This is a genomic window from Treponema pedis (genome assembly GCF_017161325.1).
Lineage (GTDB): Bacteria > Spirochaetota > Spirochaetia > Treponematales > Treponemataceae > Treponema_B > Treponema_B pedis.
On the sequence record NZ_CP045670.1, the window covers coordinates 1,614,801 to 1,672,471 of the forward strand.

Annotated in this window: 53 protein-coding genes and 15 pseudogenes (1 of these 68 only partly in view); 66 read left to right on the forward strand and 2 right to left on the reverse strand. The window is 34.2% G+C overall.

Translation table 11 applies throughout. The features are described 5' to 3' along the window. Together DYQ05_RS07305 and DYQ05_RS07310 are read left to right on the forward strand one after the other, a co-directional pair. Positions 1-777, forward strand: a pseudogene (locus tag DYQ05_RS07305) (methyl-accepting chemotaxis protein) (it extends 1,349 nt beyond the left edge of the window). 84 nt (positions 778-861) lie between these two features. Continuing rightward, positions 862-1,827, forward strand: a complete 966-nt coding sequence (locus DYQ05_RS07310; protein WP_024469906.1) for a tetratricopeptide repeat protein — start codon at positions 862-864, stop codon at positions 1,825-1,827. Here DYQ05_RS07310 and DYQ05_RS07315 read toward each other — a convergent pair. Together DYQ05_RS07315 and DYQ05_RS13805 are read right to left on the reverse strand one after the other, a co-directional pair. Further along, positions 1,798-3,195: a tetratricopeptide repeat protein gene (locus DYQ05_RS07315; protein ID WP_252723282.1), complete on the reverse strand. Its 1,398-nt coding sequence runs from the start codon at positions 3,193-3,195 to the stop codon at positions 1,798-1,800. The two genes, DYQ05_RS07310 and DYQ05_RS07315, sit on opposite strands and share 30 nt — an antisense overlap. Beyond that, entirely contained in the window at positions 3,095-3,775 is a 681-nt protein-coding gene (locus DYQ05_RS13805) for a tetratricopeptide repeat protein (RefSeq protein ID WP_252723283.1), read from the reverse strand. Before DYQ05_RS13805 ends, DYQ05_RS07315 begins: the two co-directional genes overlap by 101 nt. Before the next feature lie 282 nt (positions 3,776-4,057). Here DYQ05_RS13805 and DYQ05_RS07320 point away from each other — a divergent pair, with 282 nt between their 5' ends. The 64 genes and pseudogenes from DYQ05_RS07320 to DYQ05_RS07655 all read left to right on the forward strand — a co-directional run bounded on the left by DYQ05_RS07320 (position 4,058) and on the right by DYQ05_RS07655 (position 57,491). Beyond that, on the forward strand, positions 4,058-5,683 hold the full coding sequence (locus DYQ05_RS07320; RefSeq protein WP_206183184.1) for an IdeS/Mac family cysteine endopeptidase: 1,626 nt from the start codon (positions 4,058-4,060) through the stop codon (positions 5,681-5,683). 98 nt (positions 5,684-5,781) lie between these two features. Beyond that, positions 5,782-6,171: a hypothetical protein gene (locus DYQ05_RS07325; protein WP_206183185.1), complete on the forward strand. Its 390-nt coding sequence runs from the start codon at positions 5,782-5,784 to the stop codon at positions 6,169-6,171. Between the two features lie 175 nt (positions 6,172-6,346). Further along, positions 6,347-9,292: an AAA family ATPase gene (locus DYQ05_RS07330; protein ID WP_206183186.1), complete on the forward strand. Its 2,946-nt coding sequence runs from the start codon at positions 6,347-6,349 to the stop codon at positions 9,290-9,292. Continuing rightward, a complete protein-coding gene (locus DYQ05_RS07335) occupies positions 9,273-9,701 on the forward strand; it encodes a hypothetical protein (RefSeq protein ID WP_024466901.1) in 429 nt (142 codons plus the stop codon). The genes DYQ05_RS07330 and DYQ05_RS07335 overlap by 20 nt, the downstream gene beginning before the upstream one ends. Positions 9,702-9,706: 5 nt before the next feature. Further along, positions 9,707-11,209: a tetratricopeptide repeat protein gene (locus tag DYQ05_RS07340; RefSeq protein WP_488169078.1), complete on the forward strand. Its 1,503-nt coding sequence runs from the start codon at positions 9,707-9,709 to the stop codon at positions 11,207-11,209. A gap of 154 nt (positions 11,210-11,363) precedes the next feature. Further along, positions 11,364-11,990: a hypothetical protein gene (locus DYQ05_RS07345; RefSeq protein ID WP_206183188.1), complete on the forward strand. Its 627-nt coding sequence runs from the start codon at positions 11,364-11,366 to the stop codon at positions 11,988-11,990. A gap of 118 nt (positions 11,991-12,108) precedes the next feature. Then, the gene (locus DYQ05_RS07350; protein WP_206183189.1) at positions 12,109-12,678 is read left to right on the forward strand and encodes a DUF6973 domain-containing protein; all 570 of its coding nucleotides are present in this window, start codon (positions 12,109-12,111) and stop codon (positions 12,676-12,678) included. Next, on the forward strand, positions 12,675-13,097 hold the full coding sequence (locus tag DYQ05_RS07355) for a hypothetical protein (protein ID WP_206183190.1): 423 nt from the start codon (positions 12,675-12,677) through the stop codon (positions 13,095-13,097). The genes DYQ05_RS07350 and DYQ05_RS07355 overlap by 4 nt, the downstream gene beginning before the upstream one ends. A gap of 163 nt (positions 13,098-13,260) precedes the next feature. Beyond that, a pseudogene (locus tag DYQ05_RS07360) lies at positions 13,261-14,259 on the forward strand (RHS repeat domain-containing protein); the annotation flags it as partial. A 573-nt stretch (positions 14,260-14,832) separates the two neighbouring features. Further along, on the forward strand, positions 14,833-15,294 hold the full coding sequence (locus tag DYQ05_RS07365; protein WP_206183191.1) for a hypothetical protein: 462 nt from the start codon (positions 14,833-14,835) through the stop codon (positions 15,292-15,294). 40 nt (positions 15,295-15,334) lie between these two features. Then, positions 15,335-15,586, forward strand: a complete 252-nt coding sequence (locus tag DYQ05_RS13810) for a hypothetical protein (protein WP_225969472.1) — start codon at positions 15,335-15,337, stop codon at positions 15,584-15,586. A gap of 232 nt (positions 15,587-15,818) precedes the next feature. Then, positions 15,819-16,211, forward strand: a complete 393-nt coding sequence (locus tag DYQ05_RS07375) for a hypothetical protein (protein WP_252723284.1) — start codon at positions 15,819-15,821, stop codon at positions 16,209-16,211. Between the two features lie 53 nt (positions 16,212-16,264). After that, entirely contained in the window at positions 16,265-17,776 is a 1,512-nt protein-coding gene (locus DYQ05_RS14345; protein WP_290121740.1) for an RHS repeat domain-containing protein, read from the forward strand. Further along, positions 17,776-18,186, forward strand: coding sequence for a hypothetical protein (locus DYQ05_RS07390; protein WP_020965373.1), 411 nt, complete (start codon positions 17,776-17,778; stop codon positions 18,184-18,186). Before DYQ05_RS14345 ends, DYQ05_RS07390 begins: the two co-directional genes overlap by 1 nt. Positions 18,187-18,289: 103 nt before the next feature. Beyond that, the gene (locus tag DYQ05_RS13815) at positions 18,290-19,645 is read left to right on the forward strand and encodes an RHS repeat domain-containing protein (protein WP_252723285.1); all 1,356 of its coding nucleotides are present in this window, start codon (positions 18,290-18,292) and stop codon (positions 19,643-19,645) included. Next, on the forward strand, positions 19,642-20,289 hold the full coding sequence (locus tag DYQ05_RS07400; protein WP_024470387.1) for a hypothetical protein: 648 nt from the start codon (positions 19,642-19,644) through the stop codon (positions 20,287-20,289). The genes DYQ05_RS13815 and DYQ05_RS07400 overlap by 4 nt, the downstream gene beginning before the upstream one ends. Then, positions 20,286-20,627: a hypothetical protein gene (locus DYQ05_RS14605; RefSeq protein WP_435372818.1), complete on the forward strand. Its 342-nt coding sequence runs from the start codon at positions 20,286-20,288 to the stop codon at positions 20,625-20,627. The genes DYQ05_RS07400 and DYQ05_RS14605 overlap by 4 nt, the downstream gene beginning before the upstream one ends. Positions 20,628-20,752: 125 nt before the next feature. After that, positions 20,753-21,277, forward strand: a pseudogene (locus DYQ05_RS14610) (RHS repeat domain-containing protein); the annotation flags it as partial. Positions 21,278-21,685: 408 nt separating this feature from the next. Continuing rightward, positions 21,686-22,489 (forward strand): hypothetical protein, encoded by an 804-nt coding sequence (locus tag DYQ05_RS07415; RefSeq protein WP_020965376.1) that lies wholly within the window; start codon positions 21,686-21,688, stop codon positions 22,487-22,489. 155 nt (positions 22,490-22,644) lie between these two features. Continuing rightward, entirely contained in the window at positions 22,645-24,204 is a 1,560-nt protein-coding gene (locus DYQ05_RS13825) for an RHS repeat domain-containing protein (RefSeq protein ID WP_252723286.1), read from the forward strand. Positions 24,205-24,219: 15 nt separating this feature from the next. Further along, a complete protein-coding gene (locus DYQ05_RS07430) occupies positions 24,220-25,356 on the forward strand; it encodes a hypothetical protein (RefSeq protein WP_206183192.1) in 1,137 nt (378 codons plus the stop codon). Positions 25,357-25,779: 423 nt separating this feature from the next. After that, positions 25,780-26,802: pseudogene (locus tag DYQ05_RS13830) on the forward strand (RHS repeat-associated core domain-containing protein); the annotation flags it as partial. 21 nt (positions 26,803-26,823) lie between these two features. After that, positions 26,824-27,363, forward strand: a complete 540-nt coding sequence (locus tag DYQ05_RS07445) for a hypothetical protein (RefSeq protein ID WP_020965382.1) — start codon at positions 26,824-26,826, stop codon at positions 27,361-27,363. Between the two features lie 294 nt (positions 27,364-27,657). Continuing rightward, positions 27,658-27,900, forward strand: a pseudogene (locus DYQ05_RS14615) (RHS repeat-associated core domain-containing protein); the annotation flags it as partial. Between the two features lie 1,005 nt (positions 27,901-28,905). Next, positions 28,906-29,292: a hypothetical protein gene (locus DYQ05_RS13840; RefSeq protein WP_252723288.1), complete on the forward strand. Its 387-nt coding sequence runs from the start codon at positions 28,906-28,908 to the stop codon at positions 29,290-29,292. After that, positions 29,211-29,726: pseudogene (locus DYQ05_RS14485) on the forward strand (RHS repeat domain-containing protein); the annotation flags it as partial. The gene DYQ05_RS13840 and the pseudogene DYQ05_RS14485, both read left to right, overlap by 82 nt. 267 nt (positions 29,727-29,993) lie before the next feature. Then, complete coding sequence (locus tag DYQ05_RS14720) at positions 29,994-30,293, forward strand: colicin E3/pyocin S6 family cytotoxin (protein ID WP_420804809.1); 300 nt, start codon at positions 29,994-29,996, stop codon at positions 30,291-30,293. Continuing rightward, the gene (locus DYQ05_RS07465; protein WP_024466061.1) at positions 30,294-30,536 is read left to right on the forward strand and encodes a DUF7683 domain-containing protein; all 243 of its coding nucleotides are present in this window, start codon (positions 30,294-30,296) and stop codon (positions 30,534-30,536) included. Between the two features lie 5 nt (positions 30,537-30,541). Then, a complete protein-coding gene (locus tag DYQ05_RS07470) occupies positions 30,542-31,102 on the forward strand; it encodes a hypothetical protein (protein WP_020965387.1) in 561 nt (186 codons plus the stop codon). 346 nt (positions 31,103-31,448) lie between these two features. Continuing rightward, positions 31,449-32,048: pseudogene (locus DYQ05_RS14620) on the forward strand (RHS repeat domain-containing protein); the annotation flags it as partial. A gap of 222 nt (positions 32,049-32,270) precedes the next feature. Next, entirely contained in the window at positions 32,271-32,639 is a 369-nt protein-coding gene (locus tag DYQ05_RS14625; protein ID WP_225969248.1) for a polymorphic toxin type 44 domain-containing protein, read from the forward strand. Further along, positions 32,620-33,000 (forward strand): hypothetical protein, encoded by a 381-nt coding sequence (locus tag DYQ05_RS07490; protein WP_206183193.1) that lies wholly within the window; start codon positions 32,620-32,622, stop codon positions 32,998-33,000. Before DYQ05_RS14625 ends, DYQ05_RS07490 begins: the two co-directional genes overlap by 20 nt. Then, complete coding sequence (locus DYQ05_RS07495) at positions 32,948-35,128, forward strand: RHS repeat domain-containing protein (RefSeq protein WP_252723289.1); 2,181 nt, start codon at positions 32,948-32,950, stop codon at positions 35,126-35,128. The genes DYQ05_RS07490 and DYQ05_RS07495 overlap by 53 nt, the downstream gene beginning before the upstream one ends. Before the next feature lie 13 nt (positions 35,129-35,141). After that, positions 35,142-35,399, forward strand: a complete 258-nt coding sequence (locus DYQ05_RS07500; RefSeq protein WP_206183194.1) for a hypothetical protein — start codon at positions 35,142-35,144, stop codon at positions 35,397-35,399. Between the two features lie 4 nt (positions 35,400-35,403). Beyond that, positions 35,404-35,853: a hypothetical protein gene (locus tag DYQ05_RS07505; RefSeq protein WP_024466162.1), complete on the forward strand. Its 450-nt coding sequence runs from the start codon at positions 35,404-35,406 to the stop codon at positions 35,851-35,853. Between the two features lie 67 nt (positions 35,854-35,920). Continuing rightward, complete coding sequence (locus tag DYQ05_RS07510) at positions 35,921-37,762, forward strand: RHS repeat domain-containing protein (protein WP_252723290.1); 1,842 nt, start codon at positions 35,921-35,923, stop codon at positions 37,760-37,762. Further along, positions 37,753-38,301, forward strand: a complete 549-nt coding sequence (locus DYQ05_RS07515; RefSeq protein WP_024466007.1) for a hypothetical protein — start codon at positions 37,753-37,755, stop codon at positions 38,299-38,301. The genes DYQ05_RS07510 and DYQ05_RS07515 overlap by 10 nt, the downstream gene beginning before the upstream one ends. Positions 38,302-38,437: 136 nt before the next feature. Further along, a complete protein-coding gene (locus DYQ05_RS07520) occupies positions 38,438-38,992 on the forward strand; it encodes an Imm42 family immunity protein (protein WP_020965392.1) in 555 nt (184 codons plus the stop codon). A 605-nt stretch (positions 38,993-39,597) separates the two neighbouring features. Beyond that, a pseudogene (locus DYQ05_RS14725) lies at positions 39,598-40,683 on the forward strand (RHS repeat domain-containing protein); the annotation flags it as partial. After that, the gene (locus DYQ05_RS07535; protein WP_187289342.1) at positions 40,683-41,630 is read left to right on the forward strand and encodes an ankyrin repeat domain-containing protein; all 948 of its coding nucleotides are present in this window, start codon (positions 40,683-40,685) and stop codon (positions 41,628-41,630) included. The pseudogene DYQ05_RS14725 and the gene DYQ05_RS07535, both read left to right, overlap by 1 nt. Before the next feature lie 50 nt (positions 41,631-41,680). After that, positions 41,681-42,604: pseudogene (locus tag DYQ05_RS07540) on the forward strand (RHS repeat domain-containing protein); the annotation flags it as partial. Then, positions 42,596-43,078 carry a M91 family zinc metallopeptidase gene (locus tag DYQ05_RS07545; RefSeq protein ID WP_206184117.1) on the forward strand — a complete coding sequence of 161 codons (483 nt, stop codon included), beginning with the start codon at positions 42,596-42,598 and terminating at the stop codon, positions 43,076-43,078. The pseudogene DYQ05_RS07540 and the gene DYQ05_RS07545, both read left to right, overlap by 9 nt. 107 nt (positions 43,079-43,185) lie before the next feature. Then, on the forward strand, positions 43,186-43,740 hold the full coding sequence (locus tag DYQ05_RS07550) for a hypothetical protein (protein ID WP_206183195.1): 555 nt from the start codon (positions 43,186-43,188) through the stop codon (positions 43,738-43,740). Further along, a pseudogene (locus tag DYQ05_RS14635) lies at positions 43,733-44,032 on the forward strand (RHS repeat-associated core domain-containing protein); the annotation flags it as partial. The gene DYQ05_RS07550 and the pseudogene DYQ05_RS14635, both read left to right, overlap by 8 nt. A gap of 487 nt (positions 44,033-44,519) precedes the next feature. Next, on the forward strand, positions 44,520-44,789 hold the full coding sequence (locus DYQ05_RS07560; protein WP_020965399.1) for a hypothetical protein: 270 nt from the start codon (positions 44,520-44,522) through the stop codon (positions 44,787-44,789). A 68-nt stretch (positions 44,790-44,857) separates the two neighbouring features. Next, positions 44,858-45,364: a hypothetical protein gene (locus DYQ05_RS07565; protein WP_206183196.1), complete on the forward strand. Its 507-nt coding sequence runs from the start codon at positions 44,858-44,860 to the stop codon at positions 45,362-45,364. A gap of 55 nt (positions 45,365-45,419) precedes the next feature. After that, on the forward strand, positions 45,420-46,004 hold the full coding sequence (locus DYQ05_RS07570; RefSeq protein ID WP_206183197.1) for a hypothetical protein: 585 nt from the start codon (positions 45,420-45,422) through the stop codon (positions 46,002-46,004). A 15-nt stretch (positions 46,005-46,019) separates the two neighbouring features. Then, positions 46,020-46,274: pseudogene (locus tag DYQ05_RS14640) on the forward strand (RHS repeat-associated core domain-containing protein); the annotation flags it as partial. Positions 46,275-46,812: 538 nt separating this feature from the next. Further along, a complete protein-coding gene (locus tag DYQ05_RS07580; protein WP_020965401.1) occupies positions 46,813-47,586 on the forward strand; it encodes a hypothetical protein in 774 nt (257 codons plus the stop codon). Positions 47,587-47,940: 354 nt separating this feature from the next. Next, positions 47,941-48,798 carry a hypothetical protein gene (locus DYQ05_RS13860; protein ID WP_252723292.1) on the forward strand — a complete coding sequence of 286 codons (858 nt, stop codon included), beginning with the start codon at positions 47,941-47,943 and terminating at the stop codon, positions 48,796-48,798. A 91-nt stretch (positions 48,799-48,889) separates the two neighbouring features. Next, positions 48,890-49,330 (forward strand): hypothetical protein, encoded by a 441-nt coding sequence (locus tag DYQ05_RS07590; RefSeq protein WP_206183198.1) that lies wholly within the window; start codon positions 48,890-48,892, stop codon positions 49,328-49,330. A gap of 10 nt (positions 49,331-49,340) precedes the next feature. Further along, positions 49,341-49,856: pseudogene (locus DYQ05_RS13865) on the forward strand (RHS repeat-associated core domain-containing protein); the annotation flags it as partial. Between the two features lie 273 nt (positions 49,857-50,129). Further along, positions 50,130-50,465 carry a hypothetical protein gene (locus DYQ05_RS07600; protein WP_024470382.1) on the forward strand — a complete coding sequence of 112 codons (336 nt, stop codon included), beginning with the start codon at positions 50,130-50,132 and terminating at the stop codon, positions 50,463-50,465. Beyond that, a complete protein-coding gene (locus DYQ05_RS07605; RefSeq protein ID WP_024470409.1) occupies positions 50,456-51,271 on the forward strand; it encodes a hypothetical protein in 816 nt (271 codons plus the stop codon). Before DYQ05_RS07600 ends, DYQ05_RS07605 begins: the two co-directional genes overlap by 10 nt. Before the next feature lie 407 nt (positions 51,272-51,678). Next, a pseudogene (locus tag DYQ05_RS07610) lies at positions 51,679-52,107 on the forward strand (RHS repeat domain-containing protein); the annotation flags it as partial. Further along, a complete protein-coding gene (locus DYQ05_RS07615) occupies positions 52,100-52,588 on the forward strand; it encodes a hypothetical protein (protein ID WP_206183199.1) in 489 nt (162 codons plus the stop codon). The pseudogene DYQ05_RS07610 and the gene DYQ05_RS07615, both read left to right, overlap by 8 nt. A 10-nt stretch (positions 52,589-52,598) precedes the next feature. Next, a complete protein-coding gene (locus tag DYQ05_RS13870) occupies positions 52,599-53,042 on the forward strand; it encodes a DUF3997 domain-containing protein (RefSeq protein WP_024466003.1) in 444 nt (147 codons plus the stop codon). Between the two features lie 27 nt (positions 53,043-53,069). Beyond that, positions 53,070-53,243, forward strand: coding sequence for a hypothetical protein (locus tag DYQ05_RS13875; protein ID WP_252723294.1), 174 nt, complete (start codon positions 53,070-53,072; stop codon positions 53,241-53,243). Between the two features lie 222 nt (positions 53,244-53,465). Beyond that, positions 53,466-53,597 (forward strand): annotated as a pseudogene (locus DYQ05_RS14645) (RHS repeat domain-containing protein); the annotation flags it as partial. A 593-nt stretch (positions 53,598-54,190) separates the two neighbouring features. Beyond that, on the forward strand, positions 54,191-54,811 hold the full coding sequence (locus DYQ05_RS07635) for a hypothetical protein (RefSeq protein WP_024470388.1): 621 nt from the start codon (positions 54,191-54,193) through the stop codon (positions 54,809-54,811). 358 nt (positions 54,812-55,169) lie between these two features. Beyond that, positions 55,170-55,313, forward strand: a pseudogene (locus DYQ05_RS13885) (RHS repeat-associated core domain-containing protein); the annotation flags it as partial. 134 nt (positions 55,314-55,447) lie between these two features. Further along, positions 55,448-56,086 (forward strand): hypothetical protein, encoded by a 639-nt coding sequence (locus DYQ05_RS07645; protein ID WP_206183200.1) that lies wholly within the window; start codon positions 55,448-55,450, stop codon positions 56,084-56,086. A 13-nt stretch (positions 56,087-56,099) separates the two neighbouring features. Beyond that, positions 56,100-56,432, forward strand: coding sequence for a hypothetical protein (locus DYQ05_RS07650; RefSeq protein WP_206183201.1), 333 nt, complete (start codon positions 56,100-56,102; stop codon positions 56,430-56,432). Between the two features lie 723 nt (positions 56,433-57,155). Next, entirely contained in the window at positions 57,156-57,491 is a 336-nt protein-coding gene (locus DYQ05_RS07655; RefSeq protein WP_194077433.1) for a hypothetical protein, read from the forward strand. Positions 57,492-57,671: the final 180 nt, after the last annotated feature.

Genomic DNA, 57,671 nt, shown 5'->3' on the forward strand with positions numbered 1-57,671 from the left:
TATAGAGCAATCGTCTACCGCTGTAGAACAAATGGTTGTAAATATTGCTTCCGTTACAAAGAATTTGGAAAAAAATAACATGCTTATTAAAACCGTATATGAACAAACAAAAAACGGAAAAACGGAGCAAAGTCGGCGAATGTTGTTGTAGGTCAAATAGCGGAACTGTCCGCCTCCCTTCTTGAAGCAAGCGAGATTATTCAAAATATTGCAAACCAAACGAATCTTTTAGCAATGAATGCCGCAATTGAAGCCGCTCATGCCGGAGAGAGCGGAAAAGGTTTTGCCGTTGTAGCCGATGAGATACGAAAACTTGCGGAAGAATCGAATATGCAAGGTAAACAAATAGCTGAGGTTATAAAACAGTCAACGCAAATTATCGAAAAACTTACCGTCGAAGGCGAGGCGGCAGAGAATTCTTTTATTAAAGTATATGAGCTGGTAAATCAAATTTCGGAACAGGAAGAGTTGATGGTAAGCGCAATGAAAGAACAGGAAAACGGAAGCCGTGAGGTTTTACTTGCAATTAAAAACATAAATGAAATTACCGGAGGCGTAAAATCCCGTTCCGTTGAAATGCTTACGGGAGGAATTCAAGTTTCCGATGAGATGAAAAAACTTGATAAACTTACAAAAAAAATAACCGGCAGTATGAGTGAAATGGCTGTCGCCGCTTCTCAAATAAATAATGCGGGACAGGAAGTTAACAGTATTTCTCAAAAAAATAAGGAAAGTATAGAACAATTATCCGTTGAAGTGAATAAATTTAAAGTTTAATGCGGGCTAAAGAAGGGAAAGTTTAAATTTCCGGTTATAAGGGGCCTCTCTTGATTTTTTCTTTAAAATGACGAAAATAGTAATATGAAGAAATTTTGTATTTTACTTTTTTTTGCAAGCTTTACGGTTTTTGCCGAGGACGCAGCTTTACCCGATATCAAACCCGATAAAACGGGTTCGGAAAAGGTAGAGTATAATGCTTTAAAGCCGGCTGTTTCCGAACAAAGTCCGGAGCCTTTTTATTTTACCGAGTTTTCGGTTTTTGTACGCGATAAGGCTGTAGTTATAACGTGGAAAGCTTCTGCGGAAAAACGGAATGTAATTCTTTATCGTTCAATAAAAAGTTTTTCTTCTCTTATTTCTTTAACCGAGGCTGTTCCTCTTGCAAATATAACGGATACGGGTCTTCCGTATATTGATTATCCTGCCGCAGGTATTCCGTATTATTATGCAATTGCTGAAGAAAATCAAATAGCTTCAGGGAATATAAAATTTGTTGACGGAAAAAATACCGTAAGCGCCCCCGTAGAAATTTTGTTTTCGGGAGCCGAAGCGGATAGAGCGGCCGCTTACGATACACGACCCGTTCCTCTTCCGTTTTTAAATCCCGCAAAAGAAGAGCAAAAGCGTATTTTGTTTTTTTCTTCTCAAACGGAAAATCTTATAAGTTCTCTTACCGCGGAAAAAAGAGATTACCGGGAATTCGCTCTTTCTTCATTGAGGCGGGATTATTATATTTTTTCCGATGATAAAAAGACTCCCGAAGGCGGGGAAACAATGGAGCTTCAACGGATTTTAAAAGACAGTTTTTTAACTCAAAAATGGGAAAGATGTGAAAAAGAGCTTAACGCTTTTCTTTCGATTAGAAGAACAAGCCGGGTTGCCGCAAGGTCAAGATTTTATTTAGGAGAAGTTTTATTTTTTCAAAACAAATATGAGGCTGCTCTGTTAAAATTTTTAACAGCGCAGGATATGTATCCTGCGCAATCGGCCGAATGGGCTCAATACTGTCTTTTGGAGCTAGCGAATTCTTCTAAGCAAAGAAAGTAAAAGAGAGCTTTTTTGGCTGAAACTGGTATAATCCTCACTTGAGTTTTTTTCGTTATCTTTTAAAATAAGAATTACGGAATCTCCGGCATTCATTCTGTCGTAATAACCGTTTCTCTTTAAAATTCCTTCCGTTAAATCTTCTTCCGATTTTGAAGGTTCGAAAAACCCGAGTAAGTCGGAAGAGTTATAATTTACTCCTATTCCGTCTTTTTCAATTATAAGAGCGCCTTTTTTTATAACGGCAATTTGTATATCTTTTAAATCGGAATCGTGTTTTCCTATATCGATTACGGCTTCGTTTTGGTAGCGGTTTATTATCTTGCCTATAACGGGCAGTGCGGAAGAGAGGAGTTTTGTTAAACTGCGTACGCCGTTTGAAAAACGGTCGTTTCCGGAGCGGTATACGGCAAAGGTTTTTGCCTTAGCTCCCGTTCTTGAAGTATATAATTCCAAAATAAGGCGGATATCGCGTTCGTTTTCGCTCATTTTTATAATACCGAAGTAATCGTCTCCTGCGGTTCTCGATTTTTTAAAGGCTTCCGCATAGGAGGCGGGTTTTTCGGCATAAGATGTAATTTTTAAGCGCGGATTATGTGAAAAAATATCGGCCGCCATTATTTGGGTAATACGCTCCGCTTCCGGGTGGAGAACATTTGTACTTTCAAGCTCATAAAAAAGACCTATGGAAATATGCGCCTTATCCAGATAAAGCGGGTCTATTTTCCATTTTGTTTGCAGGGAGCTTAATAAATGCTTACTGTAAATTTCCACCGCATCGTTTACCCGTTTATTGCTTTTTACAATAGTTTGGATAAAAACCATTTGTTCCAAATAACGTTCCGGGTACCCCTGTCTTAAAAGAATTTGTGCATAGGCTTCACGGCTTTCGACATCATAGGGGTAAACTTTTAGTGCCCGTCTATATTCATATAGGGCTTGTTCCGTCATATTCCTTTTTGCAAAACCTAAACCTCTTTCGGCATGGTATTTTGAAAGTTCTTTTCTAAATTTATCTTCAAAATTTAAATTTTGAATTGCAGTTTCTTCCAAAAGGGTGCGCATAATTTCATTTTCGGGTTCTATGGAAAGGCCGACTTTTGCACTTGTCATAGCTTCGCCGGTTTTATTTAATTTTAAAAGACTCAGCGTTTTTAAATACCACGCATCGGCTCTGGAGCGCTTTTGCGAAATTCTCATATCTGAAATTTGAATCGTTTCTTCATACCTTTTTTGAGAATATAAAACGGAGGCCAGCAGGGCATAGGCGTCATCGTAATCGGTTTTTAGCCGGATTGCGGAATTGAGCCGTCCTTCCGCCGCTTCCAAATCGCCTGAAAGAGCGCTTAAATAAGCTGCAAAATAATGCACTTGCGGATTGTCTCCGTGAAATTCGAGAGCTTTTTTTTATATAATCTTCCGCAATAGATTTGTTTCCCGCTTCGTAGCTTACAAGGGCAAGAGAGAGAAGGGCTTTTCGGTTTTCACCCTGTCTTTTTAAGGCTTCTTTATAAATATCCGAGGCGGCATAAAGTTTCCCGTGAAGTACTTCTATTTCCGCCAAACCGAATCTTGCTTCGGGGTTATTGGGATATTTTTGTAAAACGGTTTTAAATATTTTTTCAGCTTCTTCAATGCGGCTTAAACCTACTAAAATAAAGCCGTGTAAATTTTGTAAATCGGCATCGTCTTTTTTATAGCTTCGGGCGGTTTCTACGGAAGAAAGCGCTTGGTCGTACTCGTTAAGGGCATAAAAACATTCGGCCAAACCCTGATAGACTAAATTATATGAAGGGTTTTCCTTTAAAGCCGATTGATACATTTCTATTGCGGAATACCAATCTTCCCGCATTTGAAACTCGGTTCCCCTACGGTACAGTTCGGCAGGATTTGAAAATAAGCAAATCGAAAAACAAATAAAAATATATAAAATGAAACAGGTCTTTTTCATAATTTCCCTCTAAAATATAAACAAAAAAATCGTCTATATTATACAATATTATCCGTAAAAATGCAAAGGCCGTACTTGTTTTTTGCCGTAAACCGTAAACCGCTTGAATTTAAAAGAAAAATATTGTATATTTATAAATCAAGATTGGGTAAAGTTAATAAAATTAATAAAGTTTAAGAATCCGCAAAGGGAAATTTTACGGGTTTTACAGTAAACGGCAGGGTTTAAACTGCCTTAAAGTTTCTATGCGGAAATAGAGCTTTTATTATATGAGGTCTTGATTTGATAAAGAAGATTATTTTTATTGCGTTTATCGCTGCAAGTTTTTTTATGTTTGCCGCCTGCCCGGATAATATTAAATTTAAGCCGAAAAAAGAATCGGTTGTACAAGCCGCTGAAAGTGAGCAGTCCGCAAAAAGTGAGCTTTCCGGCACAGCCTTCGATAATTCACAAAATACCGTAAAAAAAGATCTTGAAGAACAAAAAAATCCCGAAGCCGGTGTTCCCGCTCCTTTTACAAACTTAAAATTTCCGGAATATAAGGATGTGGAAGTTTCTTTAATCACGGGCGAAGAATATACGCTTCCTGAAAAAGTGGAGTCCGATTTTCCGGAGTATAACGGCGAAAGTATTGAAATACGAAATAGGACTGTATTTGCAATAAATCCTGGAAGGAGCATATTAAAGGTTAAAATTAAAGATATACCCAATCCCGTTAATTTTACATTTAATATTACCGCCGATTCTAAGATAACTGTAGACAGAAAGGAAATTAAAATTACCGACAGAATACGTAACGAGAATTCTCCTTCCGAATATACGGTTACCGTTACGAAGCAATCGAAGCATACACAATATAAATTGGGCTCTTTACCCGAATGGATTAAATGTGAAAGTTCGGTTACCGAGGATTTAAAAGATAAGTATAAGTTTATACTTTCAAATGACAGTTTTTTCGATAGAAATGCGGAAATAGTTTTTACAAATACCGAAGGGAAAACTCTAAGTACAATTTCGGTAAGGCAAGACGGGAATTATAACTTAAAACGAACATATCAATGGGTAAAAGGTGTTAAAGCACCTATGGAATCGGATCTAAAAAAGAATAATCCAAGTATATCTCCCTTACTTATTGATTGGGAAGAATCTGAAACTACTACATGGTATAATGTAGTAAAACTCGCATATAGCGGAGTAAATACGGGGTTTGCAAATGATTCCAATCTTTGTTGGGCAATGACGGGTGCAAATATGCTTCACTGGTGGCTTGAACAAAACAAAGAGAATATACGGAAGTATATGGCAGTAAATAATATTACGGATTCTGCAGGTTATTATAATACATATAACCGTACAAAAATCGATTCCGATAAAAGCGATATCGCTCAAGCTGCGAGAAGTTGTATAAATTTTAGGGCCGCAGGCGGAGACGTTAGAACCCTTTTTAACTGGTATATTTCAGGAAAAAATCTTCCGGCAGGTCAGCGCCCGAACGGATATAAAGATGCACCCGGATATTTCCGTGATATTTTTCCCGATACAACACCTATAGTAAATGAACAATATGTTAATTCAAAGGAGCAGTTAGAAAGCGTAATAAAAGAAGCTTTTGATAAAGATGAGAGTATTGCAGTAGACTATTTTATTTATCAATCCGGCAGGAACGGCAGACATATAGTTACAATATGGGGTGCAGGCTATGATGAAAAGGGTAATTTAATTGAATTGTGGGTTGCAGATTCAAATATATCGCCTTCAAAAATTTTTCCGATGGGAATTTGTTATAAATCTCAGCCCTATTTTATAAATTTTTCTGCAAATTATCCTACATCTTATAATATTGAAGGTATAGTACGGCTTAATACCGGAGAAGAGCATTTTAAAAAATATTTTGAAAACAAAAAATAAGAATATACTGATATTGTTCTTTAAGCTTATCAGCTTAAAGAGCCTTATCTCGGATATAAAGATAAATTCCGCACTTAACTTGCGGTAAGGAGTTTTAAATGAAACAAAAGAAATTTATTTCGGTAGTTGGAGTGCTTATTTTAATGATTTGCACTGTTATGTCGGTTACAGGCTGCGGTAAGAAAAGCAGCACATATATGGGCTCGTATTCGGGAAAATATACTGAAAAAGACTCTCATGGATTAAGAAATTGGGCGGGTTCCGTTGATAAGGACGGAAACTTTAAGGTATCCCTCCTTGACCTTTCAGACAAGGTAACACAAACGCTTGATTTGAAGGTTTCAAAAGACGGTGCCGTTTCAGGTAATATAAAAATTTCTGATAAAAATGTGACAATCACAGGTACCATAGATAAAGCCTATAAGGTTTCGTGTATCGCGACTGTCGGCGGAGTAAAATTTTTAAGTTTTACGGGTGTAAAAAAATAAATAAGGCTTAACCGCTTAAAAAAAGATTGCCGATATGTCTTAGGTATTTTGCCTAAAGCATATCGGTATTTTTTTAAATAATTATAAATTTTAAAATTCTGCCGTTCCCTAATGACAAATTACCCGATAAATTGTATAATAAACGCTATGTTTATTTTAAAAGGATGGTTGGGTTATGTTTCTTAAAAGTCTCGAAATTTTCGGATTTAAATCTTTTCCCGACCGTGTTAAAATCGAATTTGCAGACGGAATAACGGCTCTTTTAGGCCCCAACGGCTGCGGTAAAAGCAATGTAGTAGATGCCGTAAAGTGGGTTTTGGGAGAGCAGTCTTCGCGCACCTTACGCGCCGATAAAATGGAAGACGTTATTTTTAACGGTACGGAATCGCGTAAACCTCTTAACGTTGCGGAAGTTTCTTTAACGATAAATAACGAAGAAGGTCTTTTAGGTTCCGAAAAAAGTGAAATTTGTATTAAACGCCGTCTGTACCGTTCCGGAGAAAGCGAATATTTTAAAAATAATGAACCTGCAAAATTGCGCGAAATTCGAGAACTCTTTTGGGATACCGGAGTAGGAAAGGTTGCTTATTCCGTTATGGAGCAGGGCAAAATAGACCAAATTCTTTCGAGTAAGCCGGAAGAACGCCGCTATCTTTTTGAAGAAGCTGCGGGGATTACAAAATTTAAAATAAAACGGCAGGAAGCGGAGAGAAAACTCGAAAAAACTCAAGAGAATATGCGCCAAATCGAGGGCGTATTAGGCGAAGTGCGCCGTTCTTACGATACCTTAAAGGTTCAATCCGAGAAAACCATAAAATATCGGGAACTTAAAGAAAGTGTCTTCGATTATGAGCGGGATATTCAGCTTTTGCGCTTAAAAAACTTTGTGGACGGTCTTGCCGCAAAAAAACAAAGCGTTCAAGAGCTTACGGAAAAACGCAATAGCATTCAAGAGCAAATCGACGGAGTTCACAATATTCTTTCGGAAAATATGGATATTGTAAACGAAATGGAAGAAAAGCTTAATTCTTATCAAACGAAGGTTTTAAGTCTTGCTATAGAACAAAAGGGTAAGCAGGACCAAGTTCAAATTTATAATAAACGAAGGCAGGAGTTAAAACTTAAATTAAATCAGCTTGAGGCAAGAAGCGACGCAATCCGCGAAACCGTGGAAAATTTACGGGACGATATTGCGGAAAAATCGGCTGCCGTTTTTGAATTTAAAAAACAGGTTGCCGGTATAGAAAAAAATGCCGAAGAATTTGAAGAAAGTATAAAACTTGCAAGCGGGAAAATTACCGCCAATAAGGAAAAAATAGAAGAACTTGAAAACGGAATAATCCGTTTGGACCGTGAACGCTCCGAAATGGAAATTGAATTAAAAGCCATAACGGAAGACATTGTTACCGAGCTTGATAAAAATTTACGTTCCGCAGGTTATTCTTCTTCCGCAAGAATTGAAGCCGAAAAATCCTTGGAAGAATCTTTAAGCCGCTTAAAAGTTTTTATTTCAGGACGTAAAAATATTTTTTCCGATTTTGCTTCTCTTAACGCTCATTCGGAAGAAGATGTAAAAAAGTTTGCCGATAATGCGGTTCAAAGTTTTTCAAGTCTTTTGGAAATTTCAGGCGAAATAGAAGAAAGTCTTGCAAAATATAAAAAATCCTCGGCGGGATTTATCGATGATTTTTTAGCGCCTGAAGGAATTATTACTAAAAAGCGTACCGTAGATAATGCAGTTTTGGAAAACAGGCAATCGGTTGAAACGAATCGAAAGCAGATTGCAGCATTAACGGCGGAAAATAACGAACTTTCGGTAAAAATAACCGAGTACAGAAACACTCTTGAAGAGCTTCGTATAAGTAAAACTCAAGTTGAAGCTCAGGCTCAAAATGCCGAAAGCCAGGTAAAACTGTTGGAAAGGCAGCTTGCTTCGCAAAAAAACGTTCTTCAAGATTTGGAAAACGAATTCTTTGCGGAAGAAAAACAGCTGAAGCAAACGGAAGAAGATATTGCCGACCTTGAAGGTGAAATAAGTTCGCTTGAATACGAGGGCAGGAAATTAACGGAGGAATTGGAAAAACTTCAAAACGATATTTCTGCTAAAAATTCCGATGTGGCAAGTAAACGCGGAAAAATCGAAAAACTTACAGCCGAGCTTTCAAAGGCAAATTCGGTTTTGGAAAAATATCATTTAGACCTTGCAAGCCTTGAAGCCGATATACGCAATACAAAAGATAATTTTAGAGAGCGTCATTCAAGAGAACTTATGGAATTTGAAGAGAGAATGTTTACCTTAACGGATTCTCCGTCCGAGTTAAAAATGCGCCTGTCGGAAGTAAAACAAAAGCTGGATTCTCTCGGAAATGTAAATTTAATGGCCCCTGAAGAATTTGAAGATATAAAAGAACGATATGAATTTTTAAATAAACAAATAAGCGATTTGGATAAGGCCAGAGAAGATTTACAGCGCATAACCGATGAAATTACAGCCGAATCTACCGAGCTTTTTTTGGAAACTTATAATAAAATAAAAAAGAATTTTCACAATATGTTCAGGCGGCTTTTCGGCGGCGGTCGTGCGGAAATACGCTTAACGGAGCGGCAAAACGTTTTGGAATCCGGTATAGAAATTTTTGCACAGCCTACAGGTAAAAAACTTGAAAATATAGGGCTTCTTTCAGGCGGCGAAAAGTCTATGACGGCTGTAGCCCTTTTGTTTGCAACTTATATGGTAAAACCGTCTCCTTTTTGTCTTCTTGATGAAATTGATGCCGCCCTTGATGAACAAAACGTTACGCGCTTTGTTACTACTTTGCGCGGTTTTGCAAATGTAAGTCAATATATAGTAATTACACATAATAAAAAAACGGTTTTGGGAGCTAAAACTATGCTCGGCGTAACAATGGAAGAGTCGGGTGTTTCAAAAGTTATAGCTGTTAAATTGGACGCCGAATCGGAGCAAACGGTAAAAACTATGGATTTAATCGATGAACCTTTTGAAGAAGAAGATGTCGCTCCGGAAGAAGGCGTATATGTTCCGCCGCATCCGCCCAAACGTATAAAAACGGTTGCGGAAAATAAGGAGGCTTCCGATACTGATGATGAACATAAAGAATAAGATAGGAGAAATTTTCGAAAGTTTTACCGGAAAATTGCAGGATTTTTTTGCCGTAAATAAAAAACTTCTTCTTATAGCAGCCTCGTGCACGGTGTTTATCCTTATTATTACGATTGTTCTTATTGTTACATTTTCACAAAAAAGTAAAAAGGGTATTCTTGAAAGCGATGATTCCCTTTCAACGGACTTAAGTCAGACTAAACCTTTTACTTTTATAGACCCGAATGTTTTTTGGCTGCTTGAAGAGCCTTTAAAACTTCCTCCCATTCAATTTTCGCGCGAACAGCGTAAAATTTGGGATAAAGGCGAAATAGAATTTTGGTATGAACCTCCTTCTTCGGAAGCCATGGAAAAGTTAAATAAAAAAAATAAAAAAATTATAGAAAATATCTTGGAGGAAGCGCCGTGAAAAAGATGTTATTATTTGTTTTTGCAGCTGTGTGTCTGTTTTATTCATGTGCAAGCGTAAAAAAAAGCGGAAACGATACCGCTTCGATGGAAAATATTACCGAAAGCGGAATAAAACCTGAAACAAGCGAAACAGGCGGTACCGAGAAGGAAAAAAAAGACCTTTCCGAAAAGATAGAGAAAAAAAAGCCCGATGATAAGGCTTTACCTGAAAAAAACGGTGTTGTAAACAACGTTCCTCCTTCTTCTCCTATAACCGACCGTCCTGACCTTGAGCTTATTATTCCTTCAAACGATGATGAACATATAAATGAAGAATCTAAAATACTTGAGAAGCCTAAGCCTGCTTCCAAACCGAAAGAAGAGCAAAAAAAAGAAAAGAAAAAAGTTGAAAAGACATCTCCTGAAGCCGATAAAAAGCAGTTAAAACCTGAGCCTCCTTTAAAACCGAAAAAAGAGGTTAAGCCGGAGAAAAACTCTTCCGAACAGGTTGAAAAATCTTCTTTTCCGGAAAAGGCGGACAGCGAACGGCTTGAGAATACCGGACATTCGTTTGAAACGGAGCCGCCTAAAGAAGAAAGAAGAGACGAGCGGGATATGACCGCCGAATCGGCTTCGGAAGATAATTCGGAAGATAAAAAAAATACTTATAACGACGATAAAAGCCCTCAAGTATTTTCCGAATTCCCGAGTACGGAACCTGAGGAAACAAAGGAAAGCAGGGTTTCAAGAAATGTAAAAATGTATACCGGCCAAAAACTTGAAATTACATATCCCGGTGAGGGCTGGGTTTATCTGGGTGAAACTACGGCTCAAAGGGGATTAAAATACGGTCAGAGGAAAATTCAGGACGGCGCTTCCGTTTTTAATTTCAGTGCGGAAACGGCAGGAAGTTATATTCTTAATTTTTCTTATTTTGATGTTTTTTCCGATGAATTTATATCGGATTCCGTTGCCGTAAATGTTGAAACTTCAAAGGAAAAACTTTCCAATACCGTTCGTGCTCCTGAGTATAAGGGTGCTGTGATTACAAGGACGGAAAACCTTAAGCCGAAGCAAAAAAGTGAAGAAAAAGAAAATATGGAAAAAAATGAGATAAGCTCAACGGTTTCTTCCACTCCTATGAAAAGTGAGCCTGAAAAAGAAAAAATGACTACGGTTTCGGATTCACCGCAATTGACGGCTTCCGAAGAAAACGGTAAGGGTTTGTCAAAAACAACGGCTTCCCCGCAAGACCTTTTAGAAAGAACAAAAAAATTTATTGCGGAAGGGAATGCCGCAAGTGCACTTAGCACCTTAGATGAATTTTTTAAAAATTATACGGAAAGACAGGACGAGGGTTGGTTTTTCCGCGGCCAGGCTTACGAGCTTAACGGAAAAAAGAAAAATATTAAAGAAGCTTTAAAGGCTTATGAAACCTTAACGGAAGCATTTCCTGAAAGCTCTTTTTGGAATCAGGCAGATACAAGAATCAGATATATTAAGAAATTTTATGTAAATGTAGATTGATTAGTCTTGACAAGTAAAAAAAGATATGAGAGAATTGGAGAAAAGGGCGAGGGAATAAGTTACGGCTATACCTTGTTTGGAGAGGGAAGGGAGAGAGAGGCTTTTGCAGGTTATTCAAATTGTGTATTTGGGAATTTAATTGAGGGATTATAAAATGGGCATTGACAATATAAAATACAATGAACTAATGCATAAGTTATATTCTACATCGCCTACAGAAGATATATTGAATAGATATGTATTAAGTGAAATTTATAGTCCTATAGCAGATTACCCAAATGCCGTTAAAATTATTATGGAAGCGGAAAAAAAATTGCTTTCTAATAAACTTTTATTTACAGGTGCGTATATTTGGACAACACAAATTTTTAAAAAGAATCCTTTTCTCGTGATTTTAAAAGAGAGTATAGAGAAATTTTCTATAGAAGAAAAAGCTATTTATTATTATTTATCCGCTTTGGATTTAAATTATACTTTGCCGTCTGAGAAGGAGATAATAAAAAACTATTTAGAAAAATCAATTTCATATAATACTATTTTTGTTGCCAATTATTTAGATTTATTAAAAATTGTAACAGATGATAATGAAAAAAAAAGTTTATTATATAAGGCAAAAAAAAATGTCAAAAGAGTTTTTACAGTTGAAGAATGCAAAAAATTTGGGTATGAATATTATTATAATATTGACAACTATAATGACGAATATATAAAGGAAATATCTTTAAATGAATTTCAATATTTAACATTATTTCAAAAAAAAGAGTATGAAAATTTGCTTTAGAAAAAATATTGTAGTATACTTGAAATATTGTAAATTTAATTTATGAGAAATAAAAACTAATTATTTATTAAGACAACCCGCCTATCTCTTTCGGACAGCTATTGAAGCAGTACATGCAGTGAGGCAAAGCAGAACTTCCAGTAAAATATGGGCATGGCTAAAACATCCTATAGCCGCTACTAATGTTGGTAGAGCGAGAGATGGTGGTTCTAATATTTCAAGTGTAGCTACCAATTTTACCATAAATTTAAGTTTATCGTGGGCATATTATGATAAAGTGAAAAGAGATGAAGGAAGTGAAAGAGGCGCATTCCGTCATGCTTTGTGGCAATCAATTATTGCATCAAAAGATGGTTTTAGCGTTGCAACAGATATTGGAAATGGGCATGATAAAGATATATTAAAAATGAATAAACCTCCATATGCAGATTTAGAATCTGCTGATGCTTTTGCTGATCAGCTAAATAATATTATTGGTAGAGGTATAGGCTTAGATAATACTAATGCTTCTCCTTCAGAATCAGCAAAAATGGTTTTGGACGAATTTCATACTAATGGGCTGTTTACAGTAACAAAAAATGAAGATGGTAGCTATGGAGTACAGTATACACAGTTATCAAAAGAAGACTATGATTATGCTATTGGTATATTAAATAAATTGAATGAAAAAGGATTGATAAATAAATGAAAAATATAGTATTTATTATTACTGTGATTTTAGTTTTTATGTCTTGTTCAATAAAACCTTCTTTTATAAGTAATATTGAAACTTATGGATATGTAGATTTACAGGACTTTATTAAAGATGAGTTTGATTATTTATTGATAGTGGATGAGGGAAATTATATATCCGATATCATACCAAATATTAATAATGATAGAGATTTTTGGTTAGGTCAAAAAATTTATTTTGTAAAAAATGATTTTATAGTGAAACAGATAAATATTGAGTATTATGTTTCTAAACCTGAAATGGATTATATATCTTTTTTTTTTGAACATAATATTAAAGAAAATTATATAAAAAGATATAGAGGTGATACTGTTTTTAAGTGTATAGAAATACAATCAATATCAGGGGGTTTTAAATGTTATTATCTTGAATAAAATTTTTAGATAAATTCCTTAAATTTAAAATATAAGAGGTCTATATTATAGAAATTATATAAATAACGCAAATATATTATGACATACGTAGGAATGAAACTATAAAAACTGACTGTAAAATAAAAAATCGGATGGAAGTTAAGTAATGTAAGAGAAAAATCTTATGAAAATAAACCATTGCATTTATTCACAGTCTAACTATCTTATTCTGACAGCGATTGCAAGGGAGCAAAAGCAATTTATAAAAATTGCTTTTGCCGTACATCTTTCCGCAGTAATTTCTGCAGGTATATGCCGAAGCGAAAGCGGAGCCCTGAAAAGCGCGGTGCTCAATTTTGTTTTCTTCATAATACTAAAAAACAAAATTGAGCAGTCCGCCGCTCAAAGATGCTTACGCACCTTTGAACTTCGAGTATTCGATAAAACATCGAGGATTAAACCTTTAAATTTACTGAATGCCCCCTTATCGGAGGTTTTTCCGCTTCTGGAAGGAAGCGGAAAAACAATGGCTTTTGGAAATAGACATGATGGATGCAAGGAGCGAGAAAAAATTAACCGCAGGCGTACTTTATGGACGTTGAGGATTAATTTTTTTGAAGCGCCGCCGCAGACGGCGTGTATATTTTCAAAAGAGATGATACATGCAAATAACTACGGCGATAACGAAGAACAAAAGGAAAAACGTTACTACTACCATAGTGACCACTTAGGCAGTGCACAGTTTGTAACCGACTGGAGAGGGAAGCAATACGAGCATATAGAGTACACGCCTTATGGGGAACTATGGACTTACAAGTCAAAAACAGCAAAGCTGTTTTTGACGACATATAATAATTTCCTTGCAAAGTAGCCCGAAGGGCTGATAGAGGAGACTGCACCGGGAATAGATAAGTTACCGTTCAGATTTACGGGGAAAGAGCTTGACGAGGAAACGGGATTATACTATTATGGAGCTAGGTATCTTGATCCGAAATATTCGAGGTGGCTGAGTGGAGACCCTGCACTAGGTGAGTACATACCCAAAGCACCGATAGATGATGAAGCTAAAAAGCATAACGAAAACCTGCCGGGAATAGGTGGGGTGTTTAATACCGTCAATCTACATGTTTATCACTATGCGGGAAATAATCCGATTAAGTATGTGGATCCGGATGGAAGAAGCGATAGTAATATTTGGACTGAAATGAAAAATGCTGTAGTTCCAGCAATAAATTTTGATTTTGGTGTTGATTATTATAATTTATCTGTGCAACGATATGATGAAGGTAACTATATTGAAGGATTTCTATATAGTGTTGATTGTCTATGCGAAGCAGCATATGATAGTTTAATAGTTTATGCAGGAGTAAAACTTGTTGGTGGTCTTATAAAATCAACTTTAGGTATTTTGACTAGTACAACAGCAGGATTAGGGGAAACTGAGATAGATAGAGCTTTGTCATCTGCAGAGCGTGTTCAGCATGATGCCAGGCATTTAATTGATTCAGGTATACTGCCTAAGTGGAATAATTCTACAAAAGAGATCGCTCAGTCTTTATATAAAACAATTTTATCAGAACCAAGTTATATATTTGATTCTGTATTGAAAGGCGGCGAAAGCGTTCGTGGATACATAGGTTCTATTGATGGACAAAGTATTGCTGTTCTCTTGTACACATCTGGAGATAAAATAGGCCAAATTGCAACATCATTTGTGCCAACAGTGAAACAACTTACCGAATGGGGGGTGAAGTAAATGGAATATACAATTTATTTGCTGTTTTACGGAAAAAGGTTAGATATTTTTAAGAAAATATGTAGTGATTTTGATCTAGAATTATTGAATGATACTGTATCTATAAAGAGGGAAGTTGATAAAGATAATGAAGAATTTATTTCAGTTGATAAGATATTTGAATATGCTAAAAATAATAATAATTTTTATTCTTCCATCTATTATGCAGTAAAAAATAATGTAGATTTTAAATTTATTGTTTTAACATTTACCTATGACAATAATTTAATTATTGGATTTTATGCACCAGAAGACTCTATGACAGACAAGAAATGCATTGATTTAGCCAACAAAATTTACAAAATCTATGATGCTGATGGTGTAAAAATACTTTTTGAAAATTTACCTCCGAGTTCTAAAAATGAATATGATACTAGTGAGCCGTTTTTATCACTAGAAATTCAAAAATGGATTTGTCGATAATATTTACTAAAATATTTTGATACAATATGTGAGATTTGATATGAGACTAAATTTAAAAGAGATTTTCAATAAAGAAGATATCCAAGTTTTTAGAATAAGTAAAGAAATAAATGATTACTTACAATTAGGAAAACATTCTGAAAAACTTATTGAGCTTGGAGGTTTTAATTATTTATTAAATAAATGGGATGAGGTTGTTAGTAAACTTCCGTATGATAAATCTTTTCATTATCAACATGATGATTATCTGCATCATTTAAATATTAGATGTTCTATTTTTGATGTAGAATAAAATTGTAAAATCACAAAAAAAATAAAAGAATTTATAAAAAAAACAGATAAAATATTTATCAAAAAGACAGTTGAAGTTACTTATGTTTGGATAAATCGAAATAGCACTAAAGAGCCCGAAGATTCAAAAGTATACTGGTTTTACTACCGAGTTCCTCCTGAAAGAATTCCAAATTGGTATTCCGAAAATAGTACTGAAATGAAAATATATCGTGAATGGATGAGGTCGTGTAATGCAAATACTTGAGAATGTAGATGATTTTATTGCTAAAACTAAATATTCAATTTTAGTTAAAAAATTTGGCTTACCCTATGTTTTAAACAAATGGAAAAAAGCTTGTGAAGATATGCCATTTAGAAAAGAATACTTAATTTATGAGTATTTAAATAATTTATGCACGCGAAATGTATTGGAAGAAATATTTACCCATTGTGATGCTTCTGATGAAGAGAGAAAAATATTGGCAGATTGCGATAACCTTTTTAAGAAAAAAACAGTAGTTGTAAAAGAATCTGTATGGGAAAAAAAAGACGATGGTCCGATATTGCATTGGTATAATTATCGTATTCCTAAAGAACACATTTTAGATTGGTTTCCTGAAGGATTGAAAATTGTAGAAAGTTAATTATAAGTAAAAGGTATTATATTTGCAATATTGTAAATTTAACTTATGAAAAAATGAAAACTAGGTGTTTATTAAAAAAGTCTAACTATCTCCTCCGGACAGCGATTGAAGCAGTACATGCAGTGAGGCAAAGCCGAACTTCCAGCCCAATCCTTTTTGCGGTGTGTATAAGCAAAAAGCAAGCTCTGACCGGAGGAAAGAGCCTTGCCTGTGAAGACAAATGCAGCAAAAAGATTGGAGCGGTATTGGTGCAGCAAGCCGATAGGCGCAGCTTCGAAGCAAGCGCGATGCCGATACTTGTTTACTTTTATATTATAATGATAAACAAGTATATGCAGTCTGCCAAAAGAAGATTATTATTAAATAAAAGCATCTTATCGGAGGTTTTTTCGCTTACGATAGGAAGCGAAAAAACGATGACTTTTGAAAATAGACATGTTGGATGCAAGGAGCGAGAAAAAATTAACCGCAGGCGTACTTTATGTACGTTGAGGATTAATTTTTTTGAAGCGACGCCGCAGACGGCGTGTATATTTTCAACAGCGATGACCCACACGGATAACAGTGGAGACAATGAAGAGCAAAAGGAAAAGAGATACTACTACCATAGTGACCACTTAGGAAGCGCACAGTTTGTAACGGACTGGAGAGGGAAGCAATATGAACATATTGAATACACACCCTATGGAGAGTTATGGGTAGAGGAAACTGCACCTGGAATAGATAAACTTCCCTTTAGGTTTACGGGAAAAGAGCTTGATGAGGAAACGGGACTGTACTACTATGGAGCGAGGTACTTAGATCCGAAATATTCAAGGTGGCTGAGCGGAGATCCGGCATTAGGGGAGTACATTCCTAAAGCGCCCATTGACGATGAGGCTAAGAAACACAACGAAAACTTACCAAATGGTGGAGTTTATAATGCAATTAACTTGCATGTATTTAATTATGGTAATAATAATCCTATAAAATATAATGATCCTACCGGTGAAATTCCATTTATGGTTGTAACTGGTGTGATCGGTGCCTTTATTGCTGGTGGTTATAGTATTGCGAGTGATCTTACTAATGGACGAAATGTTAATTGGAAAAAAGCTGGTGCATATGCTGCTGCAGGTGGATTAGCAGGCTTAACATTAGGTGGCGTAGCTGCGATGGTCACAACTACAACACCTTTGGTAGCAGGTTCTGCAACAGCTAGTTTTAGTTCTGTTACTGGTCTTGGGGTAAGTACTACAGGAAGTGCTGCACTAGGATTACCTCTTGCTAGTCAAATTTATGAAAAATTTTCACATGCATTAACATCTGCTCAATTAAGCTCTGTAAAAAAAGTTGCTGAAATATCTCATGCGTTAAAAACTCATAAAAATTTGACTGGAGAATTATTAGATCCAGGACATATTACAAAACTTAAAAATAGTATGGTGGGATTACAAAAATCTCTAATAAGTATTCAAAATAGTTTAAAAAATCCTAATTTAACTCAAGAAGCCAGAAATGTACTTAAAATGGCAGAAAATGAAGCTACTTCTATAATTAATAGAATTGGAGAATTAATAAATTAATGAAACGCATTTATATAGATTGTATTAAACATTTTCATAATAGACAACGGCCTAATAAAATTTTAAAAGATACCGTTACTTCTTATTATATAGAACAAGGTTTATCTTTACCTGAAGGGTATCATGAATTAATATATGACTATTCAAAAATTGATATAAATACAGTTGATGATGATATGTTAGCATGTATGTATTGGGATTGCCCTATTTTATCAGATGAATTTATCTGTTATTGTTTACCAAGATTTTTAATAAAAGTGTTGGAAGATGGAAGCGATTACTGTTTATTTATTCGTTTAAATGAATTTAACTTTGAAGAATTGTCTTATAATGATTGTAATATTTTACTACGGCTAATAAAAGAAATGAGTGTAGATGAGGAACTAATCATAGAAAATAAAGGTAATTAGTGGTATGAAAATTTATATATATGAAATTAAAATATTTATGTTAAAGCTTGGAAATGAATACATAGTATGGTTGTATAACCTGCGGTAAAAAATTAGAAAAAAAATGAAGAGTAATTATTTATTTAAGCAGCCTAACTATCTCACATTTCGGACAGCGATTGAAAGGGAGCAAAAGCAATTTATAAAAATTGCTTTTGCTGTACATCTTTCCGCAGTAATTTCTGCGGAAAGATACCGAAGCGATAGCGAAGCCCTGAAAAGCGCGGTGCTCAATTTTGTTTTCTTCATAATATTGAAAAACAAAATTGAGCAGTCCGAAGCTCAAAGCTGCTTACGCAAAAAGCTATCACTATCTGAAATCCCCACTGACAGGACTTTTGAAAATAGGTGGAGCAGATACAAGGAGCCTAGTAAAAATAAAGCGGAGGCGTATCTGGTATACGTCGAGCATTTATTTTTACGTAGCGACGCAGGAGATGCCCGCATATTTTCAAAAGAGATGACGCATACGGATAACCACGGAGATAACGATGAGCAAAAAGCAAAGCGTTACTACTACCACAGCGACCACTTAGGAAGTGCACAATTCGTAACCGACTGGCGAGGCAGACAGTATGAGCATATAGAGTATACACCTTACGGAGAGCTATGGATAGAAGAAGTTGCTGCGGGAATTGATAAACTGCCGTTTAGGTTTACGGGGAAAGAGCTTGACGAGGATACAGGACTTTACTACTATGGGGCGAGGTATCTTGATCCTAAGTATAGTAGGTGGCTGAGTGGTGATCCTGCACTGAATGATTACATGGCTGGTTCTTCTGTAGGAGAGGGCGGTATATATAATACGGTAAACTTTAACGTATACCATTACGGTGGCAATAACCCAATTAAATATGTAGATCCTACGGGAAATGATCATATTGCCGGTAATCAATATACCGGCGGAACATTAGATTGGTACTTCAAAATGCAGAATTTGAACCAATCTAATAATAAACATTCTGCCGATCAAAATTTACTTGAAAATCGAGTTATTATGGGAACAAATAATATCCCTGACTACGGGCCATGTTTTATTATGAGTTTATTTGGAATAGCGCAAACTCGAACGGGGAAAAATATGACGGCTGAACAAGTAACTACGGGAATTGGCTATCTTATTGAAAATGATATTGTTGGTATGGAAAAAAATAAGGAATATTTAGTAAAGAATGCTATAGCTATAATAAATTATGCCTTGAATATTTTAGGAAGCGATGAACAAGCCTTAAAGGCAAAAAATGCTAATGAAGCTCAAGCTTCAACGGTAAAAACAGAAAAAAATACTTATGGCTATGGACATTTTGGAGAAGGTGATTCGGAAGGGAAATTAGTGTGGGATCCTTTAGGTGAAATTACCATTATAAATATTGATAGAATTGATTATTTCAAATTTCAAACAAAGGAGATAAAAGAATGAAAAAAGTACTTATAATTATTTTACTTATATGTCTTGTAGCTTTTACTTTATATTGTGAAAATTCCTCATACATAAAATATGCAAATGATTATAATGTTTCTGAGTACGATATTAAAAATATTTTGGGAATCTATATGGAGGAAGACAGAAAAGGGCTTTCATTTTGGGTTGAAACTAAATTTTCTTGGGGGCTCGGTGTTACGAATACATTTAGAACTCCCATCCAGATTGATATTTGTGATGACGAATATTTATATGTAGTGGATATGATTCAAAAATATAAAGTACTGGAAATTATAAAAGTATCAGATAATAACTATAAGTTGAATACAAGGTATATAGGCGAACTTGCTAATAATGAAACGGTTGATGTATGTTTTGACCTTGATTTTGCAGATATTGAAACGGTGGAAATGAGTTATGTTACACCTTTAGTTGAGTATAGAAATAGAGTTCTTCCTTTACACATGGTGAAACTTTCAGGTCCTCTTATAAAACACAAACCTCTTGCCGGTAATTATGTAGTTGCTGTAACTCCATACGCGAAAGATGGGAGAGTGTATGATTCATTTGAAGCTTTAAATAAAGGGGAAAAAGAATATGCCCGCAAAAAAATGAAGCAAAAGAAAAGTAATAAACAATGAAACCAAAACCTTGCATTTATTCACAACCGAACTATCTCATTCGGACAGCGATTGCAAGGGAGCAAAAGCAATTTATAAAAATTGCTTTTGCTGTACATCTTTCCGCAGTAATTTCTGCGGAAAGATACCGAAGCGACAGCGAAGCCCTGAAAAGCGCGGTGCTCAATTTTGTTTTCTTCGTAATGCTAAAAAACAAAATTGAGCAGTCTGCCGCTCAAAGCTGCTTACGCAAAAAGCTATCACTATCTGAAATCCCCACTTATAGGACTTTTGAAAATAGGTGGAGCAGATACAAGGATAATGAAAAAATATACGTCCGTGTATATTTTTCATTTTAGAGTTTTGCTTACGCAAAACTCTCGACATTTGAACCACCGCCGTCCATGGCGGAAAAAGGCGTATCTGGTATACGTCGAGGACACTTTTTTGCCGTGCGACGCAGTAATTGTCCGCCGTTTCAAATGAGATGACACATACGGATAATCAGGGGGACAATGATGAGCAAAAGGAAAAGAGATACTACTATCACAGTGACCACTTAGGCAGTGCTCAATTCGTAACTGACTGGAGAGGCAGACAGTAAGAGCACATCGAATGCATACCTTACGTGGAACTGTGGACTTACAAGTCAAAAACAGCAAAGCTGTTTTTGATGACGTATAATAATTTCCTTGCAAAGTAGCCCGCAGGGTTGACAGAAGAGGCTGCACCGGGAATAGATAGGTTACCGTTCAGGTTTACAGGTAAGGAACTTGACGAAGAGATGGGCCTGTATTATTATGGTGCAAGGTACTTGGATCCGAAATATTCGAGGTGGTTAAGTGGGGACCCTGCCTTAGGTGATTATATACCGCAAGCACCGGTAAATGACGAGGCTAAAAAGCACAACGAGAACTTACCCGGAATGGGCGGTGTGTTTAATGTTGTAAACTTGCATGTTTACCATTATGCAGGAAATAATCCCATTAAATATATTGACCCGGATGGAAGGGCAGAGGTTCATTTTTTTATTGAAATTACAGGAATTGTTGATGAGCGAACAAAAGAATCTCTGTATAATTCTTTTAAGTTATATTACTCGGAAGATAAAACTATATTATTGAATTTACTAAATAAAAAACATGGTGCTGACTGGGTTAATAACGGAATGGAAAAGGTAAAATCGCCTATAAAAAACTCTAGTGCGTTAGTAAATCCTAAACCTCCTAATGATATTAAAATTTACATAGATATTATGAAAGCTGATTTAGATGTAGATGAAACAGGTGAAAATGTTAAAGAATTTTCAGTAGAAAATTTAGATAATGTTAAACTTGATAAATTAATTGAAATATTAAATATATATATAGAGTTACTAAAAACTGAACAAAAAAGCAGAGAGGTTGAAAGTTAATATATGAAAAAAATGTTGTTATTGTATTTGTTTTTTATTTTAAATTTATGTTGTTTATATGTTGAAGATATAAGTAATATAGATTTAATATTGTATGATCTAAAAAATATTAATACTATAGGATATAAACCAATTAAAACCATTCAAAATAATTATATATTCACGCAAGGACCTTTGGCAGAATTCAAAGCAGATTTATCTTTTGCCCTTGTTGGAGATGGATTTTTTAAAGTATACAATGAAAAAGAAGAAGAATTTTATATGCGATGTTGTTTTTTTATTATTAATGAATACGGTAAATTTGAGACATACAAAAATATGTATTTAAATAAATATATTAATAATGATAATAAAATAATAAATAAAACACATGTTGAACCTTCAGGAAAATTAATAATAACATATGATGATGAAACAACCGAATCCATTACTATTGAATTATATGTGCCTGATGAAGATAGCGAGAATATTTGTTTTGGGAATTATTATTCTTTTTCAAAGTCGAAAAAAATTGAAGGTACGAAATTCCTAAATGGGTTTATTGAATTATCTGCAGTTGATGCCTTTGCATCAGTTTTACAATTACAAAAAGAATTCTATTCTATATATACGAATAAAACAAACTGTAAAGATGAATATGAATATAATTCACAAATTATAGAGCAAATACAAAATTATTTGATCATAAAATCTTTTTATAAGTCTGAAAATTTTTATGCTAACTTCCAAACTCAAAGTTTTACCGATCAGACGTATGATTTTTTAGCAAACTTGATATCATATTTTGACTTTAAATGCTTGAAATAGTAATTGAGAGTTTACAGTATATTACAATAGGATTTAGTAAAACTATGAAAACAAAACTTAGCATTTATTCACAATCTAACTATCTCCCTCTGACAGCGATTGAAGCAGTACATGCAGTGAGGCAAAGCCGAACTTCCAGTTAAATCCTTTTTGCGGTGTGTATAAGCAAATACGGTTTTTGGAGCGATAGCGTAAATGCTTGCGTAAAAACACCGCCTGAAAAAGACTCGAGCAGCAAAAAGATTGGAGCGGTATTGGTGCAGCAAGCCTATAGGCGCAGCTTCGAAGCAAGAGCGGTGCTCCATCAAAAACCGTACATCCTTGTACAGTTTTTGATAATAAGTTTTGCATACGCAAAACTTATACGCTCAAAATCACCGCCGTCCGTGTCGGAGAGAAATTGTAAAAACAAAATTGAGCAGTCCGCCGCTCAAAGCTGCCTAGGCACCTTTGAGCTTCGAGTTTTACCATTCGGCAAAACATCGGAGATTCAAGTTTTAAATTTACTAAACCGCCCCACTTATAGGACTTTTGAAAATAGACATGTTGGATGCAAGGAGCGAGAAAAAATTAACCGCAGGCGTACTTTATGTACGTTGAGGATTAATTTTTTTGAAGCGACGCCGCAGACGGCGTGTATATTTTCAAAAGAGATGATACATGCAAATAACTACGGCGATAACGAAGAACAAAAGGAAAAACGCTACTACTACCATAGTGACCATTTAGGAAGCGCACAATTCGTAACGGACTGGCGCGGTAAGCAATACGAATACATTGAATATACACCTTACGGGGAACTATGGACTTACAAGTCAAAAACAGCAAAGCTGTTTTTGACGACGTATAATAATTTCCTTGCAAAGCAGCCCGTAGGGCTGATAGAAGAGACTGCACCGGGAATAGATAAGTTACCGTTCAGGTTTACAGGGAAAGAGCTTGACGAAGAGACGGGACTGTATTATTATGGGGCTAGGTACCTTGACCCGAAGTATAGTAGGTGGTTGAGCGGCGACCCGTCGCTAAGCGACTATATACCGCAAGCACCGGTAAACGATGAAGCTAAAAAGCATAATGAAAATTTACCCGGAATGGGTGGTGTGTTTAATGTTGTAAACTTGCATGTATACCACTACGCGGGGAATAATCCGGTGAAATATATTGATCCGGATGGAAAAGATATAATTCATCTACTTGATCCTGATAGAGCCATAGTATTTGGTCATTCCGCCGCTCTGATAGGTAATGATACGGATGGTTGGTTATATTATTCGAATGATGGAGATAAGTCTACGACAGTAGCGTGGTTTGCAAATCTTGATGAATTTCAAAAACATAATTATGAACCTAAAGATAAAAAAGATAATGAAGGACTCGGGTTTAACTATAAATTTAGAAAAAGAGTGGAGACTACAACAGAACAAGATAAGAAAATGCAGGATAAAGCAATATCTTTGACTAACTTGACAGATGCTGAAGTTAAGAGTATTAAAGATGGTACTACCCCTGAAAGAGCAATGCGTACAGAACAAGAAAAAGACAAAAACAAAAACATAAAAAAAGATAAGTATAGATTATTTAGTAATAATTGTTCTCAAAATGTTGGCAAGATAGCAGAGGCTGGAGGATTAGTGATTGAAAATTCATTAATCCCCAAAGAAATGGATATTATGACAAAAGAAGAATTTCTATTAAAATATCCACATGGATTTTAGTAAAAAGGAGATTTTATGAAAATACTATTGAATAAAACGGAAAAGATAACTATTGTAATTATTATATGTTTATTGTTATGTTTGATTTTGAAAAGCCTTATAAAAGACTATGAAGTGGTATCTCATAATCAAAAGGTATACCAAAGTCTTCCTGAGTATGTCAAAAAACAAATGATCATCGCACACGGTTTGGTTGTTAAAGGCGGTCTTAACGATTATAAATATTTATTTTATATAGAAAATATCGGTAGGTTTCCTATGTATTCCAATTATACATATTATCCTACATACCTTGATACTGATAGGGTGTTTGTAGTATTAAGATACGAGATGTTTATCTATGATGCTAGAATTAATGAACTTATATCAAAAATATCATTTGAGAAAGACTGGACTGAGAAAGACTGGACTATTTTTTATGCTTCCAATTTAGAGGCAGATAAAAATATCAAAGGAACTTATTATTTTTATATATTACATGTACAATCTGAGTATAAAGGGAATAAATTGGGGAGAGTTTATTATACTGATAATGCCGTTTTATGTAAATATAGAATAGAAAACGCAAACAATATCATACGTGAAAATGAACATATTATTAAATTGCCGAAAGATACTGTTTTAAATACAAATGATGGTGTGTTACCCTTTTTATTTAAAGAATATGATGAAAAAATAACATGTTATATTCCCTTGCATAATGATGATTTCTCTCCATATGATGTATTTGAGTTGGATTTAAAAGGCAATATTACAGAAACAGATATAAAAGATATAGATTGTTTGTTTTTAAATTCTGCAAATGATAATAATATTTATTATAGTAAAAAAATTAATAATGGATATACTGTATTTAAAAATGATAAATCATTTACAAGCTCTGAAGATACAATTATCTATGGACGTATTTTAAGTACAGGAGAGATATATATGCTAAAAGGCTATAAAAATAGAATAGATAAATATGTATTTAATTTTATTCAATTAGCAGACTTTTTATGGCCACGAGGATATGTTTATGAACCGACATCGGAGCATATACGTCCTTTATATTTTTTATCATATGAGTCCTTGCCTGCTCGGGAATTCCCGTCGATTTTATTAAGGGGGTTCTTTTATTTGCACCCGGTGAGTATAATACCATATAATTAAGATTATATTACTCTATTTTTTAATATAAAATGTGGAAAAGTGGTTGAAATAAGTACCTTGGGAGTTGATAAAAAATAATTATGGTTATAAATATTCTAGCTATATCAAATGGACAGCGATTGAAGCAGTACATGCAGTGAGGCAAAGCCGAACTTCCAGGCAAATCCTTTTTGCGGTGTGTGTAAACAAATGCGGTTTTTGGAGCGGCAGCGTAAACGCTTACGTAAAAACACCGCCTGAAGCACATGCAGTAAAAAGATTGGAGCAGTATTGGTGCAGCAAGCCGATAGACGCAGCTTCGAAGCAAGCGCGGTGCCGATACTTGTTTACTTTTATATTTTGTGCAATAATAAAAGCTATAAGGAAGCTTCAGGATTCTTAAGGGCAAGGCGCTTGCACCGGCCCTTAAGAAGCAATTTTGAAGATGGGAGTGGCAGACAGTTTGAGCATATAAAGTACATACCTTACGGGGAACTATGGACTTACAAGTCAAAAACTGCCATGCTGTTTTTGACGACGTATAATAATTTCCTTGCAAAGCAGTCCGAAGGACTGATAGAAGAGACTGCATCGGGTATTGATAAGTTACCCTTTAGGTTTACGGGTAAGGAACTTGACGAAGAGACGGGGCTGTATTATTATGATGCAAGGTACCTTGACCCGAAGTATAGTAGGTGGTTAAGTGGAGAGCCGGCGCTTAATGATTATATGGCTGGTTCTTCTGTCAGCCAAGGTGGTATATATAATACTGTCAACTTTAATGTATACCATTACGGCGGAAATAATCCAATTAAATATGTAGATCCAAATGGAATGTTTCTGGAAGTCAATGATAATGGAGATGGAACATACACTGTGTATGGTGGAGAAGCAAATTCTGATAAAAATATTTATATCATGAAGGATGGGAAGCGCTCTGGTGATGTTCTTGGGCAAATGTTAACGGAATATTCTTTTTTTGATGATGATGCCTTAGTTAAAGGGGCTGTAATAGATACAAATGATATGTCAGGAAGTGATTTTCTTAACGATATCGAAAAAAATACACCGGATTTATTTTCTTATATGTATAATGCAAGAAATGGTGAAAAGTATGATTTTAAGGATATAGAGAAAGGTGATAGAAAAGGTAATGATTTAAATAAACATCGTCATAGAGGAATGCAACTTGGAACCGATAAAAATGGAAATAAACTTTTTGGCACTGCACGTGATGTTGGAAACTACACTGCAGGATATGTAGCTGGGAAAAACGGACTTTACTGGGGGGAGGCAAGACTTGGTTTTGATTTCTATCAATCTTTGAAATCTAAAAAAATATGTACGGAAGGGCCTGCTAGTCAGGCCGCGCAAAGATTAGGCTATGGCATAGGATGGAACACCCCTAAGGGGAGAGCAATTCGTGGATATCGTGATAAGCGAGATGCTACCCTTAGGTTTTATTAATTTCATAGTGAGGTAAAGAGATTGAAAAAATATAAATACATAAATTTTATCATTAGTATTCTTGTGTTAATTTTTGTTTTATTGTCTTATTATATGAAAAAACGATTTGGACTTATTTTGTCTACTTTGATAGTGATTTTCATCTTTGTGAATTTTATCGTATATTCATTATTTATATTATGCTCACAAAAAAAACAGTATTCTATTATCATTTTTCAATTATTGGCAGTTATTCTTTTTTATCTGATATTCAAATTTAATTTAGCAGATACATTTGCTTTACTTATTGAAGTTCCAAAAATTGAGAGAAGGGTAGAAAAAATAAAACAAATATATGGGCTGGAGAGTTTCCACGTATTGGATGATAATACAGAGATAATCGATGGATATATACTATTTGCATGGGAGCCTGGATTTCTTGATTACCAACAGGTCTTAGTTTATGATGAAAAAAATGATTTAAAAGATGTGAAGAACGGGAAAAAAGTAATTTCTATAGGAAAATTATACGTTTTAGAAAAAGCAAAAGATTGTTTTTATTTATGCCTCTTACAAGAGTAAATTATATATGTGTAATACATATATCTTTTAGTAAAATATTATGAAACCAAAATTTTGCATTTATCCACAGCCTAGTTATCTCACCTTTCGGACAGCGATTGAAAGGAAGCGGCAGCGGAGCCCTGAAAAGCGCAGTGCTCCATCAAAAACCGTACATCCTTGTACCTTTTTCATCTCAGAGTTTTGCGTACGCAAAACTCTCAAGGCTAAAACCGCCGCCGTCCATGGCGGGGGCTGGTATACGTCGAGCTCGTTTTACGTAGCGACGCAGGAGATGCCCGCATATTTTCAAAAGAGGAGACGGGGCTGTATTATTATGGCGCGAGATATCTTGACCCAAAGTACAGTAGGTGGCTGTCAGGCGACCCTGCACTAAGCGACTACATACCGCAAGCACCGGTAAATGACGAAGCAAAGAAGCATAATGAAAACCTGCCGGGTATGGGAGGCATGTTTAACGTTGTAAACTTGCATGTATATCACTATGGGGGGAATAATCCGATTAAGTATATTGATCCGGATGGAAAGAAGATAATTGTTGGAATTATTATTGCAAAAACCGGTATTGAGCTTTTTGGGCAACATGCTTTCATAATGGCTATTGATGAAAAAAATCCTAAAAATAGTGTTATGTTAGATGCATCAGGTCAGTATGGGAATACTTTGAGAACTTCTGATACAATTTCTGGTGAGCAGTATAGTATTACAATTCAAGCCTATTTAAACTATTGGGACTCTGACGAAAAAAAAATTAAAACTATGATTTTAAATATTGAAGGAAGATTTTTTTTATCATTTGCCAGCAAGGCTTCTTTGCTATTAAAGGCTTCCGGATTATTTAAAGGCATAAATCATCGAAATACTCCAAAAAAATTATTAAAAGATTTGCAGGATTATGCTAAAAAAAATTCAGGAAAAGTAATAAAGAGAGAGTATGATATGAAGACTAATAAAGAAATTGTGATTGAGATAAAAGATGATAAGGAAACAAATAAAAAAATAAGTGATAGGTGAATATATGATGAAAAATAAGTTTCTATTATCTTTATGTTTTATAATTTTTTATTTTTTAAATTTTTTTGTTTTTTCTAATGTTTTTTATATATCACAACAACATTATAACGAAATAAAATATATAGTAGTTTTTTATGGGCTTTTTTTTGCGATATATTTTTATTTTTGGAAGAAAACTATAATAAAAATATTATTTCCGGTTTTTAGTATTGGAATTTATTATATTTCCATAATAGTTTTTAAAATTTGTTTTTATGCTAGAATAGGAAAGAAATTAGATTTGACTATTATAAAGCCCGATTTTAATGAAGTTATTTTAATTTTTATTATAGTTTTGATTATCTTTTCCTTCGCTTTTAGTATTATTATAATGAATATGATAGGTAAACATAAAAAATATAGGTGACGTATGAGTATTTTTATAGTAGTATTTTTTAAGGACTAATATAAATTATGAAAACAAAACTTTACATTTATTCACAACTTAACTATCTCACTCCATAGACAGCGATTGAAGCAGTACATGCAGTGAGGCAAAGCCGAACTTCCAGGCAAATCCTTTTTGCGGTTTGCATAATCGAAAAACAAGCTCTGACCGGAGGGAAGAGCCTTGCCTGTGAAGACAAATGCAGCAAAAAGATTGGAGCGGTATTGGTGCAGCAAGCCTATAGGCGCAGCTTCGAAGCAAGAGCGGTGCCGATACTTGTTTACTTTTATATTATAATGATAAACAAGTATCGGCAGTCTGCCAAAAGAAGATTATTACTAAACAGCCCTACTGACAGGGCTTTTGAAAATAGACATGTTGGATGCAAGGAGCGAGAAAAAATTAACCGCAGGCGTATCGGGTATACGTCGAGCATTTATTTTTACGTAGCGACGCAGGAGATGCCTGCATATTTTCAAAAGAGATGACACATACGGATAACCATGGAGATAATGATGAGCAAAAGGAAAAGAGATACTACTATCACAGTGACCACCTTGGAAGTGCACAATTCGTAACTGACTGGAAAGGCAGACAGTACGAACACATTGAATACACACCTTACGGTGAGTTATGGGTAGAGGAAACTGCACCTGGAATAGATAAACTTCCCTTTAGGTTTACAGGTAAGGAACTTGACGAAGAGACGGGGCTTTACTACTATGGGGCGAGATACCTTGACCCAAAGTACAGTAGGTGGCTGTCAGGAGACCCGGCGCTAAACGATTACATACCTAAAGCACCGATAGACGATGAGGCAAAAAAACATAACGAGAATCTGCCAGGTATGGGTGGAGTATTTAACATTGTAAACTTGCACGTGTATCATTATGCAGGCAATAATCCGGTGAAATATACGGATGGGAGGCAAACTGCTGCTATAGGTCTAGCAAAAATTTTGTCAAAAATATGGGCTGTTGCTTTTGCTGAACCAACACCTGCTGGTGAAGTTATAGCAGCGGCAGCTACTGTATGTATACTATATCTCTATTTTGTAGACAATGCGGAGTCAAGCCTCACTATTTTAGAAACACCTGGTTCGGTTAATACTATAAACCCTAAAACTGAATTTCCTGTATATGATAGTAATAAGACTATTGATGGTTTCCCTGAAACAAATAAAAATAATGTGCATAATACTTTTCCAGATATAGATAGAAGTACAAATATATTTGAAAAATATATTCCTGCTCCAGATAGTATTCCTGATATTCCGGATGCGAAGATTGCAAAAAGAAAAACTCTTGTGCAAAAAGGTGGAGCTTTAAGGAAACGGTGGAAAGATGATAAAGGAAATATATATGAGTGGGATTCACTGCATGGTGAATTAGAAAAATATAATAAACGGGGAATTCATCAAGGTGTTGTTGATCCCAATACTGGAGAACAGATTGAAACGCCGAAAAATGATAGAAAGGTGGAACCATAAATGACTAGATGTATTAAATATTTTGATAAAATTTCTGAAGAATATGTAGGAATGCATGAACTTCCTACAACTATCAGCTTAAATGACCTTACAGAATTTTTGGGTGCTAGAGTACCAGAATATGATCCGATGCTTTATTATTGTTATGAAATTTACATAACTGATCGTCCTTTTTATGAAAAAATTTTAAACATAAATTTGGATTTCGATAAATATGATTACTTCTTGGAATGTGATGCTTAATTAGTATGTTAAGTAAATTTTTTAAAGAAAATATATTGCCGCTTTTACATGAGGATAGCAAAGATTTTATTTCATATACAGGCGATCTTATGAAGATTTCTTTTATGATAGATAAGGAACGTAATGTAGACACTCCTGAAATACAAAATTTTTTTTTAGGAGATGTTTTATTTAATTATAAGATGTCTAAAGAAGAAATGGAATACACATTGAACATTTTTAAAGACCATATAAGAAAACATACTAAATATGATTTATTTTGTGTATCGTTGTTGGGGAAATATCCTGATGAAAAAGAGTATAATTTTTTGTTCGAGCAACTTAAGCTATATATGCCAATGGATATTCCGCTGTCCGTCGAACTGATAAAAGCTTGTAATAATTATACTGTAGACGAGGAATTTATATATTTTTTGAAAGAGCTGCAGCACACAATATTTCAAAAAGAATTCAGAAAATTTATAACTGACATTATAAATTTTTATGAACATAGAATATCTGTGTTAGATTTTCCAATGGTTTATTATGATAACTATGGAAATAATAAGTATGTGCAATGGGGTTAACTTTACGGTAATGAGATATTTATTAGGTTGAGAATAAATTATGAAAACCAGTTATTTATTAAAGCAGTCTAACTATATCTTCTTCAGGACAGCGATTGAAGCAAAAATCCTTTTTGAGTTGTGTTTAAATAAAAAGCAAGCTCTGACCGGCGGGAAGAGCCTTGCCTGTGAAGACAAATGCAGCAAAAAGATTGGAGCGGTATTGGTGCAGCAAGCATATAGGCGCAGCTTCGAAGCAAGCACGGTGCTGACACTTGTGTACTTTTATATTTTGTGTAATAATAAAAGCTATAAGAAAGGTTCGGGATTCTTAAGGGCAGAGCCCTTAAGCAGCAGTTTTGAAGATAGGAGGGGTTATAGGGGAGGAAAGAAACTTTTATCTGACAAAAGTGTCTTTTCACCCCTAATAGACTTTAACAATTTCTTTACGATACATATTCCGATATACGACAAAGATAACCCGCAAGGCTTGCGAGTACACAAACACATATTCGTAGGAAACAGCCGCCTTGTAACGGCAATGACGCATACAGATAATCATGGAGATAATGATGAACAACGAGAGAAGAGGTATTACTACCACACTGACCACTTAGGAAGTGCACAATTCGTAACGGACTGGAGAGGGAAGCAATACGAACATATTGAATACACACCCTATGGAGAACTGTGGATTGAAGAGACTGCACCGGGAATAGATAAATTACCGTTCAGGTTTACAGGGAAAGAGCTTGACGAAGAGACGGGGCTGTACTACTATGGGGCGAGGTACTTAGATCCGAAGTATTCAAGGTGGCTGTCAGGAGATCCGGCGCTGGGTGAGTATATGGCAGGTTCTTCTGTCGGTGAAGGCGGTATTTATAATACGGTAAACTTTAATGTTTACCATTATGGCGGAAATAACCCGATTAAATATATTGATCCTACGGGTATGTATACATTAGATACTGAAGATAATGCCCCAATAATCATTGTCGAAAAGGACGATAATTTATGGAATATTGTTAAAGGACAGTCTCCGAATTTATCTGATAAAGAAATTCAATCTAGAGTAGATGATATTGCAAAACTAAATAATTTAAACAATCCAAATTTAATAAAGCCAGGCGATAGACTAAAAGCTCCTGATTCTGTTATTCCTGATATTACGGATGATTTAATGGCAAAAATGGAAGCAAACGCCTCTGATTCTGCTATTCTTAATCCATTTACATTCAGAAAAAAAGTTAGAAATAAAGGTGATTGGGATTATAAAAATCAAAAGGGAACTATATATGAATCTGGAAAGTATAATAATTATTTTTTTAATGGTGAAATTATAACAGGAGATGCACCTGGAAATATTAATTATGGATATGTTGGAAAGGCTGCTTGGTGGGCATCAGAAAAATTATTATTTAAACAAGCTGGAAAAGCACAAAAGGCAGCAGGAACCTCATTACCAGAATGGGATAAACCTCCATATTATGGAGATGATCCAAATGATTATAATATGATAAAAAAAGGAATTCAGTTATATGAAAAGAGAAATAAATAAACTTTTATTTTTATTTTTCCTGGTGTTTCTTATTTCTTGTACTGAAGATTCTCAAATTGATGTAAAGCAGGTGCTTGAAGTTAATGACTTCAATGTTATTGTATTTGTAAAAAATGTTGGAGCTACATCGGATTATTCTATGAACATTAGTATTATTGAAGGGAATAAAAAAATAACTAATAGGGATAAAGGAAATATTTTTATTGCAAAAGGAATGAGAAATGTATTTATTAAGTTAAAAGATAATAATATAGTTGTTAGTCATTCTTATTCTGATAAAGATATATTTTATAAAATTGATTCGTATTATGGTTATAATTTTGTTTATGAAAATAAACCATTGCATTTATTCACAGTCTAACTATCTTATTCTGACAGCGATTGCAAGGGAGCAAAAGCAATTTATAAAAATTGCTTTTGCCGTACATCTTTCCGCAGTAATTTCTGCAGGTATATGCCGAAGCGAAAGCGGAGCCCTGAAAAGCGCGGTGCTCAATTTTGTTTTCTTCATAATACTAAAAAACAAAATTGAGCAGTCCGCCGCTCAAAGATGCTTACGCACCTTTGAACTTCGAGTATTCGATAAAACATCGAGGATTAAACCTTTAAATTTACTGAATGCCCTCACTGACAGGACTTTTGAAAATAGACATGTTGGATGCAAGGAGCGAGAAAAAATTAACCGCAGGCGTACTTTATGTACGTTGAGGATTAATTTTTTTGAAGCGACGCCGCAGACGGCGTGTATATTTTCAAAAGAGGACGAACACGCACAAAGGGTGTACATACGTTACGGAAACGGAGTGGAAACAAGATACAAGTACGATGAAAAGCGGCGTTGGCTTGATACAATAGAAACTGAAAACAAACAAAGTCAAGACGTTTTTCAAAAAATAAAGTACTCATTTGACCCTGTAGGAAACGTCCTCGGTTACACGAATGATGCAAGCACTTATGAGACAACTCAAGCGTACAAATACGATAACCTATATCAACTTATAAGTGTAGAAGGAGAGAGTAAACAATACAAGGGGAAAAAATACTTCGGAATGAGTCCTGTAAACATAGCAAAGTACAAACAGGAGTTTAACTTCGACATCATAGGAAATATGATGAATAAAATGAGCACGACTAATTTATCGGGAAGTAGGGGAAATGCATATAAGAAAGCCGACCTAGATTACAACCTAGATTATGAATATGACAGTAAATATGCGCACAGGTTAATAAGAGCGGGGAACAGGTATTATCGTTATGACGGTAACGGAAACATAACGGCGGAAAAAGACGGACCCTTTAGTGAAGAGGAAGAGTTTATATTTACCTATAACTATGATAAAGAAAGCGGAGTATACTCAACCGATTACGGCTTCGGTCTTGACGCCCCTAAAGAAACGGAACAGACGAACCCGCAAGATCTTTTTTCTTACAGGCGGAACTATATGTGGACTTACAAGTCAAAAACTGCCATGCTGTTTTTGGCGATGTATAATAATTTCCTTACTCAGCAAGCCCGTAAGGGCTTGAACGAAAAAAATTTACTCACTAAATCGAGCGATAAAAACTACACGGTACACTATCGCTACGGTGAAGACGGGAAGAGAGCGTTAAAGTATACTGAAGAAGGAAGAAGTGAAACGCTATACTTTAACAATTTCTTTACGATACATATTCCGATATACGACAAAGATAACCCGCAAGGGTTAAGGGTGCATAAACATATCTTTGTCGGTAACAGCCGCCTTGTAACAGCGATGACCCACACGGATAACAGTGGAGACAATGAAGAGCAAAAGGAAAAGAGATACTACTATCACAGTGACCACTTAGGAAGTGCACAGTTCGTAACAGACTGGAAAGGCAGACAGTACGAGCATATAGAGTATACGCCGTACGGAGAACTCTGGATTGAAGAAGTTGCTGCGGGATTGGACAAACTGCCGTTCAGGTTTACGGGGAAAGAGCTGGATGAGGAGACAGGACTGTATTACTACGGAGCTAGATACCTTGACCCGAAATATTCGAGGTGGCTGTCAGGTGATCCGGCTTTAAATGACTACATACCAAAAGCACCTATTGACGATGATGCTAAGAAACATAATGAGAATTTGCCGGGCATGGGAGGAGTATACAACACGATAAACTTACATGTATATCATTATGCGGGCAATAATCCGATTAAGTATACCGATCCTGATGGGAGGGATATAATTTTGTTGAATCAATCAGTGGCTTTAGATATTGGAAGATTTAGTTTTGGTCACAATGCTGTTCTTGTGGAGAACGATAAAGATGGATGGGGCTATTATTCAAAAGAGAATCCATTAAGTAATGTAAGGATTGATGCTGCAACATTAGCTGATTTCATAAAAGAAAATAAAAAATTACTTAGTAAGTATGATAAAGGCTGGAGAGTTACAACAGATTCAAATACAGATAAAAAAATGAAAGCTTATGGTGATAAAAATTATTCAAAAATTACTCTGTAAGCGAAAAAAAGTAATGGATAGTAAAATTGAACTATACTTATATCTTATGAAAAATAACTTAAAATTTCCTGATGCTAATGAAAATTCTTCTGAAAACTGTGTTGATTTGACTGCGGGGATTATAAGTGCTGGTGATTTAAAGATAGAAAAACCAAAAGTAAATCATCGTCCTTTTGTTGGTGAACATACTGATCCAAATTTACAATATGAGGAATTTACTAAAGAATATGTAACAGGAAATAAATTTTATACATTGGATATTTTGAGGTGATTTTATGTCAAGAAAGAAAAATCATACCTCTATTAGAATTTGGCTTATTGGATGTGTATTTTTTCAAAATATAGTTATGTTAATAATTTTTGCACGGATGAATGGAAGTAATTTAATTTTGTTATTTATTAAAGAATTGATAAAACCTCGCGGCTTCTTTTTTTTAGGTTTTTTTATTAGTATAATTATTTCTATCGTAAGTTATGACAACTTAAAAAAATTTTTGAAAGATGTTATTATATTACATAAGATACTACTTGGTATTGGCTGTATTATCTACATAGGAAATATTATTTTAGGTTTAATTTCAGTCAGATATTATGTAGGAATTTTTATGATACCTAGTATTTTTCTATTTACATATGGATACTTTATTATTGTATTTGATATTGGATATGTGTTAGGTTCCATATTGATAATTAGTTTGAAAAAACTATGTAAAAAAATTATTTAAAATAATATGTTAATAACTAGAAAATAATATATATAATTTTATAATTAAGGTTTTGAAAAACTAGAAAATGAAAACTACTTATTTATTCAACCAATCCAACTATCTTCCTCGGACAGCGATTGGAAGGGAGCAAAAGCAATTTATAAAAATTGCTTTTGCCGTACATCTTTCCGCAGTAATTTCTGCGGAAAGATACCGAAGCGATAGCGGAGCCCTGAAAAGCGCGGTGTTCAATTTTGTTTTCTTCGTAATGCTAAAAAACAAAATTGAGCAGTCCGCCAAAACAAAACTATTATTAAACAATCCTACTGACAGGACTTTTGGAAATAGGTGGAGCAGATACAAGGAGCCTAGTAAAAATAAAGCGGAGGCGTATCTGGTATACGTCGAGCATTTATTTTTGCGTAGCGACGCAGGAGATGCCCGCATATTTTCAAAAGAAGAAGATGTATACGGAATAGATTACGGCTTCGGTCTTGACGCCCCTAAAGAAACGGAACAGACAAACCCGCAAGACCTTTTTTCTTACAGGCGGAACTATACATGGACTTACAAGTCAAAAACAGCGAAGCTGTTTTTGACGACGTATAATAATTTCCTTACTCAGCAAGCCCGTAAGGGCTTGAATGAAAAAAATTTACTCACTAAATCGAGCGATAAAAACTACACGGTGCACTACCGCTACGGTGAAGACGGGCAGAGAGCGTTAAAGTATACTGAAGAAGGAAGAAGCGAAACCTTATACTTTAACAATTTCTTTACGATACATATTCCGATATACGACAAAGATAACCCGCAAGGCTTAAGAGTACACAAACACATATTTGTGGGGAATTCAAGATTAGTAACTGCAATGACGCATACGGATAACCACGGAGATAACGATGAGCAAAAAGCAAAGCGTTACTACTACCACAGCGACCACTTAGGAAGTGCACAATTCGTAACCGACTGGCGAGGCAGACAGTATGAGCATATAGAGTATACACCTTACGGAGAGCTATGGATAGAAGAAGTTGCTGCGGGAATTGATAAACTGCCGTTTAGGTTTACGGGGAAAGAGCTTGACGAGGATACAGGACTTTACTACTATGGGGCGAGGTATCTTGATCCTAAGTATAGTAGGTGGCTGAGTGGTGATCCTGCACTGAATGATTATATACCCAAGGCACCCATTGATGATGAGGCTAAAAAGCATAATGAAAACCTACCTGGAATGGGCGGGGTGTTTAATGTTGTAAACCTTCATGTGTATCATTATGCGGGAAATAATCCGGTGAAGTATGTGGATCCGGATGGGCGGGAAATTTTTTGGGTGCAGGGTGATGGTGTAAGTGATCAAGATTTTAAAAAGATACAAAATTATGCAAAAGAAATTGTTGCATCAAATACAGAAGCTGGAAAAAGATTTGCTTATTTAATAAACTCAAAAGATAGTTTAGTTGTTATAAATGTAAAAACTTCTGGAGACACAAATGCTGCTGCTACAAATTGGGATAATGCTCAGAATGGTAAAGGTAGTGATACCATTGTTAATATCAATATAAATGATATAGGAAAGTATAAAGATGGTATACAAAAAGACTTAAGGGCATCTTTGGTTCATGAGATATCAGGACATGCGTATTCAAATGCGCAAGGTACCAGTACTTATGACGGAAGTGGAAAAAGCAAAAAAACATCGCGAGAACAATGGATGGGATTATTCTACGAAGAACAAAAAGCTGTAGCAATGGAAAATGAGTATCGTAATTTTATTGGTTTACCTCAAAGAGCAAAATATCAAAATCTATGGGATATGCCCTTGTATAATAAAGAAACAAACTCATGGTTTGTTAAACCTGGAGAATTTGATGCCTTTGGTGGGTATAGGTCTATACCAGGTGGAGCTGCCGAGAGATGGAAATAACGAATATGTCAAAAAAAAATTATTTTTTATTGTTAATTTTTGCTTTTGCAAAAATAATTATTGCTGAAGATTTAACTATGTTTTCGGTAAATTTGGAATATGATGTACCGAACGAACAAAATATTTTGTTTGGAGAGACTTGCTCTCTGGCATTAGACATCGTGGAAATTAAAGCTGATGATATCTCTATTGATAGTTTTGAAGATGTAAGAGATATAACATTTATAGATGTTAGCTATCAAAAATCTTTCGAAGCAAAAGCAAAAATAAAAATGTATTGGTATTTGATAGGAGATTATTATATATATAATGATGGAAGAGGTATTTTATTTATAGAGAATAAAAATGGTTTTTATCAACCATATACAAATTCTTTTAGAATACCTGCTACTACAAAGTTATTAGAAATTAGATATCGTGTGCTTCTTCCTGATGTAGAAAAGAATAATGAAAATTTAAAGATATCATTACCAGAAAATGGTAATTATACAAAGGTTTATAGTTATAAAGTATTAATTAATACTTTATTTGAAGATTGAATGTGGTATGAATACTAGAGATAATATAGCGGTTTTGTAAAATAAATTGTGTAAGTAATGGAAGTTTTAAAGGAAAGCCTGAGCAAATGCCAGGGTATATACATAAAACAATCAGATCTATGCCTAAAGGAGATATATGATAATTGGAAATAAATCAAAATTTGCTGTTGAATTATTATTTGATGAGTTTTATGATAATAATTTTATTGCATCTGGAGCATATCGCATTTTTCTAAATGGTTTTCCTTATGGTTATGAATATCCTTATTCTACTTTATACGGAGGTATAGTATTTGGTCTTAAGAATCTCTTAACAGAAAATATAATGAGAAAAAATTTTTTCCATAAATATTCTGATTATGAAATTGCTGTAAATTATCAAAAAGCGACTTATGAAGATAGTGATAATGATGCAATAGGCAAAACATATTTGGGAATTGATAAAAAAAACTTTATTAATAGTTTTTTTGATTTGAGGGATTATTCTGAGTCGGCATTTGATGATGGAAGTTTTATGTTATTGTTTCGTAATGAAGCTTTTGTAAAGCTGATTGGTTTTCAGATGACAATTGAAACACGTGAGATAATAAATGTGAATAGTATTATAATGTCGAGAAAGAAATTTGATAATATTATAAAAAGAACATTGAAAACAATACTTAGTGAATGTTCTAAAAATAAAAAGAAATAAAAAGAATTTATTTCTTTTTATTTATAAGAATAGTGAAAGTATTTGGCATTGATTGGCAATGATAGATAGCACAGAATGTTAATATGAATATGGTAAATATTTACTTGCCAAAGATGGTGAATATAGCAAAATAAGATGCCGCCTTTGGATAAAGAAAGCAGCACGTAATGGAAATGAAGTAACAAAGCAATTAGTAAAAGAATTAGGAGAAAATGAAGAGTAGTTATTTTTATTCACAACCGAACTATCTCATTCGGACAGCGATTGCAAGGGAGCAAAAGCAATTTATAAAAATTGCTTTTGCTGTACATCTTTCCGCAGTAATTTCTGCGGAAAGATACCGAAGCGACAGCGAAGCCCTGAAAAGCGCGGTGCTCAATTTTGTTTTCTTCGTAATGCTAAAAAACAAAATTGAGCAGTCTGCCGCTCAAAGCTGCTTACGCAAAAAGCTATCACTATCTGAAATCCTCACTGACAGGGCTTTTGAAAATAGGCGGAGCAGATACAAGGAGTTAGGCAAAAAAGTACCGCAGGCGTATCGGGTATACGTCGAGGACACTTTTTTGCCGTACGACGCAGTAATTGCCCGCATATTTTCAAAAGAGATGACGCATACGGATAACCACGGAGATAACGATGAGCAAAAAGCAAAGCGTTACTACTACCACAGCGACCACTTAGGAAGTGCACAATTCGTAACCGACTGGCGAGGCAGACAGTATGAGCATATAGAGTATACACCTTACGGAGAGCTATGGATAGAAGAAGTTGCTGCGGGAATTGATAAACTGCCGTTTAGGTTTACGGGGAAAGAGCTTGACGAGGATACAGGACTTTACTACTATGGGGCGAGGTATCTTGATCCTAAGTATAGTAGGTGGCTGAGTGGTGATCCTGCACTGAATGATTACATGGCTGGTTCTTCTGTAGGAGAGGGCGGTATATATAATACGGTAAACTTTAACGTATACCATTACGGTGGCAATAACCCAATTAAATATGTAGATCCAGATGGTTTGAGCCCATCAGATTTAGAAGCTGCATATATGGCTAATGATGTTTATGCATATGCGGCTGGGAAAAAAAATGAGAAAGATTTGCCTGGTGGATGGGAGCGAGAAAGTATCGAATATTTATCAAATGGTAATAAAGGTGGAGCTATAGGCGTGTATTCTAGAGTTGTAGATGGAAAAAAGGAATATACATTGGCTAATAAAGGTACAGATCCTTTATTTATGGCTGATTGGAGAGAAAATATATCTCAACCCTTTGGAAAATCAGGTGATATGATGGCATCTATTGATTTTGCAAAAGAATTTGTTAAAGATTATTCTGATTCAGATATAACTTTTACTGGTCATTCTAAAGGCGGTGCTGAAGCTGCTGCAAATGCGATTGCTACAGGAAAAAATGCTGTGATTTTTAATCCTGCCACCGTAAATCTTGCTTCTTATGGTTTATCGTTAAAAAATTATAAAGGAAATATGAGTGCCTACATTGTTAGAGGTGAAATTTTGAATAATATTTTCGGGGGGTTGTCGAAACCGATTGATAAAAAAATTATGCTTCCGATTCCATGGTCATCAGTAGGATTTAATCTTTTATTAGGACGGCGCAATATAATATCATCTATTAATAATCATTCTATGTCTTCGGTAATCAAAGGCATGGAATGGAAAGGGATAAAATAATGAAAAAGAGAATTATAAGTATGAGCATTATTTTTATATTTTTTTTGCAAGCTTGTTCGGTAATTGATGATTTATATCTAGTGCAAAATGCAATAGATAATTTTAAAGGAACACAAGGATATGAAATTGCAAAAGCCGTGATGCATGAAAATGTTCCAAAAATAAAAGAAATATGCATGGAAAATTCCGGTGCTATGTATGTGGAGGATAATGAATATCACTATACGGTGCTTCATTGGGCTGTAGGGCTTAAAAAATTTAAATCGGTCAAGGCATTACTGGAGGCCGGTATGAATCCGAATGTGCAGTCATCGGTTGGAGGAGAAACTCCGCTTTTTATTGCGACAAAAAATGAAGATGTTGATATTACATTTTTGAAACTGCTTTTAGATTACGGTGCGGACCCTAATATCGGAACAACAGCTGTTATTCTTCCCGATATGATTCAAGCGGATGGGAGAAGTACTCCTGTTTTCAGTTCATTTATCGACGGACAAACTCCGCTTATGACACTTCCGACACTTTATATCCCCGCAAAAAAAGCAAATCCGGCAAAGGCGAAATTCCTTATAGAAAAGGCTCACGCCGACATAAACAAAAAAGATATTAACGGGTCTACTGCGGCAATAAGAGCTTTAAGGTTTTCGGATATTGATATGGCATATTACCTCATTGTTGAATGTAAAGCAACGGTAACCGATCCCTATTATTTTCCCGAATCCGTTAGAGGCAGAGAACGTAAAAAAATACCTCAATATCCTGTTTATGCTTTGAGAGAATGGCTATATCCTCTTGATTCGCCTGAATATAAAAAAAAGATGGATATCGTTAAGGAGTTTGAAAAACAAGGTGTTGATTATTGGAATACATCTATACCTGATAGTATACTCACTAAAATCAGGGACTTGTATCCTGATAATTGGAAAGAGTATTCGGAAAAATATTAATGGAAAACTTTATTTTAAGTTTATCGATAAAGAGATAATTAATATAAACAATGAAACCAAAACCTTGCATTTATTCACAACCGAACTATCTCATTCGGACAGCGATTGCAAGGGAGCAAAAGCAATTTATAAAAATTGCTTTTGCTGTACATCTTTCCGCAGTAATTTCTGCGGAAAGATACCGAAGCGACAGCGAAGCCCTGAAAAGCGCGGTGCTCAATTTTGTTTTCTTCGTAATGCTAAAAAACAAAATTGAGCAGTCTGCCAAAAGAAAGTTATTATTAAATAAAAGCATCTTATCAGAGGTTTTTCCGCTTACGGACAGGATGGACGGAAGCGGAAAAATAATGCCTTTTGGAAATAGACATGATGGATGCAAGGAGCGAGAAAAAATTAACCGCAGGCGTACTTTATGGACGTTGAGGATTAATTTTTTTGAAGCGCCGCCGCAGACGGCGTGTATATTTTCAAAAGAGATGATACATGCAAATAACTACGGCGATAACGAAGAACAAAAGGAAAAACGTTACTACTACCATAGTGACCACTTAGGCAGTGCACAGTTTGTAACCGACTGGAGAGGGAAGCAATACGAGCATATAGAGTACACGCCTTATGGGGAACTATGGACTTACAAGTCAAAAACAGCAAAGCTGTTTTTGACGACATATAATAATTTCCTTGCAAAGTAGCCCGAAGGGCTGATAGAAGAGACTGCACCGGGGATTGATAAGTTACCGTTCAGGTTTACAGGTAAAGAGCTTGACGAAGAGACGAGGCTGTATTATTATAGTGCAAGGTACCTTGACCCGAAGTATAGTAGGTGGTTAAGCGGTGATTCTGCGTTAGGTGACTACATTTCAAAAGATTAAGATGGTGGTTCCGGGGGAATTTACAATACAACCAACTTAAATGTGTATCACTATGGAGGTAATAACCCTATTACTTATACTGATCCGGATGGAATGGAAATCAGAGCTATAGGTGAAGATGGAAACACTTATATATGGGATGATGAAAAGAATGATTTTTACAATAAACGTACACGTGAATACGGAACAGGAGATGAATTTATAAATTCCGTGAAAGATAGTTTTATTTATTTGAAAGAAAGCTCGTATGCAAAAGATATTATAGAAAGCGTTTCGCAGGCAAAAAACATTGCCACAATAAAAAAATCTCATATTACAAGATATAGTATACCTAGATTCTTTGCTTCTAAAAATATAAATATATTTTATGATCCCGATTCAGTATATTTTATAAATGATGGAACTGGTTCTTATGGAAGCCCTGATACGGCATTATTTCATGAAATCTGCCATGCATATGGACACTTAGTTGAATATAAATTACAAGAACGTATTAAAGATAAGAGTGTTGAGTATAAATGGTATAATGCAGAAGAGTATAATGCCGTTCAAATGACAAATCGAGCAGCTATATAGCTAGGTGAACCTATACGAAGTGACTACATTTCTGCAGGTTTATTCCCTATGAGCTTTAAAGAAGAGCCTGTACCACCAAGATTTAAAAATAATCAAGGAGGAAAATGATGATGAAAAAAAAATTATTTTTGAGCTTGATGATTACTGTAATTTTAACATTGTTTTCGTGCAAATCCTATAAATTGGAATATATAAAATATAAAAATCAAATTGATGAAGTCGAGTTGGTTAATATTTATATTGTAGACGGCAACTGGTTTTGGGGTGAAGAATGTTTTTTTGGCGGAAGTTCGCCATACCATGATTTGATTTCAGAAGAAAATATTAGAAATAGCAATCCTATAAAGATAGAATTACCCGAAAACAGTGCTCAGCTTGCACGCTTTATGACTTTATTATATTCAGCTAAACGGGCAAAAATAAGAAATAATAAAGTAAAAATTAAATATTATAAAGGTATTAAATTGTATTGGGAGGGGGGAATGATAATAGACGTTTATTACAAAAATCTGAAATGTATTAAAGATACATATATTATGCAGAATGGTGAAGCTGTATTTTATAAGAAAGGTGAAGAAGGACTTTATTATAAAATGCCCAAATTAATTTTAAATAAATACTATGTTAGCAATTCTGAAGTTTTTGTATACGAAGAAGATTGATGTTAGGTTTACAGGTAAGGAACTTGACGAAGAGACGGGGCTGTATTATTATGGTGCAAGGTACCTTGACCCGAAATATTCAAGATGGCTGAGTGGAGACCCTGCATTAAATGATTATATACCCAAAGCTCCGGTAAATGATGAAGCTAAGAAACACAACGAGAACTTACCGGGTATGGGAGGACTGTTTAATGTTGTAAACTTGCATGTGTATCATTATGCTGGGAATAATCCGGTGAAGTATATCGATCCGGATGGAAGGGAAAATTATGATGCTTCCATAACTAAAGAACAATATGATAAGTCTTGGATGCTACAACGAGAATATACATGGGAGCAACTTCAAGATTTTTTTAAAGAACATCCTGATACCGTATTGCACAGGTATGAAGATGAAGTTTCATTTCGAAAGTTATCTAGTAGAAGCGAAATTGTTGATCCGAATAGTGCTAATATGATTTTGATGGATGCTATTCTAATTGGAAAAAGTCTTTTTAAGCTGACAAAATTAATTACTACTAAACTTCTTGCAAAGCAAGCAGCGAAAAAAATAACAGAAGAAGTAGTTGTAGTAGGAGGTCGTGAATATTCTAAGTATGCTTTAGAAAGAATGGCAGAAAGAAATATTGTTCCAATGGTTGTTGAAGAGACTATAAAAAATGGTATAAAATCTAATGGAAGTAAACCTGGGACTTTTGTATATCTGACAAAAGAAGCTAAAGTTGTTGTTAATGAGGTTGGTAAAGTCATAACGGTTATGAAAAAATAAAGAGGTTATTATGCGTTTTGATTTGTATGTTTGTAGAATTATTGAAGAAATAATTAAATTTTATTATAAAGATATAGATATTGATGAATTTTTAGACAATACTTGGGGGCTGTTTAAGATTATAAAAGATGATTCAGATGAGGTTTTTCAAGATGAATTTTTTCAATATTGGTCATATTTTGAAGAAATATTTGCATCTGGTTCTGAACAACCATTTTACAATGAAGTACATTGTAAAATGTTGTCGAATTTTAAATCTGCTATGAAAGTTTTTATATAAGGCTATGTGAAACTATGGTAAATAGGAAAATAAGACAGAGAATGATAATTTTTTTAATTGAGATTATAATGATTTTAAAATTACATGCTGAGGAAAATGATTTATCTGCTATAATATTATGGGAGCATGATGATTCACTTACGGTAGAATATTTAACTAATAATGATATTCAAACTATCTTAAAAACTAACAATCCTGAGATGATATTCTATTTTGATAATTTCAAAAAATTTGATGGTTATAAACAAGAATTTATATTTGAAAATGATAAATGGTTTGATGAATTTAAAAATAAATTTAAAGATATATCTAGTGTAAATAGTGATGGAAAATATTTTTTTTCTATTGTTGTACATAATAACATTATAATGACTGGTTTAAATAGAATAAACTGTATTAGAGCTAATCCTATGCCATTAGATGAATTAGGATTGCCATATATTGCTATGACACTAGAACATAATTTAAAACTTACTATGGATTATGTTAATAGCATTTTCGGTTATATTAATCAAAAAATAGAAAATGATATTTTGTACCGAAAAATTTTTGAAGACTATTTTAAAAATGAATAAGAAATTATATAAACTATGATTGATTTTTGAGAAATCAAATAGGATTTATAAAATTATGAAAACAAAACTTAGCATTTATTCACAACTTAACTATCTCACTCCACAGACAGCGATTGAAGCAGTACATGCAGTGAGGCAAAGCCGAACTTCCAACCCAATCCTTTTTGCGGTTTGTATAATCAAATGCGGTTTTTGGAGCGGCAGCGTAAACGCTTACGTAAAAACACCGCCTGAAAAAGACAAGTGCAGCAAAAAGATTGGAGCGGTATTGGTGCAGCAAGCCGATAGGCGCAGCTTCGAAGCAAGCGCGGTGTTCAATTTTGTTTTCTTCGTAATGCTAAAAAACAAAATTGAGCAGTCCGCCGCTCAAAGGTATTTACGCCCCTTTGAACTTCGAGTTTTGCCATTCGGCAAAACATCGGGGATTGAAGTTTTAAATTTACTAAATAGCCCCATTGACAGGATTTTTGAAAATAGGCCGATGAAAAATTACAGCCTTGTACCTTTTTCATCTCAGAGTTTTGCTTACGCAAAACTCTCAAGGCCAAAACCGCCGCCATCTATGGCTGGGGAGAGAAAAAAAATTAACCGCAGGCGTATCGGGTATACGTCGAGTTCGTTTTACGTAGCGACGCAGTAATTGCCCGCCGTTTCAAAAGAGCTTGACGAGGAGACGGGGCTTTATTATTATGGCGCGAGATATCTTGACCCGAAGTATAGTAGCTGGTTATCAGGCGACCCTGTCTTAGGTGAGTACATTTCGCAAGCTCCGGTAAATGACGAAGCAAAGAAGCACAACGAGAATTTACCTGGAATGGGTGGCATATACAACACGGTAAACTTGCATGTGTATCATTATGCGGGGAATAATCCGGTTAAGTATATCGATCCGGATGGACGGGATATAATTTTATTGAATAGAGAAAGCGGAGCTTTTGGTTTTGGACATAATGCTGTATTAATTGGAAATGATACTGATGGATGGATGTATTATAGTAAAGATGGTTATTTTTCTACAAATGAACCAGAAAAATTTGATACACTAGCAATTTTCATGGAGAAAAATAGTTCGACTTCCAATTATGGTTATAACAGAGGATATAGGATATCAACTAAGCCATGTGAAGATGAAAAATTGAAAGAATATGCAGATAAAAGATTTCCTTTGCCATATAGTATATTTGCAGGGAACATGGAGATGGAATTTGATATGACAGATGCGGGAATCATGGAAGGTTCGAAAGCTGTAATTACAATATACCCAGATAATATTAAAGAAAATTGTGCAGATTTAACAGGGAAAATTCTTGACCATGGTAAAAAAGGTAAGTTTTTCCTAATAAATTTGGATTTACATATCCAAATGCTCAATCTTAGAGGGGACAAGCAAACATGACTTTGTAAGCGGTTGTAATTATCCGCCTAAATTTATTGATAAGGACCATATATTGACCGCAGGTTTTGACGGCATCTTTTATATAAATGCGAAAGATCAAACGCTTATGCGGTATATCCGTATGCCGCACAAAGCAGCTTTTTGTTTTGACATCTTAGACAATACAGATATTATATTTATTTTTGATGGTGATATTTATACATATAATTATAAAACAGATAAGCGATATAAAAATGAAAATATTAATATAAAAGAGATATTTAAAGAATACAAACCTCCTGCATTTTATTCATGTCTGGCATATTCTAAAAAATACAATGTGATTTTATACAATGGTGTAAATTATAAAACTATTACTGAAAGTATTAACAATGCTGTTAAAAAATATTCAGTTATAACCAGTAATATTTATGCTGTAAATTTGAATACCAATAAGGTTAGTATAGTAGGAAGCGGAAAGGTTTCTCAAACTGATAAAGACGGCAATTTATATTATGCCGATAATAATATTATTTATGAATATTTTCCTGATACAAATAAATCAATAAATATTTTTCAACATAGTCAAGGAATTTTTGATTATTATTCAAATACTATTCGATGGTTTAAAAAAACAGAAAAGTATATTTTTATTATATTAGATGATTTTCCAAATTTTAAAGGAGCCGGTCAAAGCGTTTTATTCATATATGGCAATAGAAAAGGTAGGAAGATAAGAATAAAAGTAAGAGAAACCGTTCCCGATTATAAGTATAATGCAAATGATCCGAGATATCCTCACTTTAGACATGAAATGGATATTATGGAAATTGCAGAGAATTTGTAATAAAAATGCGTTTAAATTATAAAAAAATTAATTGAATGAGGTAAATGATGATTGAGCAAATATTTATTTTTTTATTTTTAATGGTGATAGGAAGTATATTCCTAATATTTAGAGCACTGGTTTTCAAAGAGTTATATAAAAAAAGTATTTATGTTTTTATCATTATCATGTATAATATATTCATGTTGATAGCATTATTGAAAGTTTTATTAAATTTTTAATGACACAATAAAATAAATTGTGTAAATGGTTTAGATGTGACTTGGTAGTATAAAACTACGACTGTCAAAATATAGAAAACTTAGAGGTAAAATTAAAAACTATTTAATTAAATAACTAAGTATTAAAAATATTATGAAAACAAACCCTTACATTTATTCCCAACCCAACTATCTCCTCCGGACAGCGATTGAAGCAGTACATGCAGTGAGGCAAAGCCGAACTTCCAGCCCAATCCTTTTTGCGGTGTGTATAAGCAAAAAGCAAGCTCTGACCGGAGGAAAGAGCCTTGCCTGTGAAGACAAATGCAGCAAAAAGATTGGAGCGGTATTGGTGCAGCAAGCCGATAGGCGCAGCTTCGAAGCAAGCGCGATGCCGATACTTGTTTACTTTTATATTATAATGATAAACAAGTATATGCAGTCTGCCGTTCAAAGGTGCTTACGCCCCTTTGAACTTCGAGTTTTGCCATTCGACAAAACATCGGGGACTGTATTTTTAAAATCATATTTTAATGATGATGATATATGGGAATTTTACGAAATAGCTGTTCCTGCAAGAATAAGCAATAATGTTGATAATAAATTTCATTGGCATATTATTTTCCTTGCTTCAAAAAACTATGAAAAATGCATTGTGTTTTTTAATTCAAAGTCTCAACATAACTTAGTGGGTAAATTGACCCCAGATGAATTTCATATTATTAGTAAACAAATAAATCTAAGCTTAATATCGAATAATAGTCATAAAAAATATTCTGATATACGAGGAATTAATCAACAATTTTATTTGCGTATATGTAATAAAAAGCATGCTAATGTTGTGTATGGAGATACTGCAAATGCAGAGACTTATATGTGGGCTAAACAATTATATTATTATTTTAATCAATTTGTTCCACAAAAGGATAGGCATTTTTATCGGATAGAAGAAGAAAAAACATTTGAAGAAAATATATTTGAAGTATGTGGAATTAAATTCAGTAGATTATAAAAAACATAGGAGCATATTAAAATGAAAATACCTAATGGTCCGTATCCTTTAGATTATTATAAACAATTACAGAATAAAGAAAGGGATATCGATGTTAATAAATAAGGCCCATAAATTGTTATACTGTATACTATTATCTTTTTCATTAGTTTCTTGTTACACAAAAATACATCAAACTATAGAGCAAAAAATTTATATTGATAATATTGTTTTAAATATTTATATTGATGATATGAGAGCTAAATTGAAATTAATAGGAATAGAAGAAGAAAAAGCTTTTTTTATATATGCTACAATTATCATTGACAATGTAAGTGAAAGGAATGGAAGTTTTGAATTACAAAAAATACGGTTATGTCATAATGAAAAAATTATTTCAACAATAACCTATTATGATACTTTTGTTTCTTTCCTTATGCAGCCGATAGGAATACAAAAAGGGGAAAGAAAAATTTATAAAATTTATTGGGTTGTAAATAAAAAGTATGAGAAACTACTTTTTAGTAATGACCTTAAGGTAGTATATGAATAAGTATTTAAAAGATGAGGAAGAGTTTATATTTACCTATAACTATGATAAAGAAAGCGGAGTATACTCAACAGATTACGGCTTCGGTCTTGACGCCCCTAAAGAAACGAAACAGACAAATCCGCAAGACCTCTATGATTACAGGCGGAACTATACATACACTTACAAGTCAAAAACAGCAAAGCTGTTTTTGGCGACGTATAATAATTTCCTTGCAAAGCAGCCATCAGGGCTGACAGAAGAGGCTGTACCGGGAATAGATAAATTACTGTTCAGGTTTACAGGTAAAGAATTTGACGAGGAGCCGGGGCTGTATCATTACGGCGCACGCTACCTTGACCCGAAGTATAGTAGGTGGCTGTCGGGAGACCCGGCGTTAAATGATTATATACCAAAAGCACCGATAGATGATGAGGCTAAAAAGCATAACGAGAACTTACCCGGAATGGGTGGCATATACAACACTGTAAACTTGCATGTGTATCATTATGCGGGAAATAATCCGGTGAAGTATATTGACCCGGATGGGAGAAGTGATGAATATACAATTGATGGAGATTATATTGGTCACATAAATGATAATATTGATGGTATTCATGTAGTTGAATTTACATATGTAGGTTCAGCAACATCAAGAAAGGATTCTCATGGATATCTAAAAAATCAAGATGGCTCAATTATGAGTGCTTCTGATTTCAATAATATTGTTGCTCTTATTTTTTCTGAAGCTAAATTAGCTAATGGAGTTAATGAGGCTAAGGGGATGGGTGAAGTTATTAAAAATAGGATGAATGAAACATGATTGTCATCAGAGGGAGTTTTAAATCATCCATTAGCAGGATTTGATGGGCTTAATACTCGTCGTTTTTTTATGGGGTTAGATGCCTTAAAATCGCAGCAAAAAGGTGCTGGCCTTCCGCAAATGGGTCTTGGTGAAGATAGAGCTCTGGCTAATGCAATAGCAGGGGCTATATATGGTTTGAGTGGCAATAATTTTATGACAGATGGAGCTATGTTTTGGAGTCATAAAATATCCATATCAGATCCATTTATAAAAACCATTTCGATAGGAACAGCTGATTTTTTTAAATTAAGCAATGAATGGATCCAAAAGCAAGGAGGTCGTCAATGGCCCTAAAACAAAAATCTCTTATTTTTTTGTTGTTTTTATATATTATATCTATAGTTTATGGTGAGTCTTTTCGAATTATTGAAAAGAAAGATGACTGGATTATTAGTATAAGTGAAGAATGTGAAAACTTATATACTATTGAAGTTGTGAATATAAGAAAGAAACAAAATATAAAGATAGGAAAAAAGATAAGTCAGCCTGAGCCAAGAATGTACTGGCTGAATAATGATTTATTAAGAATTGATTTTGGTAGTGTTTTTGCACCCGACATTTCATCATACTTTTTTTCAATTAAACGTGAAAGAATCTCAGAGGAATTATTTTTTGCAACTAACTTTATAGACTTGAAGAATGAGTTGGTTTTGTGTGCAGATTTAAATATTTCGGTAGTAGACATATTTAATCCTGATAAAAGTTATGTGCTTATTTTACCGGATGATATGTTCCATGCTGCATGCTATTGGTTTTGCATAGGAAAAAATACTAAATTTGATAACGGTTTTCTATTTTTGGAATACTTAGTTGAAAATTCTTCAATGGAAACATATAGAATAAAAAAATATAAAATTCCAATTTTACCTAAAGAACAAAAAAAGCTCCTTGAAGAGAAGAAGATAGAGGGGGATACATTTTATTCTTTTACTAAAGAACTAACAGGGAAAGATGTTAACAAAGTTATTCAAGCTATTGAGGAGTATTGGAGTTCTGGAAAGTATAACGAGCTTATTGAATATCTTAAATCTTTTCTAATGACTAATGTGATGATGGGTTTTGTGTTGATACTTGCTCTATTTATCTCGTTTATTGCATAATTTAAAATAAATAATTTTGAGGTGCTATTAGTATAAATAAATATGGGAAAAATTAACAATATCAAATTAAATCATTATTTGTATTTACAATCCAACTATCTCATTCGGACAGCAATTGAAGCGGTACATGCAGTGAGGCAAAGTCGAACTTCCAGCCCAATCTTTTTGCGGTTTGTGTAACTAAAAAGCAAGCTCTGACCGGAGGGAAGAGTCTTGCCTATGAAGACAAATGCAGCAAAAAGATTGAAGCGGTATTGGGGCAGCAAGCCTATAGGCGCAGCTTTGAAGCAAGCGCGGTGCCGATACTTGTTTACTTTTATATTTTGTACAATAATAAAAGCTATAAGAAAGCTTCTGGATTCTTAAGGGCAAGATGCTTGCACCGGCCATTAAGCAGCAATTTTGAAGATAGGAGTGGCAGACAGTGTGAGCATATAAAGTACATACCTTACGGGGAACTATGGACTTATAAGTCAAAAACAGCAAAGCTGTTTTTGACGATGTATAATAATTTCCTTGCAAAGCAGCCCGAAGGGCTGATAGAAGAGGCTACACCGGGAATGGATAAGTTACCGTTCAGGTTTACAGGTAAGGAGCTTGATGAAGATACGGGGCTGTATTATTATGGAGCTAGGTACCTTGACCCGAAGTATTCGAGATGGTTATCAGGTGGCCCTGCACTTAATGAGTATATACCGCAAGCGCCGGTAAATGACGAAGCGAAGAAGCACAATGAAAACTTACCCGGAATAGGATGCGTGTTTAATGTTGTAAACTTGCATGTTTATCATTATGCGGGGAATAATCCTATAAAGTATGCGGACCCGGATGGAGAAAGTTCATAGTGCCGCTGTCCAAATATTATTTGATGCTTTTTTTGGTAAAGGAAAGACACAGGACTATTCAAAAAGTATGAATTTTCTTATGAGCTTTTTAAATTCTCCTAAGATGAATTCAGAAATTAATAAGTTATTGGATGATTTTAAAACTTTAGGAGTAGAACAGAAAACTTATTATGACGATATCCATTTTTATGAAGGATTTCAAGATAGTGATTTAAGATTGGCTGTAGGTAAAGCTAAGTACGAAATTACTATACGGTCAGATAAGGTGGAAAAAAAGACTTTTTTTGAAACGAAGGAAGTTACGGTATATACAATCTTAGTCAAAATAATGGATAAGTATAATTTTGATGAAAAACGTTCAGATGGTTCTATTACTAGTATGTTAAATAACTGGGGATATGATAGAGAAAAAGAAGGTTCTATAACCCCATTTTATTGGACGTTTTCATATGTAATACAAAAGATAGAATAAGGAAGTCGTAATGAGAAGAAAAATTTTATTAGTATTTTTTTTGGCTCTGCTAACTTCATGTCCGGGATTATTGGACTGGTCGTATGTATTGGTTAATGGGTATGAGGTGTGGCATATTAATAGCGATGATATACATATAGGTTTTACAGAAGATGGTTCGACCTTAAAAACATATTTAGACGATAAATTGATAGGTGTTCCGCCTTATGTTACAGCTGTATGGCATGATGACAGATATATTATTGCTCGTCATATTTCCCATGATGATGTAGCTGATTATAAAGAGGGAAAGACTGTAATGGAAGATTATTATTTAGTTGATTCTAAGGAAAAGAAAAGTTTTGGGCCTTATAAAGATATCAACGAACTTTTCATCGAAACAAATATACCTGTGGTAAAAGATATAACATGGGTTTTGAGTTCGGAAATGTATAAATTTCAAAAGAATTATTAATGATGAAGCTATTGAAATAATAAAATTATGAAAACAAAACTTAGCATTTATTCACAACTTAACTATCTCACTCCACAGACAGCGATTGAAGCAAAAATCCTTTTTGCGGTGTGTATAAGCAAAAAGCAAGCTCTGACCGGAGGAAAGAGCCTTGCCTGTGAAGACAAGTGCAGCAAAAAGATTGGAGCGGTATCGCTGTAGCGTCGAAATAAGCGCAGTGCCGATACTTGTGTACTTTTATATTTTATGTAATAATAAAAGCTATAAGAACGCTTCGGGATTCTTAAGGGCAAGGGGGTTGCACCGGCTTTAAAGCAGCAGTTTTGAAGATAGGAGAGGCTATAGCGGAGGGAGAGAGCTACCGGTGCAGCTTTAAGGTAACTTTTATCTGACAAAAGTTTCTTCTCTCTTCTAAAGACGGTGCCGATAGATGATGAAGCGAAGAAGCACAATGAGAACCTGCCTGGTATGGGCGGTGTGTTTAACGTTGTAAACTTACATGTTTATCATTATGCGGGAAATAATCCGGTGAAATATATTGATCCGGATGGGAGAACCGATAGATATATGGATGATGGAGTATTTATTGCACATATTGATGACGGCATAGATGGAGTTGAAATTTTTACATATAAATATGATAATAATAAAGAATTACAATCTTTAGGTTATTTGACAAATCCTGACGGTTCTTATATTAGTTCAAAGCACTTTGATGAACTTGTTTCTGCAATTTATAGTGAAGCAAAAGGAAATGATGATAAGGAAAATAGGGGGATGGGAGAGGTTATTTTTAATCGCATGAATGAACAACAACTACCTTTGCATGATACATTATATCATAAATATTCTGGGATTGATGGAATGAAAAAGCCTAAATTTTTTACAGGATTAGCAGCAATGGAAAAATTAAAAAAGGCGGGTATTTTAAATATTAACGGATATGGAGAAAATGAGTCATTTATAAATTCTATTATTGGAGCAATTCATGGAATGCGTGGATATTCATTTATAACTAACAAAGCTGGCTTTTACTGGTCTCATGGTATTAATAGAAAAGGACTATTTAATAAATTAATGACCGTTAATGGTTGTGATTTTTTTAATTTAACAAAGTCAGGTTGGAATTTAAATAAGAGATATTGGCCGTGAAAAAATCGATATGTATATTTTTATTTTTAACTATTACTCATTTATTTACCGGTGCGGAAGAAAAATTTGTAGGAAAACAAGTGTTTTTTGCTCAAACAATGGGTGATTTTAATGCAGTTATATATATAACGCATAGTATTGATAATTATTATGAAAAGAGATATCAATTTGAAGTTACTAATTTAAAAACCAATAATAAATATTCGACATCATGGCATATAAGTCTTCCTCCTCCGTCTTTTGAGTGGATATCGGATAAGTGGTGCCGATATGATTTCGGCAGTTCAATGGGGCCTGATATAAGAACTTATTTTTTTTCGGTAGATAAGGAAAAACTCTCACAGGAATTCTTTTTGGCTGCTTTTGCCGATGTAGAAAATGAACTTGTATTAACTGCCGATACCTTGATAGAATTGCATTCGATATTTGGAAATAAAAAGATTAGAATTCCTGAGCCGCAAGATATGTATAGAGCCGTCTGCAAATATTTTGTTATCGGTAATAATTCCTTTATTAAAGGAAATTTTTTGTATTTGGAATATTATACGGAAGAAGGAAAATTAAAAAAAACAACTGTAAAAAAAGTATCGATTAAAAAAATCCTGAATAACTTTTGATTATATAGGAGCATAATACTTTGGATAGTTGATGAAAAACAATTATAGTAATATACCACATGCTTATCTCACTTCCCGGACAGCGATTGAAGCAGTACATGCAGTGAGGCCAAGCGAACTTTCAGGCAAATCCTTTTTGCAGTGTGTTTAAGCAAATGCGGTTTTTGGAGCGGCAGCGTAAATGCTTGCATAAAAACATCGCCTGAAAAGACCCGAGCAGCAAAAAGATTACAAGCGATATCGGTTCAGCAAGCCGATAGGCGCAGCATCGAAGCAAGCGCGGTGTCGATACTTGTGTACTTTTATATTTTATGCAATAATAAAAGCTATAAGAACGCTTCGGGATTCTTAAGGTCTGATAGAGGAAACTGCACCGGGGATTGATAAGTTACCGTTCAGGTTTACAGGGAAAGAGCTTGACGAAGAGACGGGACTTTACTACTATGGAGTTAGATATTTAAACTCAAAATATTCTAGGTGGTTGAGCGTGGAGCCTTCAGTGTAAAGGCTATTTACCTGAAGGAGTAAAAGATGGAGTAGTTGTAGATAGCAAAGCAATTGTACGCATAGATATATTTAGAATAGATAAAAAACCTATTGCGGTTTTACCTGACTAATATAATATGGAGGAAATATATGAAAAGAATTATTTTATTAGCCATAGCTGTCATTTTATTTTCCTGTTCAAAAGATAAAAATGAACAAATTATTAATGTAGAAAATATAGAAGATAATACCGTTTTTTACTCGAGGGGACTTTTATTTAATTGGGAATTAATCGAAAATAAAGGTTTTATGCCGTCATCGATATTGTATTTAATTCCAAAATTAAAATATAACACATTGGCTATTTGGGAAATTAATATGGATGAAAAAAATAAAGAAAATATTATAGATGCGTTTCCATATAATAAAGAACAATTTATTGTTTTATATAAATATGACGAGGACGGTAAAGTATTGTGTAGAGTAGAAAGTACACCGTATGAAGATTTACTTATAGAATCATTATATAAATATGATAAATATGGAAGAAAGATAGAAGTTCATGATAGAAACTTTAGAAAGCAATTAAAATCTCATGTTGATATAATGACATACGATGATATAAATAATAGTGTGGAAGAAGAATCATCGTTTAAATTATCGCATATAATTGAATACTCTCCTGTTAATAAAGATTTTGATGTGCTGGAATATCATATTATGACGGCCGATGAAAAACGCTTAATTGCATCTTATAAAGAAGGGAAGACAGAGGATTATTTTTTTTAATAATTATAAAAAAGTGTGGTTAAATGACGATAAGACAATAAAAAAACTTCAAGAAGATTATAGTGATAAAATATGGACGTTTTTTTATAATGAAGACGGCACAATGAAAGAAATAATAAACTCAAGAGAAAATTCACTCGAATATCCATGGAAAAAGTTTTACGATGCAAAATATTTTGACGGTAAGTTGTTAATGAGTAAATATTACGATGCCTATACTAAGAAGGTAATTAAATATGTATATACAAAACATGATTTATTTGGAAATTGGCTTGAAGCTGAAATATACAAAAATGAAAGCGGGAAATTATCTTCTAAAATTATTCGCTATATTACATATTATTAATGCTAATAAAAATAATGCATGGTTTAAAGTATAAATTGTAAAATAAAGTGTCGGTATAAATAAAATAAAAAAAAGATATCAAGCAATTAATAACATCGGTGTAGAGTATCTGGGGTGGAATAAATTATCGAAGATGGAATTTTGGAGCATGGAAAAAATGAAAAAAAATTGTGTTATTATTTGTGGTTGTACTCAGTTTTAGTTCTTGTACCGAAAGGTATCATATACTATATGATGCAATACATTATGATTTTAAATCTATTAAATCATATGAGGAATTATATCAACTATATGAAAAATGGGGCTTCTGGGAGGCAGGCACTTATTATTTACAAAACTTTGTATTTATTCACAGGCAAACTATCTTTTCCGGACAGGTATTGTAATGGAGCAAAAGCGAAGTCCTGAAAAGCACTGTACCGATACTTGTGTATTTTTATATTTTATGCAATAATAAAAGCTATGAGAACGCTTCTGGATTCTTAAAGGTAAGGTACTTGCGCCGGCCCTTAAGCGGCAATTTTGAAGATAGGAGAGGTTATACCGGAGGGAAGGAACTGCCGGTGCAGCTTTAAGGCAACTTTTATCCGACAAAACTATCTTTCCTATACTAATAGACTTTAATAACTTCTTTACGATACATATCCTTATATACGATAAAGATAATCCGCAAGGGTTAATTATTAATCTATTGCAAGATGCTGTGAATTTAGGAGAATAATTATGAAAACTGTATATCGGAAATCATTTGTACTTCGATGTTTCTTTTTTTTAACATTTATTTTTTTTCTTTATGTTACAATTATTACAATTTTATCTCAAAAAGATATAGGTATGCCTATATGGATAACTATGATAACGATTATATCTATTAATGCATGGGCTTTGGCAGATTATGTATTTTCAAAGATAGAATTTCAACAGGATGTATTTACATATAAAAGAGTATTTACTAAAGTTGTTATTCGAAAAAATGAAGTAGATTTTAAACGAAGCCTTTGTGAGACAGATATAATAAAAAACAAATATATTATTTATAAAAAAATGGAGATAAAATAAGACTGAAAGTAGATTTTGGTGCATTTTCGATGAAAATGAGAATGAATTTGATAGCAGAACTTTTGATTTTTTTTAGGAAAGAGATATAGTAATGAATAAATATTGGAAAAGCGGCTGTAGTAAAGCCATTAACTTTTATATACAACAGTATCTTTATATGTGTAAGAAAAAGTTAGTAAT

Coding starts and splice junctions, on each gene's coding strand:
- DYQ05_RS07310 (WP_024469906.1), top strand. CDS start 862: ATGAAGAAATTTTGTATTTTACTTTTTTTTGCAAGCTTTACGGTTTTT.
- DYQ05_RS13805 (WP_252723283.1), bottom strand. CDS start 3,775: ATGAAAAAGACCTGTTTCATTTTATATATTTTTATTTGTTTTTCGATT.
- DYQ05_RS07325 (WP_206183185.1), top strand. CDS start 5,782: ATGAAACAAAAGAAATTTATTTCGGTAGTTGGAGTGCTTATTTTAATG.
- DYQ05_RS07330 (WP_206183186.1), top strand. CDS start 6,347: ATGTTTCTTAAAAGTCTCGAAATTTTCGGATTTAAATCTTTTCCCGAC.
- DYQ05_RS07335 (WP_024466901.1), top strand. CDS start 9,273: ATGATGAACATAAAGAATAAGATAGGAGAAATTTTCGAAAGTTTTACC.
- DYQ05_RS07340 (WP_488169078.1), top strand. CDS start 9,707: ATGTTATTATTTGTTTTTGCAGCTGTGTGTCTGTTTTATTCATGTGCA.
- DYQ05_RS07345 (WP_206183188.1), top strand. CDS start 11,364: ATGGGCATTGACAATATAAAATACAATGAACTAATGCATAAGTTATAT.
- DYQ05_RS07355 (WP_206183190.1), top strand. CDS start 12,675: ATGAAAAATATAGTATTTATTATTACTGTGATTTTAGTTTTTATGTCT.
- DYQ05_RS07365 (WP_206183191.1), top strand. CDS start 14,833: ATGGAATATACAATTTATTTGCTGTTTTACGGAAAAAGGTTAGATATT.
- DYQ05_RS13810 (WP_225969472.1), top strand. CDS start 15,335: ATGAGACTAAATTTAAAAGAGATTTTCAATAAAGAAGATATCCAAGTT.
- DYQ05_RS07375 (WP_252723284.1), top strand. CDS start 15,819: ATGCAAATACTTGAGAATGTAGATGATTTTATTGCTAAAACTAAATAT.
- DYQ05_RS14345 (WP_290121740.1), top strand. CDS start 16,265: ATGAAAACTAGGTGTTTATTAAAAAAGTCTAACTATCTCCTCCGGACA.
- DYQ05_RS07390 (WP_020965373.1), top strand. CDS start 17,776: ATGAAACGCATTTATATAGATTGTATTAAACATTTTCATAATAGACAA.
- DYQ05_RS13815 (WP_252723285.1), top strand. CDS start 18,290: ATGAAGAGTAATTATTTATTTAAGCAGCCTAACTATCTCACATTTCGG.
- DYQ05_RS07400 (WP_024470387.1), top strand. CDS start 19,642: ATGAAAAAAGTACTTATAATTATTTTACTTATATGTCTTGTAGCTTTT.
- DYQ05_RS14605 (WP_435372818.1), top strand. CDS start 20,286: ATGAAACCAAAACCTTGCATTTATTCACAACCGAACTATCTCATTCGG.
- DYQ05_RS07415 (WP_020965376.1), top strand. CDS start 21,686: ATGAAAAAAATGTTGTTATTGTATTTGTTTTTTATTTTAAATTTATGT.
- DYQ05_RS07430 (WP_206183192.1), top strand. CDS start 24,220: ATGAAAATACTATTGAATAAAACGGAAAAGATAACTATTGTAATTATT.
- DYQ05_RS07465 (WP_024466061.1), top strand. CDS start 30,294: ATGACTAGATGTATTAAATATTTTGATAAAATTTCTGAAGAATATGTA.
- DYQ05_RS07470 (WP_020965387.1), top strand. CDS start 30,542: ATGTTAAGTAAATTTTTTAAAGAAAATATATTGCCGCTTTTACATGAG.
- DYQ05_RS14625 (WP_225969248.1), top strand. CDS start 32,271: ATGGAAGCAAACGCCTCTGATTCTGCTATTCTTAATCCATTTACATTC.
- DYQ05_RS07490 (WP_206183193.1), top strand. CDS start 32,620: ATGAAAAGAGAAATAAATAAACTTTTATTTTTATTTTTCCTGGTGTTT.
- DYQ05_RS07495 (WP_252723289.1), top strand. CDS start 32,948: ATGGTTATAATTTTGTTTATGAAAATAAACCATTGCATTTATTCACAG.
- DYQ05_RS07500 (WP_206183194.1), top strand. CDS start 35,142: ATGGATAGTAAAATTGAACTATACTTATATCTTATGAAAAATAACTTA.
- DYQ05_RS07505 (WP_024466162.1), top strand. CDS start 35,404: ATGTCAAGAAAGAAAAATCATACCTCTATTAGAATTTGGCTTATTGGA.
- DYQ05_RS07510 (WP_252723290.1), top strand. CDS start 35,921: ATGAAAACTACTTATTTATTCAACCAATCCAACTATCTTCCTCGGACA.
- DYQ05_RS07515 (WP_024466007.1), top strand. CDS start 37,753: ATGGAAATAACGAATATGTCAAAAAAAAATTATTTTTTATTGTTAATT.
- DYQ05_RS07520 (WP_020965392.1), top strand. CDS start 38,438: ATGATAATTGGAAATAAATCAAAATTTGCTGTTGAATTATTATTTGAT.
- DYQ05_RS07535 (WP_187289342.1), top strand. CDS start 40,683: ATGAAAAAGAGAATTATAAGTATGAGCATTATTTTTATATTTTTTTTG.
- DYQ05_RS07545 (WP_206184117.1), top strand. CDS start 42,596: ATGGAAATCAGAGCTATAGGTGAAGATGGAAACACTTATATATGGGAT.
- DYQ05_RS07550 (WP_206183195.1), top strand. CDS start 43,186: ATGATGAAAAAAAAATTATTTTTGAGCTTGATGATTACTGTAATTTTA.
- DYQ05_RS07560 (WP_020965399.1), top strand. CDS start 44,520: ATGCGTTTTGATTTGTATGTTTGTAGAATTATTGAAGAAATAATTAAA.
- DYQ05_RS07565 (WP_206183196.1), top strand. CDS start 44,858: ATGATTTTAAAATTACATGCTGAGGAAAATGATTTATCTGCTATAATA.
- DYQ05_RS07570 (WP_206183197.1), top strand. CDS start 45,420: ATGAAAACAAAACTTAGCATTTATTCACAACTTAACTATCTCACTCCA.
- DYQ05_RS13860 (WP_252723292.1), top strand. CDS start 47,941: ATGAAAACAAACCCTTACATTTATTCCCAACCCAACTATCTCCTCCGG.
- DYQ05_RS07590 (WP_206183198.1), top strand. CDS start 48,890: ATGTTAATAAATAAGGCCCATAAATTGTTATACTGTATACTATTATCT.
- DYQ05_RS07605 (WP_024470409.1), top strand. CDS start 50,456: ATGGCCCTAAAACAAAAATCTCTTATTTTTTTGTTGTTTTTATATATT.
- DYQ05_RS07615 (WP_206183199.1), top strand. CDS start 52,100: ATGGAGAAAGTTCATAGTGCCGCTGTCCAAATATTATTTGATGCTTTT.
- DYQ05_RS13870 (WP_024466003.1), top strand. CDS start 52,599: ATGAGAAGAAAAATTTTATTAGTATTTTTTTTGGCTCTGCTAACTTCA.
- DYQ05_RS13875 (WP_252723294.1), top strand. CDS start 53,070: ATGAAAACAAAACTTAGCATTTATTCACAACTTAACTATCTCACTCCA.
- DYQ05_RS07645 (WP_206183200.1), top strand. CDS start 55,448: ATGAAAAGAATTATTTTATTAGCCATAGCTGTCATTTTATTTTCCTGT.
- DYQ05_RS07655 (WP_194077433.1), top strand. CDS start 57,156: ATGAAAACTGTATATCGGAAATCATTTGTACTTCGATGTTTCTTTTTT.